This window comes from Mycobacterium mantenii, assembly GCF_001667865.1.
Lineage (GTDB): Bacteria > Actinomycetota > Actinomycetes > Mycobacteriales > Mycobacteriaceae > Mycobacterium > Mycobacterium mantenii_A.
In genome coordinates, this window is record NZ_LZJP01000096.1 from 1 (window position 1) to 57671 (window position 57671).

The 57671-nt window shown below is 66.2% G+C and carries 52 protein-coding genes, 1 tRNA gene and 2 pseudogenes (1 of these 55 running past the window's edge); 26 read left to right on the plus strand and 29 right to left on the minus strand.

The features are described 5' to 3' along the window. A partial coding sequence (locus A5688_RS26955; RefSeq protein ID WP_242663212.1) for a hypothetical protein occupies positions 1-182 on the minus strand: 182 nt, incomplete at its 3' end. Between the two features lie 24 nt (positions 183-206). Between A5688_RS26955 and A5688_RS16665 the strand changes: the two genes are divergently transcribed. Continuing rightward, on the plus strand, positions 207-2009 hold the full coding sequence (locus A5688_RS16665) for an ATP-binding cassette domain-containing protein (protein WP_082995944.1): 1803 nt from the start codon (positions 207-209) through the stop codon (positions 2007-2009). Between the two features lie 102 nt (positions 2010-2111). Further along, the gene (locus tag A5688_RS16670) at positions 2112-4064 is read left to right on the plus strand and encodes an acyl-CoA dehydrogenase (RefSeq protein ID WP_067911671.1); all 1953 of its coding nucleotides are present in this window, start codon (positions 2112-2114) and stop codon (positions 4062-4064) included. Here the strand turns inward: A5688_RS16670 and A5688_RS16675 are convergent. Continuing rightward, positions 4054-5472, minus strand: coding sequence for a nitrate/nitrite transporter (locus A5688_RS16675; protein WP_067911674.1), 1419 nt, complete (start codon positions 5470-5472; stop codon positions 4054-4056). The genes A5688_RS16670 and A5688_RS16675 overlap by 11 nt on opposite strands. A gap of 334 nt (positions 5473-5806) precedes the next feature. Beyond that, entirely contained in the window at positions 5807-6274 is a 468-nt protein-coding gene (locus tag A5688_RS16680) for an LppP/LprE family lipoprotein (RefSeq protein WP_067830503.1), read from the minus strand. Positions 6275-6603: 329 nt separating this feature from the next. Between A5688_RS16680 and A5688_RS16685 the strand changes: the two genes are divergently transcribed. The 5 genes from A5688_RS16685 to cysE all read left to right on the plus strand — a co-directional run bounded on the left by A5688_RS16685 (position 6604) and on the right by cysE (position 14487). Beyond that, entirely contained in the window at positions 6604-10848 is a 4245-nt protein-coding gene (locus tag A5688_RS16685) for a bifunctional nitrate reductase/sulfite reductase flavoprotein subunit alpha (protein ID WP_067911677.1), read from the plus strand. A gap of 147 nt (positions 10849-10995) precedes the next feature. Continuing rightward, the gene (locus A5688_RS16690) at positions 10996-11268 is read left to right on the plus strand and encodes a hypothetical protein (RefSeq protein WP_207546688.1); all 273 of its coding nucleotides are present in this window, start codon (positions 10996-10998) and stop codon (positions 11266-11268) included. A gap of 214 nt (positions 11269-11482) precedes the next feature. Continuing rightward, positions 11483-12286 (plus strand): trehalose 2-sulfotransferase, encoded by an 804-nt coding sequence (gene stf0 / locus A5688_RS16695; protein ID WP_067830350.1) that lies wholly within the window; start codon positions 11483-11485, stop codon positions 12284-12286. A 582-nt stretch (positions 12287-12868) separates the two neighbouring features. After that, entirely contained in the window at positions 12869-13801 is a 933-nt protein-coding gene (cysK, locus tag A5688_RS16700; RefSeq protein WP_067911680.1) for a cysteine synthase A, read from the plus strand. A gap of 2 nt (positions 13802-13803) precedes the next feature. Then, positions 13804-14487 (plus strand): serine O-acetyltransferase, encoded by a 684-nt coding sequence (gene cysE / locus A5688_RS16705; protein WP_067830343.1) that lies wholly within the window; start codon positions 13804-13806, stop codon positions 14485-14487. Between the two features lie 79 nt (positions 14488-14566). Here cysE and A5688_RS16710 read toward each other — a convergent pair. Then, positions 14567-14848, minus strand: a pseudogene (locus tag A5688_RS16710) (muconolactone Delta-isomerase family protein); the annotation flags it as partial. 108 nt (positions 14849-14956) lie between these two features. Here A5688_RS16710 and A5688_RS16715 point away from each other — a divergent pair. Beyond that, positions 14957-15679: an SDR family NAD(P)-dependent oxidoreductase gene (locus tag A5688_RS16715; protein ID WP_278184210.1), complete on the plus strand. Its 723-nt coding sequence runs from the start codon at positions 14957-14959 to the stop codon at positions 15677-15679. A 14-nt stretch (positions 15680-15693) separates the two neighbouring features. Here A5688_RS16715 and A5688_RS16720 read toward each other — a convergent pair. Then, positions 15694-15766, minus strand: a tRNA-Asn gene (locus A5688_RS16720). A 136-nt stretch (positions 15767-15902) separates the two neighbouring features. On the opposite strand from A5688_RS16720, the gene A5688_RS16725 reads away from it, so the two are divergent. After that, positions 15903-16181, plus strand: a complete 279-nt coding sequence (locus A5688_RS16725; RefSeq protein WP_067911684.1) for a hypothetical protein — start codon at positions 15903-15905, stop codon at positions 16179-16181. Here the strand turns inward: A5688_RS16725 and dnaG are convergent. The 3 genes from dnaG to A5688_RS16740 form a co-directional block, all read right to left on the minus strand. Beyond that, a complete protein-coding gene (gene dnaG / locus A5688_RS16730) occupies positions 16165-18120 on the minus strand; it encodes a DNA primase (RefSeq protein WP_067911687.1) in 1956 nt (651 codons plus the stop codon). The genes A5688_RS16725 and dnaG overlap by 17 nt on opposite strands. A 29-nt stretch (positions 18121-18149) precedes the next feature. After that, entirely contained in the window at positions 18150-18767 is a 618-nt protein-coding gene (gene sodC / locus A5688_RS16735; protein WP_067830319.1) for a superoxide dismutase[Cu-Zn], read from the minus strand. 67 nt (positions 18768-18834) lie between these two features. Next, positions 18835-20100 carry a deoxyguanosinetriphosphate triphosphohydrolase gene (locus A5688_RS16740; RefSeq protein ID WP_067830310.1) on the minus strand — a complete coding sequence of 422 codons (1266 nt, stop codon included), beginning with the start codon at positions 20098-20100 and terminating at the stop codon, positions 18835-18837. A 143-nt stretch (positions 20101-20243) separates the two neighbouring features. Between A5688_RS16740 and A5688_RS16745 the strand changes: the two genes are divergently transcribed. After that, positions 20244-22226, plus strand: coding sequence for a TPM domain-containing protein (locus tag A5688_RS16745; RefSeq protein WP_067911690.1), 1983 nt, complete (start codon positions 20244-20246; stop codon positions 22224-22226). 169 nt (positions 22227-22395) lie between these two features. On the opposite strand, the pseudogene A5688_RS28575 reads toward A5688_RS16745, so the two are convergent. The 3 genes and pseudogenes from A5688_RS28575 to A5688_RS16755 form a co-directional block, all read right to left on the minus strand. Then, positions 22396-22561 (minus strand): annotated as a pseudogene (locus A5688_RS28575) (hypothetical protein); the annotation flags it as partial. A 511-nt stretch (positions 22562-23072) separates the two neighbouring features. After that, a complete protein-coding gene (locus A5688_RS16750; RefSeq protein WP_067830300.1) occupies positions 23073-24287 on the minus strand; it encodes a PPE family protein in 1215 nt (404 codons plus the stop codon). Between the two features lie 255 nt (positions 24288-24542). Further along, the gene (locus A5688_RS16755) at positions 24543-25934 is read right to left on the minus strand and encodes a glycine--tRNA ligase (RefSeq protein WP_067830489.1); all 1392 of its coding nucleotides are present in this window, start codon (positions 25932-25934) and stop codon (positions 24543-24545) included. 190 nt (positions 25935-26124) lie between these two features. On the opposite strand from A5688_RS16755, the gene A5688_RS16760 reads away from it, so the two are divergent. Together A5688_RS16760 and A5688_RS16765 are read left to right on the plus strand one after the other, a co-directional pair. Continuing rightward, a complete protein-coding gene (locus tag A5688_RS16760; protein ID WP_067830297.1) occupies positions 26125-26547 on the plus strand; it encodes an ArsR/SmtB family transcription factor in 423 nt (140 codons plus the stop codon). Positions 26548-26596: 49 nt separating this feature from the next. Further along, complete coding sequence (locus A5688_RS16765; RefSeq protein WP_067830294.1) at positions 26597-26992, plus strand: Fur family transcriptional regulator; 396 nt, start codon at positions 26597-26599, stop codon at positions 26990-26992. A 4-nt stretch (positions 26993-26996) separates the two neighbouring features. Here A5688_RS16765 and A5688_RS16770 read toward each other — a convergent pair whose 3' ends face one another. From A5688_RS16770 to recO, 3 genes are read right to left on the minus strand one after another with little or no spacing between them, the layout of a single operon-like run. Further along, a complete protein-coding gene (locus A5688_RS16770; RefSeq protein WP_067911693.1) occupies positions 26997-27425 on the minus strand; it encodes a hypothetical protein in 429 nt (142 codons plus the stop codon). Next, positions 27425-28342: a decaprenyl diphosphate synthase gene (locus A5688_RS16775; RefSeq protein WP_067911696.1), complete on the minus strand. Its 918-nt coding sequence runs from the start codon at positions 28340-28342 to the stop codon at positions 27425-27427. Before A5688_RS16775 ends, A5688_RS16770 begins: the two co-directional genes overlap by 1 nt. Then, positions 28335-29132 (minus strand): DNA repair protein RecO, encoded by a 798-nt coding sequence (gene recO, locus A5688_RS16780; protein WP_067830285.1) that lies wholly within the window; start codon positions 29130-29132, stop codon positions 28335-28337. Before recO ends, A5688_RS16775 begins: the two co-directional genes overlap by 8 nt. Positions 29133-29193: 61 nt before the next feature. Here recO and A5688_RS16785 point away from each other — a divergent pair, with 61 nt between their 5' ends. Then, positions 29194-30678, plus strand: coding sequence for an amidase (locus A5688_RS16785; RefSeq protein ID WP_067830282.1), 1485 nt, complete (start codon positions 29194-29196; stop codon positions 30676-30678). Positions 30679-30767: 89 nt separating this feature from the next. After that, the gene (locus A5688_RS16790; protein WP_067830279.1) at positions 30768-32225 is read left to right on the plus strand and encodes an aminotransferase class I/II-fold pyridoxal phosphate-dependent enzyme; all 1458 of its coding nucleotides are present in this window, start codon (positions 30768-30770) and stop codon (positions 32223-32225) included. A 215-nt stretch (positions 32226-32440) separates the two neighbouring features. Here A5688_RS16790 and era read toward each other — a convergent pair whose 3' ends face one another. The 3 genes from era to A5688_RS16805 are packed head-to-tail and all read right to left on the minus strand — an operon-like array spanning position 32441 to position 35902. Continuing rightward, positions 32441-33340 (minus strand): GTPase Era, encoded by a 900-nt coding sequence (gene era / locus A5688_RS16795; protein ID WP_067911699.1) that lies wholly within the window; start codon positions 33338-33340, stop codon positions 32441-32443. After that, positions 33333-34643 carry a hemolysin family protein gene (locus A5688_RS16800; RefSeq protein ID WP_067830272.1) on the minus strand — a complete coding sequence of 437 codons (1311 nt, stop codon included), beginning with the start codon at positions 34641-34643 and terminating at the stop codon, positions 33333-33335. The genes era and A5688_RS16800 overlap by 8 nt, the downstream gene beginning before the upstream one ends. Then, positions 34640-35902 (minus strand): hypothetical protein, encoded by a 1263-nt coding sequence (locus A5688_RS16805; RefSeq protein ID WP_067911702.1) that lies wholly within the window; start codon positions 35900-35902, stop codon positions 34640-34642. The genes A5688_RS16800 and A5688_RS16805 overlap by 4 nt, the downstream gene beginning before the upstream one ends. Before the next feature lie 136 nt (positions 35903-36038). On the opposite strand from A5688_RS16805, the gene A5688_RS16810 reads away from it, so the two are divergent. The 6 genes from A5688_RS16810 (at position 36039) to A5688_RS16835 (ending at position 39736) form a co-directional block, all read left to right on the plus strand. Continuing rightward, the gene (locus A5688_RS16810) at positions 36039-36908 is read left to right on the plus strand and encodes a tyrosine-type recombinase/integrase (protein WP_347503046.1); all 870 of its coding nucleotides are present in this window, start codon (positions 36039-36041) and stop codon (positions 36906-36908) included. Positions 36909-37350: 442 nt separating this feature from the next. Continuing rightward, on the plus strand, positions 37351-37590 hold the full coding sequence (locus tag A5688_RS16815; protein ID WP_067911923.1) for a hypothetical protein: 240 nt from the start codon (positions 37351-37353) through the stop codon (positions 37588-37590). Then, complete coding sequence (locus tag A5688_RS16820) at positions 37587-38531, plus strand: AAA family ATPase (RefSeq protein WP_067911705.1); 945 nt, start codon at positions 37587-37589, stop codon at positions 38529-38531. Before A5688_RS16815 ends, A5688_RS16820 begins: the two co-directional genes overlap by 4 nt. A 137-nt stretch (positions 38532-38668) precedes the next feature. Continuing rightward, entirely contained in the window at positions 38669-39199 is a 531-nt protein-coding gene (locus A5688_RS16825) for a hypothetical protein (protein WP_067911708.1), read from the plus strand. Between the two features lie 93 nt (positions 39200-39292). Further along, a complete protein-coding gene (locus tag A5688_RS16830; RefSeq protein ID WP_067911711.1) occupies positions 39293-39496 on the plus strand; it encodes a hypothetical protein in 204 nt (67 codons plus the stop codon). Between the two features lie 12 nt (positions 39497-39508). Then, positions 39509-39736, plus strand: a complete 228-nt coding sequence (locus A5688_RS16835; protein ID WP_067911714.1) for a hypothetical protein — start codon at positions 39509-39511, stop codon at positions 39734-39736. 659 nt (positions 39737-40395) lie between these two features. On the opposite strand, the gene A5688_RS16840 is transcribed toward A5688_RS16835, so the two are convergent. After that, positions 40396-40824 (minus strand): Ltp family lipoprotein, encoded by a 429-nt coding sequence (locus tag A5688_RS16840; protein ID WP_067911716.1) that lies wholly within the window; start codon positions 40822-40824, stop codon positions 40396-40398. 2061 nt (positions 40825-42885) lie between these two features. Between A5688_RS16840 and A5688_RS16850 the strand changes: the two genes are divergently transcribed. From A5688_RS16850 to A5688_RS27580, 3 genes are all read left to right on the plus strand, one after another. Continuing rightward, the gene (locus tag A5688_RS16850; RefSeq protein ID WP_278184211.1) at positions 42886-43764 is read left to right on the plus strand and encodes a phage major capsid protein; all 879 of its coding nucleotides are present in this window, start codon (positions 42886-42888) and stop codon (positions 43762-43764) included. Beyond that, entirely contained in the window at positions 43761-44000 is a 240-nt protein-coding gene (locus tag A5688_RS16855) for a hypothetical protein (protein WP_067911723.1), read from the plus strand. Before A5688_RS16850 ends, A5688_RS16855 begins: the two co-directional genes overlap by 4 nt. Before the next feature lie 1140 nt (positions 44001-45140). Then, a complete protein-coding gene (locus A5688_RS27580) occupies positions 45141-45866 on the plus strand; it encodes a hypothetical protein (RefSeq protein ID WP_131811929.1) in 726 nt (241 codons plus the stop codon). Positions 45867-46032: 166 nt separating this feature from the next. Here A5688_RS27580 and A5688_RS16870 read toward each other — a convergent pair whose 3' ends face one another. The 6 genes from A5688_RS16870 to hrcA all read right to left on the minus strand — a co-directional run bounded on the left by A5688_RS16870 (position 46033) and on the right by hrcA (position 51378). Continuing rightward, on the minus strand, positions 46033-46380 hold the full coding sequence (locus tag A5688_RS16870; RefSeq protein WP_067911731.1) for an excalibur calcium-binding domain-containing protein: 348 nt from the start codon (positions 46378-46380) through the stop codon (positions 46033-46035). A gap of 230 nt (positions 46381-46610) precedes the next feature. Beyond that, complete coding sequence (ybeY, locus tag A5688_RS16875; RefSeq protein ID WP_067830265.1) at positions 46611-47144, minus strand: rRNA maturation RNase YbeY; 534 nt, start codon at positions 47142-47144, stop codon at positions 46611-46613. 18 nt (positions 47145-47162) lie between these two features. Further along, on the minus strand, positions 47163-48221 hold the full coding sequence (locus A5688_RS16880) for a PhoH family protein (protein ID WP_067830261.1): 1059 nt from the start codon (positions 48219-48221) through the stop codon (positions 47163-47165). 57 nt (positions 48222-48278) lie between these two features. Then, the gene (locus A5688_RS16885) at positions 48279-49127 is read right to left on the minus strand and encodes a 16S rRNA (uracil(1498)-N(3))-methyltransferase (protein ID WP_067830259.1); all 849 of its coding nucleotides are present in this window, start codon (positions 49125-49127) and stop codon (positions 48279-48281) included. A gap of 18 nt (positions 49128-49145) precedes the next feature. Then, entirely contained in the window at positions 49146-50291 is a 1146-nt protein-coding gene (dnaJ, locus tag A5688_RS16890; protein ID WP_067830253.1) for a molecular chaperone DnaJ, read from the minus strand. A 55-nt stretch (positions 50292-50346) separates the two neighbouring features. Beyond that, on the minus strand, positions 50347-51378 hold the full coding sequence (gene hrcA, locus A5688_RS16895) for a heat-inducible transcriptional repressor HrcA (RefSeq protein ID WP_067830247.1): 1032 nt from the start codon (positions 51376-51378) through the stop codon (positions 50347-50349). A 203-nt stretch (positions 51379-51581) separates the two neighbouring features. Here hrcA and A5688_RS16900 point away from each other — a divergent pair, with 203 nt between their 5' ends. From A5688_RS16900 to A5688_RS16910, 3 genes are all read left to right on the plus strand, one after another. After that, a complete protein-coding gene (locus A5688_RS16900; RefSeq protein WP_067830242.1) occupies positions 51582-51896 on the plus strand; it encodes a type II toxin-antitoxin system VapB family antitoxin in 315 nt (104 codons plus the stop codon). A gap of 78 nt (positions 51897-51974) precedes the next feature. Next, positions 51975-52571 (plus strand): carboxymuconolactone decarboxylase family protein, encoded by a 597-nt coding sequence (locus tag A5688_RS16905; RefSeq protein WP_067911735.1) that lies wholly within the window; start codon positions 51975-51977, stop codon positions 52569-52571. Continuing rightward, positions 52568-53452, plus strand: a complete 885-nt coding sequence (locus A5688_RS16910; RefSeq protein ID WP_067911926.1) for a sigma-70 family RNA polymerase sigma factor — start codon at positions 52568-52570, stop codon at positions 53450-53452. Before A5688_RS16905 ends, A5688_RS16910 begins: the two co-directional genes overlap by 4 nt. Here the strand turns inward: A5688_RS16910 and A5688_RS16915 are convergent. From A5688_RS16915 to A5688_RS16935, 5 genes are all read right to left on the minus strand, one after another. Then, positions 53446-53967, minus strand: a complete 522-nt coding sequence (locus A5688_RS16915) for a hypothetical protein (RefSeq protein WP_067830234.1) — start codon at positions 53965-53967, stop codon at positions 53446-53448. The genes A5688_RS16910 and A5688_RS16915 overlap by 7 nt on opposite strands. Before the next feature lie 343 nt (positions 53968-54310). Next, positions 54311-54847 carry a hypothetical protein gene (locus A5688_RS16920; RefSeq protein ID WP_067911738.1) on the minus strand — a complete coding sequence of 179 codons (537 nt, stop codon included), beginning with the start codon at positions 54845-54847 and terminating at the stop codon, positions 54311-54313. A gap of 238 nt (positions 54848-55085) precedes the next feature. Continuing rightward, positions 55086-55301: an MbtH family protein gene (locus A5688_RS16925; RefSeq protein WP_067830225.1), complete on the minus strand. Its 216-nt coding sequence runs from the start codon at positions 55299-55301 to the stop codon at positions 55086-55088. After that, positions 55282-56568 carry an NADPH-dependent L-lysine N(6)-monooxygenase MbtG gene (gene mbtG / locus A5688_RS16930; RefSeq protein WP_067830222.1) on the minus strand — a complete coding sequence of 429 codons (1287 nt, stop codon included), beginning with the start codon at positions 56566-56568 and terminating at the stop codon, positions 55282-55284. The genes A5688_RS16925 and mbtG overlap by 20 nt, the downstream gene beginning before the upstream one ends. Continuing rightward, positions 56565-57671, minus strand: partial view of a non-ribosomal peptide synthetase gene (locus tag A5688_RS16935; RefSeq protein ID WP_067911740.1) — the 3' end only. It continues 3324 nt past the right edge of the window; 1107 of the gene's 4431 nt are visible here — the last part of the coding sequence; its start codon lies off the right edge, out of view; the stop codon is at positions 56565-56567. The genes mbtG and A5688_RS16935 overlap by 4 nt, the downstream gene beginning before the upstream one ends.

Consider the following 57671-nt stretch of genomic DNA (forward strand, 5'->3'; position numbering starts at 1 on the left):
GCCACCCACTGAGTTCCCGTGAACCGCAGGATCACGTCCACCCGCGGCGCCGGGGGCGGTTGTGGGGGATTGCCCAGGCGCTCCAGCGGGATGTCACATCCCGGGCCGTAGCCCACCACCACGTCGCGGCCCGGGGTGAAGACATACCTCGTCGGTCCGGCCCATACGGTCAGCGAGGGCACAAGGGCCCGAGCCTGATCGAGCGCATGGTGACCAGCAAGCTCCGCGCGCAGCGCCCCTCCTTCCGCACCCAGGAGCCCAACGCGACCTATCGCCTGCCGCTGGGATCCGCGTCGCGCACCACCGGGGCGACCGCCTACCAGCTGGGGATGACGGTCGACGGGCACGAGACGCTGTCGGGCATCTCGTTCACCGTGCGTCCCGGCGCCATGACCGCGGTTATCGGGCCGTCGGCCGCACGTAATTCCGCGCTGCTCGGGTTGCTGGCCGGCACGAGAAAACTCAGCTCTGGGCGCATCACCGTGGACGGACACGACGTGCACGCCGAGCCGGAGTCCATGCGCACCCGCATCGGGGTGGTCGCGCGAGACGACCGCCTGCACCGGCAGCTCACCGTCGCGCAAGTGGTGCGGTATGCCGCCGACACGCGGCTGCCACCGGACACCGTGCCCGAGCAACGCGACCATGTGGTCAGCCAAGTCCTCGACGAACTCGGGCTGGTGCCGCACCGGGACACCCGAATCCGCCGACTCTCACCCGAGGTGCGCCGGTGCACCGCCCTGGCGGTCGAGCTGATCACCCGGCCGAGTCTGCTGGTGGTCGACGAACCCACCGCCGGACTGGATGCGGCCCAACAACGTCACGTCATGGCGGTCCTGCGGCACCAGGCCAATATCGGCTGCGCCGTCGTGGTCGCGATCTCGGCACGCACCTCGCTCACCGACGTCAACGCGTGCGACCAGGTGTTGGTGCTCACCGCCGCGGGCAAACCGGCGTATCTCGGAACGCCCCTGCAGATCGAGCCCGCGCTGGGCACCAGCGACTGGTCGAGGGTCCTCACCCAGGTCGGCGCCGATCCCGAGGGAGCCCACCGCGCCTATCGTGCGCGGCCGCAGACGGCGGCACCGACCACGCCGCCGGACGTCGCGGCGCCGTGGCCACCGCCGCCCGGGCTGCCGCCTGGCCGGCAGATCCGGTTGCTGGCCCGGCGCGAGGTCCACCTCCTTCTCGGCAATCGCATCTACTTCGCCTTCCTGGCGATCCTGCCGTTCGTGTTGGCGGGGTTGGCCCTGCTGATCCCGGGGAGTTCCGGCCTGACGCGCCCCGACCCGGGCAGTACCAACGCGCACGAGGCCATCGAGATCCTGGCCGCCTTCAATATCGCCGCGGTGATCATCGGCACGGCACTGACCGTCCGCGCCCTGGTTTGCGAGCATCGCATTTTCCGGCGCGAGCAGGAGGTCGGTCTGTCCGCGCCGGCCTACCTCACCGCCAAGATCACCGTGTACGGCCTGGCCGCGGCCGTGTGGACGACCGTCGTGTTCGCGATCGTCGTCGCGGTCAAGGGCGAGCCGGGACGCAGCGCCGTCCTGCTGCACAACGCCACGGTCGAGCTGTACGTGAGTGTGGCCGTCACCGCGATCGTGTCCGCGATCATCGGCCTCGCGCTGTCGTCGCTGGGGAAGTCGCCGCGGGAAGTCCTGCCGCTGGTGGTTCCGGTGGTCCTCGCGTCTGCGCTGTTCAACGGGAGCCTGGTGCAGCTGGTCAGCGTATGGGGCCTGCAGCAGATCAGCTGGTTCGTGCCGGCCCAGTGGGGCTTCGCGGCCGCGGCGTCCACCACGAATCTGCGCAGAGTCGACTCGCTGGCCGCCGACGCGCTGACGTGGACCCATTACAGCGGCTGGTGGCTGTTCGACATGGGGATGCTCGTGCTGTTCGGCGTCATCGCGGCCGGGTTCACGCTGTACCGGCTGCGCTCGCCGCTCGGCGGAAACCGCAACCCGCCCTCGAATCGCGAAGCCCCGCAAGCCCGTCACCCCGAGCGCTGAGTTCAGCCGCCAGAGGTTGCTGCCGTCGCGAAGCTTCCTTCGCCGACATGAACCGCCGTCGATGTTCGCCCGCGACCCGAACCGCCCATTACTGTCGGGCTTATGGCGCCTGAAACGACTACCACTGCCGAGTATCTGCGCAACGCCTTGGACGGGCGCTGGCGCGATGTCAGAAACCGGATGCGCGACACGCTCACCGAGGACCTGTTCCGCCCGCACTACACACCGAACACCGTGATCGCCCGCACCAAGGTGGCGGAGCAGATGCGAATCATGGCGGCGTTCGGCGCGGCAGCCGACAGCTTCAAGAAAGAACACGGCGGCACCGGCGACGTCGGTGCGGCGATCACGATGATCGAGATGCTGGCGATGTCGGACCTGTCGCTGATGGTGAAGGCCGGCGTCCAGTGGGGGCTGTTCGGCGGGGCCGTGGAGAACCTGGGCACCGAACGCCACCACGAGGCCTACGTGCCCAAGATCATCAGCCTGGAGTTGCGCGGCTGTTTCGCGATGACCGAGACCGGACACGGCAGCGACGTTCAGTCGCTGGAGACCACCGCGACGTACGACCCGCAGACCGAAGAGTTCGTCATCGACTCCCCCACCCCGTCGGCCCGCAAGGACTACATCGGCGGCGCCGCCGAAACCGCAACCATGGCAGCCGTTTTCGCGCAACTGATCACCACCGAGGACGGCGAGCCGGTCCATCACGGTGTGCACTGCGTCCTGGTCCCGATCCGCGACGAGGACGGCAACGACCTGCCCGGCGTCACCACGTCGGACTGCGAATACAAGGGCGGGCTGCCCGGCGTCGACAACGGCCGCATCGTGTTCGACCACGTCCGCGTCCCGCGGGTCAACCTGCTGAACAAGTACGGCGACGTCGCGGCCGACGGCACTTACAGTTCGCCGATCGACAACCCGAACCGCCGGTTCTTCACCATGTTGGGCACCCTGGTCCGCGGCCGAATCACCGTGGGCGGCAGCGCCGGTGCCGCGGGCCGGGTGGCTTTGGATATCGCCACCCGATATGCGTTGCAGCGCAGGCAGTTCAGCGCACCGGATGACGGTTCCGAGGTGCTGATCATGGATTACCTGGTGCACCAGCGGCGTCTGTTTCCGTTGATCGCGAAGTCATACGCGCTGCAGTTCGCGCAGAACGAGCTGGTCGGCAAGTGTCATGACGTGCAGAGCGCGGACGCGCCCGACGCCGACGAGCAGCGCGAACTGGAAGCGCGTGCCGCCGGGCTGAAGGCCGCCAACACCTGGCATGCCAGCCGCGCGATCCAGGAGTCCCGCGAGGCCTGCGGCGGCGCGGGCTACATGGCCGAGAACAGGCTGATCGGGCTGCGGGGCGACACCGACGTCTTCACCACGTTCGAGGGCGACAACCACGTGCTGACCCAGCTGGTGGCCAAGGAGCTGCTGACCGCGTACGCCGACGACATCAAGAGCATGAGCCCGGTGGAATGGGTTCGCTTCGCCGCCAACACCGTTGGCGAACGCGTCGTCAAACGCACTGCGGCAGAAACGATCATCCAAACCATCGTGGATGCCCGCCAGGACAGCGAGGAAGAGGGCAGCCTGTTCAACCGCGGCACCCAGATCAAGATGTTCGAGGACCGCGAGGAATACCTGCTGGCCTCCGTGGCACGGCGGCTGCAGGCCAAATCCAAAGAGATGTCCGCATTCGATGCGTTCAACTCGGTGCAGGACCACGTGTTACACGCGGCCGGCGCGCACATCGACCGCGTCGTGCTCGAGGCCTTCGTCGCCGGGATCGACGCATGCCCCGACGAGCAGGCCCGCGAACTACTCGGCATCTTGTGCGACCTGTACGCGCTCTCGGTGATCGAGGACGACAAGGCCTGGTACATCGAGCACCGCTACCTGTCCACCGAGCGCGCCAAGGCGGTCACCCGGGGAATCAACGATCGCTGCCGGGCGCTGCGCCCGCACGCCGAGACGGTGGTCGACGGTTTCGGGGTCCCGGAGCAGCTGCGCTACGCGGAGATGCTGCATCCGGAGAATCTGTCCGAGGCCCTCACGAGCTGACGGGCTGGTCGGCGATCGCCTCCCAGGCCGGCCGGCCCGGCACCGGGGTGGCCCGGTGCGGCCGCACGTACCTCGCCCAGGTCAACATCGCTGCGCCGACGTAGCAGATCATGAAGGCCCAAAACGCCGGCGTCTCGGTGCCGGTGATGGCGTAGGACTCCCGCAGCGCGAGGTTTATCACCATGCCGCCGAGCGCGCCGAACGATCCGGCGAAGCCGATCAACGCCGCAGACCGGGCGCGTTCCCAATGGCGGCGCTCGGTGTTGGTGAGGTTCAGCGCGCCGCTGCGCTCGGCGAAGATCGAGGGGATGAGCTTGAACACCGATCCCTTGCCGACGCCACAGAAGATGAACAGGGCGATGAATCCGGCGATGTAGCCGGCGGTCGTGTAGAGCGACACCGGTGCGCCGGGGGCACGGGTCAGGTCGTCGTGGGTGCTGACGGCCACCAAGAACCCTCCGGCGACGATCATCGCGACCAGCACGGTGAGCGTGACGCGGCCGCCGTCGAAGCGGTCCCCCAGCTTGCCGCCGATCACCCGCGCCACCGATCCGAGCAGCGGCCCGAGGAAGGCGATCTCGGCGGCATGCAGCGCCGCCTGCCCGTGGGTCTGCCCGCCGGCGATCAAGTTGTGGGCAATGACCTGGCCGAACGCGAACGCGAACCCGATGAACGAGCCCGAGGCGCACATGTAGAGGAACGAGATCCCCCAGGTATCCGGCACCGAAAGCACGGAGCGCACGTGAGCGACGTCGATGACGTGGTCCAGGTTGTCCATGAACAGCGCGGCGCCGATCCCGACGACGGCCAAGAGCACCAGGTAGACGGCGCACACCCAGTACGGCGCCTGGTTTCCCGCTGTGGCCAGCACGACCAGCCCAACGGCCTGGATGCTCGCCGCGCCCAGATTGCCGATTCCGCCGGTCAGACCCAGCGCGAAGCCCTTACGACGCTGGGGAAAGAAGGATTCGACGTTGGCCAGCGATGCCGCATAGTTTCCGCCGCCCAGGCCCGTCAACGCGGCGCAGACCAGGTACGGCCACAACGGCAGGCCGGGGTGCGCCAACAACACGATGGCGCCCATTGTGGGGATCAGGAGCACCAGCGACGACAACACCGCCCAGTTGCGGCCGCCAAGCCGGGCCGTGGCCATGGCGTAGGGAATCCGCACCAGCGCCCCCACCAGTGCGGCGGTGGCGCCCACCAACAGCTTGTCGCCCGTGGAGAACCCGTAGACGGACTGCGGCATGAACAGCACCATCACCGACCACAAGTACCAGATGGAAAACGCAACGTGCATGGTCGCGATGGACCAGACCAGGTTGCGCCGGGCGATGCCCTTGTTACCGGCTTCCCATGCCACGTCGTCTTCTGGATCCCAGTGCGCGATGCGTCGTGGCCGCTCCATCAACCCTGCCTTCCAGCGTCAGTGTCCGCGGGCGTCACGTGTGGATGCCGGGTCGTCCGGCCGCTACGGCGCATCGGGGGTTCCGCCGTGGCCGCCGGGCACTGGTAGTCCAGAATGGCAGGGCTTCCCAAAAAATCCCGCATCCTGCGATGAGAATTTCCTGAGTGAACGCTGTCTGTGTTCGTCGCGCGCGGGCCGAAATGCCTTCGCCCGTGGGCGGTTTTGATTCCCGGTCGCGACGAACCGCGGCCGCGGGCCACGCCGGCGTGTGATCAGCCTGTGACACAACGCCATTGGGTGTGGCGGGTTCGCGCGAAAGTGATTACGTGGAACGTTATTGATTCGGAATCTTGCTGAGGGCCTGCAGCTTGCCGTCCGAGCCGATCCGGAACTTCACCGTTCCGATCCCGGTGGGACAGCACAGCTGATCATTTCCCTTCTGCCACTGGTATTGGACGGTGACGGTGTCATCCGAGGGCGGTAGCACGGTTATATACGGCTTTGGGTTCGAGGTGGGGCTACCGAGCGGCGTGTTGTGGTCAAAGAACAGCAGTTGCTGTGGACTCGATTCACTGGCGATCGTCGGGATGATCTGCACCCAGTACAGCCGGCAGTTTCGGGTATGCCCCCGGCCGATTTCCACCCAGATGGTGCCGGGGATGGCGATGGGAACCGCGGTGATCGCCTGGCGGACGGTGTCGGCGGCGGGCCCGTCGGATTCCTTGCAGGTGTCGGCTCGGGCCTGCGGTGGCGGGGTCGACTTCCAGCCGCAGCCGGAGGCCAGCAAAACCAGAACGATCACAATGAGCTGACGCACGCGGTGAGCTTAGCGAAGACTGTGAATGTGCCGTCGGTTTGGTCAAAAACCCCGTTCTGAGAGGCGTTTCGCGGGGCGCCGTGAGTAACCTCGGGCGGGACGGATGGTCAACGATGACCTGCGGTAACGCGAATCTGAGCCGTCAATATCCCCGGCGAATTCACACGGGCCTACCGGCCGTTGAGAGGAAGAAGTAAACCGGGGGAAATTTCGGGCAGCTGTGCCGAAACATGCCTGCTCCACAATGAACTCACCCGATACGGAGCTAACCCGTACGCACTCGATGGAGGGACGTAAGCGTGGCAAGGGAGTCCATGGCGCCTGAGAACGCCGTGAACACCATGTGCGCTTACTGCGGCGTCGGTTGCGGCATGGTGTTGCAGATCACAACCGATCCTAAAACGGGCCGCGATCACATCGCCAAGTCGGTTGGGAACAAGCAACATCCGGCCAACTTCGGCCGGTTGTGCACCAAGGGCGCGACCACCGCGGACATGCTTGGCGCGCCGGGCCGGATGGATTCCGCGCACGCGCGGTCCGACCGTGGTGAGCCGCTTGAGCCCATCGACATAGATCGGGCGATCACCCAGTGCGCGAAGCGGTTACGGGCGATCATCGATGAACACGGCGCGGACGCCTTCGCGATGTATGTGTCCGGCCAGATGTCGATCGAGGCGCAGTACCTGGCGAACAAGCTGACCAAGGGCTTCATCGGCACCAACCAGATCGAGTCGAACTCGCGGCTGTGCATGGCCAGCGCGGGCTCCGGATACAAGCTCTCGCTGGGTGCGGACGGACCGCCCGGGTCATACCAAGACTTCGAGCGTGCGGACGTCTTTTTCGTCATCGGCGCCAACATGGCCGACTGCCACCCCATCCTGTTCCTGCGGATGATGGACCGGGTCAAGGCCGGCGCAAAGCTGATAGTTGTCGACCCGCGCCGCACCGCGACCGCCGACAAGGCCGATCTGTTCCTGCAGATCGCGCCGGGATCGGATCTGGCACTGCTCAACGGTCTGCTGCAGCTGATCGTCGAGAACGGTCACACCGACCCCGATTTCATCGCCGAATTCACCGACGGCTGGGAGGTGATGCCCAGCTTCCTGGAGCAGTACACCCCCGAGACTGTCAGCGAGATCACCGGCATCGCCGAAGAGGACATCCGCGCGGCGGCCCGCATGATCGGCGAGGCCGAGAACTTCATGAGCTGCTGGACGATGGGCCTCAACCAGAGCACCCACGGCACCTGGAACACGAACGCCATCTGCAACCTGCACCTGGCCACCGGCGCGATCTGCAAGCCGGGCAGCGGTCCCTTTTCCCTCACCGGCCAGCCCAACGCGATGGGCGGCCGCGAGATGGGTTACATGGGGCCGGGTTTGCCGGGCCAGCGTTCGGTGGCATCGGACGACGACCGCGAGTTCGTCGAAGACCTGTGGGGCATCCCGCGCGGGACGCTGCGCACCGAGGTCGGCAGCGGCACCATCGACATGTTCTCCCGCATGGCCGACGGACAAATCAAGGCATGCTGGATAATTTGCACCAATCCCGTTGCTTCCGTTGCTAATCGAAAGACGGTGCTGGCCGGGCTGGAGCGCGCCGAACTGGTGATAGCCCAGGACGCGTTCTTCGAGACCGAGACCAACGGATACGCCGATGTGTTGTTGCCGGCCACCCTGTGGACCGAGTCCGAAGGGGTCATGGTCAATTCCGAGCGCAATATGACGTTGTTCCAGCCGGCGGTCGCGGCGCCCAGCCACGCATTGCCCGACTGGCAGATCATCGCCCGGATCGCCTGCGAGATGGGCTTTTCGGAAGCGTTCAGCTACGCCTCCGCCGAAGAGGTCTTCGAAGAAATCAAGCGGTTCTCGAACCCGAAGACCGGTTATGACCTCCGCGGTGTCAGCTACGAGCGGCTGCGCCGCAGCCCGCTGCAGTGGCCGTGCGCCCCGGACAGCGAGGGCGACCGCAGCCCGATCCGTTATGTCAACGATGGTGTCAGCCAGACGCAGTTTGTCCGCGAGGACGGGAGCGTGCCGCGGCTGGCCTTCCCGACACCGACCGGTCGCGCGGTGTTCTTCGCCCGCCCGCACCTGCTGCCCGAGGAAATGCCCGACGACGACTACCCGTTCCTGCTGAACACCGGTCGCCTGCCCCACCAATGGCACACCATGACCAAGACCGGCAAGGTCGCCAAGCTCAACAGGCTCAACCCCGGGCCGTTCGTCGAGATCCACCCCAACGACGCCGCCCGCCTGCACATCGCCGACGACGATCAGGTTGAAATCGCTTCCCGCCGCGGCCGTGCCGTGCTGCCCGCCGTCATCAGTGACCGGGTGCGGCCCGGCAACTGCTTCGCGCCCTTCCACTGGAACGACGCCTTCGGCGAATACCTGTCGATCAACGCCGTCACCAACGATGCCGTCGATCCGATCTCGAACCAACCGGAATTCAAGGCGTGCGCCGTCACGCTGACGAAGATCGCCGTCTCGCAACCCGATTCGGGTGCCGAGACGCCGGCACCCACCGACACACCCGAGTCCGCGCCCACGGAGGTACGAGAAATCAGCGTGTCACAAGTCGACGCCCTCGGCGAATTGCTCGGTGTGGCAACACAACCCAGACCGGAATTCAACGAGCTCGGCCGCGCATATCTCGCCGGCATGCTGTCCGGCCTTCGCTCGGACGCCGGTCGCAGCGCGGCTGGGGTACCCACCCTGCCGCTGAGCGCGCCGTTCGATTCCAGCACCCGGCTGTGGGTGGACGGCCTTCTGGCCGGCTTGTTCTCGCGCATCGACGGACCCCAGCCGGTGGCGCTGCCCGAGGCGTCGCGGTCGGTTGCCGTGCCGGCCGTCCAGCAGCCGCCCGCCGCGCCCGCCGATGCCAAACCCGCGGCCGAACGCGCGCCCGTCGTGGTGCTATGGGCATCGCAGACCGGCAACGCGGAGGAACTCGCCGCCGAGATCGTCGCGCGACTGGCCGCCGCCGAACTGCCGGTCGCGCTGCACAGCATGGACGACTTCCCGCCGGCCGCGTTGACGACGACGCGGGAACTGTTGCTGATCACCAGCACCACCGGCGACGGTGACGCGCCCGACAACGGCGCGGGCCTCTGGCGGGCGCTGACCTCCGAAGCCGCACCGCGATTCACCGACACCCGCTACGCCGTGCTCGCGCTGGGTGACTCCAACTACGACGACTTCTGCGGTCACGGCCGCAACCTGGACGCGCGCCTCGCCGAGCTGGGAGCGACCCGCATCGCCGACCGGGTGGACTGCGAACCCGACTACGACGACTCCGCGGCGAAGTGGGTCGGCGACGTCATCGAAGCCCTGACCCGCACGCCCACGTCCGTCGGCGGAGACGGAAGTGCCACAGCGGCACCGGCGCGGACTTCGGCGGTTCCGGTGACGCCCCGCCCGGGTGCGCCCGTGCCAGCCACCTACAACAAGAAGCACCCGCTGATCACCGGCATGGTGCGCAACACCGTGCTGAGTCAGCCGGAATCGACAAAAGACGTGCGGCATCTGGTTTTCGACATGCCGGAAGACGTCGTGAGCTACGAAGCCGGTGATGCGCTCGGGGTGTGGCCGCGCAACAGCGACCAGTTGGTCGACGAATGGCTGTCCGTCACCGGACTGAACGGGCAGACCCCGGTCGAGGTCGGCGAGCACGGTCTGATGTCATTACGTTCGGCGCTCACCGAACGCATCGAGATCGCCCACATCAGCCGCGACCTGGTGCGGTTCGTCCAGGAGCGCACCGGTGATTCGACACTCGCGGAGCTGCTAAAGCCGGAAAATAAACGCGCACTGGCGGATTGGACGTGGGGGCGACAGTCCATCGACCTGCTGTCGAAACTGCCGGTCTCCGCGTCGGCCCACGAGTGGCTGCGGGTTCTCAAACGCCTTCAGCCGCGGCTGTATTCGATCTCGTCGAGTCCCAAAGCCTGCCCCGGCGAGGTACACCTGACGGTCTCGCCGGTGCGCTTCAACTTCCAGGGTGTGCCGCGCCGCGGGGTGTGTTCGACCTACCTGGCCGACCGCTCCCCCGGCGATCGGGTCGCCGTCTATCTGCAGCAATCGAGCAATTTCCGGCCGCCGAGTGACTCGGACACGCCCATGATCATGATCGGCCCCGGCACGGGTATCGCGCCCTTCCGCGGCTTCCTGCAGGAACGGCGGGCGCTCGGCCACACCGGACCCAACTGGCTGTTCTTCGGGGAGCAGCACGCCGCCACCGACTTCTACTACCGCGACGAACTCGAGCAGATGCGTGACGACGGGTTCCTCACCGAGCTGGACCTCGCGTTCTCCCGGGACCAGCAGCAGAAGGTCTACGTGCAGCACCTGATGCGCAGCCGTGGGGCGCAGCTGTGGAGCTGGCTGCAGGACGGCGCCCAGCTGTACGTCTGCGGCACCGCGGATCCCATGGCCAAGGACGTCGACCGGGCGCTCTGCGAGATCGCGGCCGAATTCGGCAGGCTCGATCCGGAGGCGGCCAAGGGCTATGCCCAATCCCTGAGCGCCGACAAGCGCTACCACCGCGACGTCTACTAGCGCCGATCGGCCGCCGAACCCGTAACACAGCGGAAACGTCGCGCGCCAGCCGCCGAAACTTCCGCGTCGCACGATGCACTCACAAGGTCGCGCACCTGAAGGAGTGACGTCATCGTGGCTCGGGAGTGTGATGGACCCGATCGGGTCATCAAGAACGGCTGCCCGCTGCAGTGCCGGTTGCGGTACGGCGGCACGGCCGAGGACATGGTCGGCGACCAGGTCGATTGGGCGGGACTGCCCATCAACCTGGACTTCGCGTTCTCGCGGGATCAACGCGACAAGGTCTACGCGCAGCATCTGCTGCGCAGGCGCGGTACACAGTTCGGGCCGTGGCGGCATGGCGCCCACGTCTGCGTCTGCGAGGCCGCCGACGAACAAGACGGCGCGCAGACGCTGCACATCACGTCAGATTCACGTTGATCGAAACGTCACCGCATTCGCCCGGCCCGGGTCGACGCGCAACAACCTCGAATAGCGCTGAACCACTTGACCCCCCACGGTGACGTGGCGCGACATTGGCGTCGCGCGTCGCCGCAATGCGTGGGTAAAACCTGTCAACCGCAAGACTTTCATTCATGCTGACCCTAATCGTGGTTCCCAGATTGGGATTTCAAATTCTGGTTAGACTTTGCGGGTGACCGATAGCCCGTCGTCATACCTGGTGCTGGCGTCGCAGCGCAGCGGTAGCACGCTGCTGGTCGAATCCTTGCGCGCAACCGGCGTGGCCGGCGAGCCCCAGGAGTTCTTCCAGTACCTGCCGTCCACCAGCCAGTCCCCGCAGCCGCGGGAGTGGTTCGCCGGCGTCGAGGACCAGTCGATCCTGAGCCTGCTCGACCCGCTGGACGCCGGGACGCCCGACCTCGCGCCGCCCGAGATTTGGCGTGCCTACATCCGTACCGTCGGACGCACACCGAACGGGGTGTGGGGCGGCAAACTGATGTGGAACCAAACGCCGCTGCTGCTGGACCGTGCCAAGAACCTGCCGGACCGAAGTGGAGACGGCCTGCTGGCCGCGATCACCGACGTGGTGGGCGAGCAGCCATTGTTGATTCACGTGTACCGGCCCGACGTGGTGTCCCAGGCAGTGTCGTTCTGGCGGGCGGTGCAGACGCGGGTTTGGCGAGGCAGGCCCGACCCGATCCGGGACGCGCGAGCCACCTACCACGCCGGAGCGATTGCCCACGTCGTCACCATGCTGCGCGCTCAGGAGGAAGGCTGGCGAACTTGGTTCGCCGAAGAAAATGTCAGACCGATGGAGGTTTCGTATCCGGTGCTGTGGCGCAACCTGACTCAGGTGGTGGCTTCCATCCTCGAGGCTCTCGGGTTGGATCCAGAGTTGGCGCCCCAGCCGGTGCTGGAACGCCAGGCGGACCAGCGTTCTGACGAGTGGGTGGACCGCTACCGCGCCGATGCCGAAAAGCACGGCCTGCCAACCTGATCGGGTCGGTGAATTGAGTCCTCGAGCCTGTTGCGGGATGGCACCCGGCATGCGAACGGACGTCTAGGCGACGCCGGTCCGCCGAGTCGTGTCGCGCGGTCTTGGGCGGCGCCGACCGCATGTCTGTGGCCACAATCCACCCGCGTCCTGCCGTTCCGCCGATGGTGTGCCGGAATTACCACCCGCTTCACCGGGTTGACAGCAAAAAGAGGGTATTGCTGCGGAACGAGGGCACCGTGCAGATCAGCGAGATGGCCAACCAGGACGAATGTCTTATAGTGGGGCTATGCAACAGGCCACACAGCCGCGCTTTGTCCTTACGCGCCGCCCCACCATGGGCTGTTGTTGTTGTTGATTTCCTGACGCCTTCCAACGCTCAAGAACGTGTAGCACTGGACGCCGGCAGTATCACCGGTCCGCCGGGCGGAACCAGATCGGGCGCTAGTCACAAGCCATTCAGGAAGATCAACCAGCAATGATCGATTTGTCCACACCGAGCCGGGCCGCATCCGGGTCCGCAACCCACATTGGCATCCGCCGGCAGGGCGAAACGCCATGTCCTGACATCGCTGAGGAAATCAGATGAGCATTGCCGAAGACGTCACGCAGGTAATCGGAAACACTCCGCTGGTCCGGCTGCGCCGGGTCAGTGAAGGCGCTGTCGCCGATGTCGTTGCCAAGCTGGAATTCTTCAACCCCGGAAACAGCGTGAAGGACCGTATCGGGGTTGCGATGATCGACGCAGCCGAAAAAGCAGGCTTGATCAAGCCTGACACGGTCATCCTGGAGCCGACGAGCGGGAACACGGGTATCGCGCTGGCAATGGTGTGCGCGGCCCGCGGCTACCGCTGCGTCCTGACCATGCCAGAGACGATGAGCGTTGAGCGTCGGATGCTGCTGCGCGCCTACGGCGCCGAAATCGTCCTGACACCGGGCGCCGACGGTATGCCGGGCGCGATCGCCAAGGCCGAGGAATTGGCCAAATCCGACCAGCGGTATTTCGTCCCGCAGCAATTCGAGAACCCGGCGAACCCGGCGATCCACCGTGCGACCACCGCCGAAGAAGTGTGGCGCGACACCGATGGGCAGGTCGACATTTTCGTGGCAGGGGTGGGGACCGGCGGAACCATCACCGGTGTCGCCCAGGTCATCAAGGAACGCAAACCGTCGACACAATTCATCGCGGTCGAGCCGGCCGCCTCACCCGTCCTGTCCGGCGGTAAGAAGGGGCCGCATCCGATCCAGGGCCTTGGTGCCGGGTTCGTCCCGCCGGTGCTCGACGAGGATCTGGTCGACGAAATAATCACCGTCACCAACGAGGAATCGCTCACCCTGGCCCGGCGGCTCGCCACGGAAGAAGGGCTGCTGGCCGGGATCTCCTCGGGCGCGGCCGTGGCGGCTGCCCTCCAGGTGGCCCGGCGCCCCGAAAACGCCGGCAAGCTCATCGTTGTGGTGTTACCCGACTTCGGCGAGCGGTATCTGAGCACAGCGCTCTACTCCGACCTGGCGGACTAGCCATGTTCGCAGCCATACGGCGTGACATCCAGGCTGCTAAGCAGCGGGATCCGGCGGCCCCCACCACGGTGGAGGTCATACTCGCCTATCCCGGCGTGCACGCCATCTGGGGCCACCGAATCAGCCACTGGCTCTGGAACCGTGGTGCACGAGTGCTGGCGCGGACGCTAGCCGAGTTCACTCGCATCGTCACGGGCGTTGACATCCACCCCGGCGCCGTACTGGGCGATGGCCTCTTTATCGACCACGCCACCGGTGTCGTGATCGGGGAAACGGCAGAGATCGGTGAAGACGTCACGCTGTACCACGGAGTCACTCTCGGCGGCAGCGGCTCGGACACCGGAAAACGTCACCCCACCGTCGGCGACCGCGTCATCATCGGTGCCGGCGCAAAGGTCCTCGGCGCGATCAAAATCGGCGACGACAGCCGCATCGGTGCCAATGCGGTGGTGGTCAAGCCCGTTCCGTCCAGCGCCGTGGTCATCGGAGTCCCCGGACAAGTGATCAGCCGCCATGGGCGGAGCAGTCCAGACGATTCGATGATGCCTGACCTGGTGGGCGTCAGCCTGCAATCCCTGTTGACAAGGGTCGACAAATTGGAGGCGTTGAGCGACGGTCAGACGGCTGGTCAGGTTATCCGACCTCCCGAGGCCGGAGTCTGGCACGGCGAGGACTTCTCCATCTGACGGCAGCTCCGAATGACGGCGAAATTTATTGCGCGACAGTCTATGCCGTTTGATCTCGGGAAGCCGCCGGAGCAGTGCCCGGGTCGTTGGGGTGGGCGCTCAGGGGCGTCACCTCGTCGGTGCGCCAGACCCGCAGCGGCATCGAGGCGAGCACCTGCTCGAGTCGGTTCTCGTCGGCGGCGGCGAACAGGCCAAGGGTGCGCCACTGCCCTGGCTGCAACGGCGGGCGCCACAAGCGCAGCAAGTATCCCTGCCGCGCCAGCTCGCGGGAATGCGCAGCTTCGCGGGCACGGACGTCGTCGACAACGTGGGCCGGTGTGCCGTCGGGGACGTGAGTGGTCATCGTGACGAGAAACTCCATGGTGCTCCTAATGGTTTGCGCTCACAGTAGATTCACGAGGTACGGCGCGCCATCGGGGTGGCGCATGCACCGACGCACCGGCTGACAAACCGCGCAAGGAGACCTCCATTGACCGTCGAGCACGCCCCGCAGAAAGTCGCGATCATCACCGGCGCATCGCAGGGCATGGGCGCCGCCCTGGTCGATGCCTACCGCGAACTCGACTTCGCGGTGGTGGCCAATTCGCGATCGATCGCCCCCAGCGACGACCCCGGTGTGGCGGCCGTCGCCGGCGACGTCGCCGAGCCCGCGACCGCCGACCGCATCGTCGCGACGGCGGTGGAACGGTTCGGCCGGGTGGACACGCTGATCAACAACGCAGGTGTCTTCGTCCCCAAGCCGTTCACGGAGTACACGCTGGCCGACTACGAGTTCGTGACGGGGGTGAATCTGAGCGGCTTTTTCCACATCACCCAGCGCGCCATCGCCCGGATGCTGACGCAGGGCGAGGGCGGCCACGTCGTCAACATGACCACCTCGCTGCTCGAGCAGGCCAACTCCGCGGTACCGGCGGGATTGACGGCCCTCACCAAGGGAGGCTTGGCGGCGGTGACCAAGTCGCTGGCCATCGAGTACGCCCGCGACGGGATCCGCGTCAACGCCATCTCCCCGGGAAACATTGCCACGCCGATGCACGCCGACGACGACACGACCGCGCTGGCCGCCATGCATCCGCTGGGCCGAATGGGCTCGATCGCCGACATCATCGAGGGGATTCGCTACTTGGAGGCCGCGTCGTTCGTGACCGGCGAGACGCTGCACGTCGACGGCGGCCAGAGCGCCGGCCGCTGACGCTGAGTAAAGTGCTCCCCCGCCTGGACTCGAACCAGGAACCCTTCGGTTAACAGCCGAATGCTCTGCCAATTGAGCTACAGGGGACTAACCCGATCGCGGGACGACTCTAGCGTACTGGCACGACCGCACCCAACTGACGCGGACCACCGCCTGCGCCCGCCGCACGTGCACCCCCGCCGGTGAGGCAGGATGGAGCCATCGATTTCTCGGGAGGAACGTTTTGATCCGGTATGTCGTGGTGCTTGGACTGGGTTACCTGCTGGGTTCGAAGGCCGGCCGGCGCCGATACGAGCAGCTCGTCGGCACTTATCGCGCGCTGACCAGCAGTCCGGTGGCGAAGTCGATGATCGAAGGGGGGCGGCGCAAGGTTGCGAACCGAATCTCCCCCGACACCGGCTTCGTCACGCTGACGGAGATCGACGACCAGACGGCCATCATGGAACGCGACGTCGAGGGCTCGGCTGACGACGTGCTGGCGCCGTCTAATCGTCGCCGCTAGCCTGCTCCAACAGGCTGCGCCGGTAGGACTCCATCGCCACCAGGTCGCCGAATAGGGCGTGATACTCGTCGCCCTGGTCGATGGGCGACATGCGCTGCAGCTTCGACTTCACCTCGGCGATCTGCCTGCCCATCCACACCTCTTGCAGCCGGGCCAGCACACCGCCGATGTAGCGCGGCAACTTCTCCTCGTCGACCTGTATGGCCTCCACACCCAGCTCGCTGGCCAGGCCGGCGGTCAGGGGTGAGGCGGCCCGGTCGCGCACCGCCTCGATCCACTGCGCGCCGGTCATCCCGCTCGAGGTGCCCCCCGCGGTCTCGATGGCCACGCGGATGGCCGCGTACCCGGGATGGGTGAAGCTTTCGACGGTCAGCGTGTCGAACACCGGCCCCGCGAACGCGGGGTATTGCAGGGCCGCCTTGAGCGCCTCACGTTGTGGCCACAGGGTGGGGTCACGAGGATCCGGACGGCTGGCCGCGGGCTGGGCCGCAGTGGGAGCCGGGTCCGGGCCGCGGCGCGGAGCCTTGGCGCCGGCGCCGCCGCGGACCTGGACGTTGGAGGTCTTGGACTGGCTGCGCACCCGGTCAATGACCTGCGCGACGTCATCCCAGCCGACCCACCCGGCGAGCTGGCGGGCGTACTCGTCGCGCAGCGTGGGGTCCTTGATCTGACTCACCATGGGCACGCAACGCCGCAGCGCGGCAACCCGGCCCTCGGCGCTGTCCAGGTCCATCTCGGCGAGCGCCGAACGGATCGCGAATTCGAACAGCGGCGTTCGCCGCGCCACCAGATCGCGCAGCGCGCCGTCGCCGGACTTCAGCCGCAGATCACACGGATCCATGCCGTCCGGGGCGACGGCCACAAAGGACTGCCCCGCCAGGTTCTGCTCGCCGCCGAAGGCCTTGAGCGCGGCGGCCCGCCCGGCCGCGTCGCCGTCGAAAACGTAGATCAGTTCGCCGCGAAAAAAGCTGTCGTCCATCATCAGTCGGCGCAGCATCGACAGGTGCTCGTCGCCGAACGCGGTGCCACACGACGCCACCGCGGTGGTGACCCCGGCCAGGTGCATCGCCATCACGTCGGTGTAGCCCTCGACGACGACGGCCTGGTGTCCCCTGGCGATGTCGCGTTTGGCCAAATCGATGCCGAACATGACGTTCGACTTCTTGTACAGCAGCGTCTCGGGCGTGTTGATGTACTTGGCTTCCATCGGATCGTCGTCGAACAGCCGCCGGGCACCGAAACCGATCACCTCGCCCGCCGAACTCCGGATGGGCCACAACAACCGGCGGTGGAAGCGGTCCATGGGTCCGCGCCGACCCTGCCGCGACAGGCCTGCCGCTTCCAGCTCTTTGAACTCAAAGCCCTTGCGCACCAGATGCTTTGTCAGCGAATCCCAGCCCGACGGCGCGAAACCGCAGCCGAAGTGACGGGCCGCCTCGGCGTCGAAGTTCCGCTCGGTCAGATACTGCCGCGCGGGTGCGGCCTCGGCGGATTCCAGGGCCGCCGCATAGAACTCCGCCGCGGCCGCGTTCGCCGCGACGAGCCGGCTGCGACTGCCGCGGTCGCGCTGCACGCTGGTCGCCGGGCCGGAGTAAGCGATGGTGTGGCCGATCCGGTCGGCGAGCAGTTCGACCGCCTCGACGAAGCTGACGTGTTCGATCTTCTGGATGAACGCGTACACGTCGCCGCCCTCGCCGCAGCCGAAGCAGTGAAAGTGGCCGTGGTTGGGGCGGACGTGAAACGACGGCGACTTCTCGTCGTGGAACGGACACAGACCCTTGAGCGAATCGGCGCCGGCACGCCGCAATTGGACGTAATCGCCGACGACTTCGTCGATGCGCACCCGGTCGCGGATGGCCGAGATGTCGCGGTCGGGAATCCGGCCGCGACCCCGGGCACGGCCGTCGCCGTCCGCGCGTGATCCTGCCGGGCTTGACATCGGCTCAGTCTAAGGCGCGACTGCGAGAGCTAGCCGGTACCGATGACACCGCAGGCAATGCGGTCCATCGCGTTCTCGGTGTCCTGGGCGCCGTGCAACATCAGTGCGGTCTTGTTACCCGCCAACAGGTCGTCCCGGTTGAACGAATCGGTGGTGGTGACCAGGTACGCCGAGCCGTCCTGTCGAACCTGCAGCGACGCCAGATCGCCGCTTTCCGGCTTACCGGTATGGCCGGGAGCCTGGTAATGACCGCCGGCGGACAGGAAGTTCCCGGGCGCACCGCCGGTGGGAGCCACCGAGTTCGGCTCGCACTTGCCGATCTCGTGCACGTGCAGGCCGTGGATCCCGGGCGTCAGGATGCCGGGCGCCGCCGTCTTGACGGTGACGGTCACATAGCCGCCGGTGAAGTCGAAGGTCGCGGTGGCCGCCGAGCGACCATCGGGCGTCTTCAGCTCCGCGCTGAGCGAGCCGCCGCCGGGCGCCGGGGGCGTCGTCTCACCGGACGACGTCGGAGCGCCACTCTTCACCGGCGGGGTGGTGCCCGGCTGGGTGCTCGCATGCTGCGGTGAACTGCAGGCAGTCATGGCGACGACGGGAAGCCCCATCAAAAAGGAGGCCACAAAGGGCGAGCCGCTGAATTTCGTCATGCCGGGCAGCCTAACTCGCGCCGGCCCCGCCGATTGCCGGACCGGACGACTTCTCGCCGACCGGCGGCTACGGCCCGGCCTGGCGGGCGTCGATCCGTTCGAGCCGGCCCTCGGTATAGGAGGCGATCTGGTCGACGATGACGCGCCACCGCGCGCCGTCGCCGGACGCGGTGTTGAAGGCCGCAGCAAAGGCGGGGTCGAGGGTTCGGGGCGCTCCCGCATACAGCCAGTGCGCCACCCGGTGGATGCGTTCACGCTGCCCGGCCTGGGTTTCCAGATGTCGTGGGTCGGACATGATGAACTGCAGCGCCAGGATTTTCAGCAAGGCGACCTCGGCACGCACCAGGTCGGGAACCTGCAACTCGGCGCGGTAGCGCACCAGCGGCCCGGGACCGGCCGCCGCGCGGGTGGTGGCGATGGCGGCCGAGGCGAACCGGCCGACCAATTCACTGGTCAACTGCTTGAGCGCGACCGACGCCGCCAGCGTGGCGTCGTACTTGCCGACGGCGGCGACCACGGGCAGGGCGGAGAGCCGCCGCGCGGCGGCCATGAAGTCGTCGGCGCGCACCCGGGAAAACTCGGTCTCGCCCAGTTTGGCCAGCGCGGCCGCCTCGTCATCGTCGGCAAGCACCCGTAGGTCGATGCGTTGCGACACCACACCGTCCTCGACGTCGTGCACCGAATAGGCGACGTCGTCGGCCCAGTCCATGACCTGCGCCTCCAGGCACATCCGGCCCTCGGGTGCACCCGCCCGAACCCACGCGGCCGGCTCGCGGTCGTCGTCGTAAAAGCCGAACTTGCGCCGCCCTTCGCCCCGGTGCCACGGATACTTGGTCACCGCGTCCAGCGAGGCGCGAGTCAAGTTCAACCCCGCGCTGTTGCCTTGTGCATCAAGGACTTTGGGCTCGAGGCTGGTCAAGATTCGGAAGTTTTGGGCGTTGCCCTCGAAGCCGCCATAGTCCGTCGCGACTTCATCGAGCGCACGTTCGCCGTTGTGGCCGTAAGGCGGGTGGCCGATGTCGTGGGCCAGCCCCGCCAGCTCGACCAGGTCGAGGTCGCAGCCCAGCCCGATCGCCATTCCCCGGCCGATCTGGGCGACCTCGAGCGAGTGCGTCAACCGGGTGCGCGGTGTGTCACCCTCTCGGGGCCCGACCACCTGGGTCTTGTCGGCCAGTCGGCGCAGCGCGGCGCTGTGCAGAACCCGCGCGCGGTCCCGGGCGAAGTCGGTGCGGTGCTGACCTTCGGTACCCGGCAGACCCGCAGTCTTCGGCGCTTCGGCCACCCGTCGCTGACGGTCGAAGTCGTCGTATGGGTCGTGCTGATTCCCGCTCACCGACGCACAGTCTGCCAGGGAATGCCCGGCGAAGTCTGGCTCGACTCAGGCCCACAGCCCTGTGTCGCCGCGGGGCTCTGCCCAACTGCCTCACTCCTCATCAGGCCTACTGGCTCGCATCGTCGCGGGGCTAGATTGGCCCTATGCGCACCGCTCGCCTGATCGTCGTCATCGCGACGATCCTCACCCTCGGCTGCGGCGGCGGATTCCTCCTCGCGCCGTCCGCCGACGCGCAACCCCCATTCCGGTTGGCCGACTACATCACTGACAACGCGGGAGCCCTGTCGGATTCCGGTCGCGGCGCGGTGAACTCCGCGGTGAACAAGCTGTATACCGATCGTCACATCCGGCTGTGGGTGGTCTACGTCGACAACTTCTCCGGGCAGGCCGCCAGCGGCTGGGCACAACGCACCATGAGCGACAGCGACCTGGGCGCCTACGACGCGCTGCTGGCGGTCGGCACCGGCGGCCGTGAATACGCCTTCCTGGTGCCGTCCACGATCAAGGGCGTCACCGCGAATCAGGTCGACAAGTTGCGGCGCAACAAGATCGAGCCCGCCCTGCACAACGGCGATTGGAGCGGGGCCGCCGTCGCGGCGGCCAACGGACTAGACACCTCGCCGGGGTCATCGGGCCGGGTAGCGCTGCTGGCCGTGCTAGTGGGCGTTCTCCTCGCGTTGGGAGTCCTGTTGCTGGTCATGCGTTATCGCGGCCGGCGCCGCCGCGCCGCGGCGTTGGCCGCGGCACGCCGACTCGACCCCACCGACGCCACGGCGCTGGCCGCGGTGTCGCCGCAGGCGCTCGACGACCTGTCCCGCGAACTGGTGGTGGACGTCGACAATGCGTTACGCACCAGCGCCAACGAATTGGATTTGGCGGTCAACGAATTCGGCGAAGACCGGACCCAGCCCTTCACCCAGGCCGTGATCAAGGCCAAAGCGGCTCTGTCCCAAGCCTTCACGATCCGCCAGCAACTCGACGACCAAACGCCCGAGACCGCGGCGCAGCGCCGCGAACTGCTCACCCAGGTGATCGTCTCGGCGGCGCGCGCCGACCGCGAGCTGGAATCGCAAACCGAGGCCTTCGAGAAGTTGCGCGATCTGGTGATCAACGCCCCGACCCGGCTGGACTCACTGACCCAGCGGTACGTGGAACTCACCACCCGGATCGCGCCGGCCGAGCAACGACTTGCCGCACTGCACAACGACTTCAGCGCCGCCGCGCTGACTTCGGTGTCCGGCAATGTCACGACGGCCAAGGAGCGGCTGGCGTTCGCCGACCGCAACATCGGCAGCGCCCGTGAGCTCGCCGCCCGGGCTGTCAGTGGACAACAAGCCGGTTTGGTCGATGCCGTGCGCGCCGCCGAATCGGCGCTGGGCCAGGCGCGCGCGCTGCTCGACGCGGTGGACAACGCGGCCACCGACATTCAGCACGCGATTGACCGGCTGCCGTCGGCCATGACTGACATCCAGAACGACATCAACCGCGCCGACGACCTGCTGCGGAAGGAACCCAACTCCAAAACCACGCACACCAGTGAACTGGTTGCCGCGCGCGACGCCGCCATCGCGGCCGTCGAGCGCGCCCGGGCCGGTGCCTCCGACGATCCGCTGGGCGCTTTCGGACAACTGACCAAAGCCGACGCCGGGCTCAACGGGCTACTGGCCACGCTGGCCCAGGAGCAGGCCGCCGCCGAGCAACTGAACCGGGCTTTGGAGCAGGCGTTGTTCACCGCGGAGTCGCGGGTACGTGCGGTGTCGGACTACATCGACACGCGGCGGGGCAGCATCGGACCCGAAGCGCGCACCCGGCTGGCCGAGGCCAAACGTCATCTGCAGGCCGCCGAGGACAAGCGCTCGACGCTGCCCACCGAGGCCATCGCCCACGCCAACGCGGCATCGACGCTGGCCGCCACCGCGCAATCCCTGGCCAACGACGACGTGCAAACGGCGCAGCGCGCTTACGCGGGCCGCGGCGGCGGTGACATGGGTGCGATGCTCGGCGGCATCATCATCGGCAATGTCCTCAGCGGAGGCATGCGGGGCGGATTCGGCGGCTGGAGCCCGACGTCATTCGGCGGCAGTTCGTCCGGTGGCGGTTTCCTGGGCGGCGGCGGCCGATTTTGAGCAACGCCCAACGCCGGCGATCGTCCGCGCCCTGGGTTCTCTGAGTCTCAACCAGCGGCCGGCGAATGCGGTATCACGCCCGGAGACCGTGGCACGGTGTCGCCTTCCCACCCGCTCCACACACCGTCCGCGACCGCAGTCGGGCGGGGAACGTCAACCGTCTCGTCGGGAACTTCGGCGCCGGCTTCCGTCTTGGGCGCCCAGTGGTCGTAGTCATCCGGCGGGACGACCACGCCCCATCTGAGTGGGACCGACAGGCCACCGAGCACGCCGGACTCACCTCGAACTGCCGACACCGTGTCATCCGGCAACGGCGAACCGAGAGGCAATAGCACCCCTGCCCCCTTCCACAGCCGATTAGAGCTTTCGGGCGCTGTGGCGAACCTACTTACACCAACCGGATCACATCGTAAGACAAAGTGAAGAAAATTTGCGGGAATTGCCAATTTTTCCTTTGGTTGGGCGCACGCTCAACAGCCGCGCGGTTCGCCGCCGGGTCCGCGATCACGGACGCCGGGCGTCGCCACCCGGATGGTTGACGCGGAGAAATTCATGGCTGACTCAAATCTTCATGCAACGGATCGGTAATCGCACAATCGTTGCCGCACAACACTTTAGGAACCCGACGGCAGTTGAATCCGACGGACGGACGAGGTTTCGAGCTTGCCACGCTAATCGGTTCGTCCGGTGCGTTTGCGGACCGGCCGCACGTTTTTTACTAGACGCATCAGATAATTCCGCGTTGCGGATACAACACGGATTCCGGCGCAAACCTTACATAACCGAAAGTATTGAATTCTCGCCGTTTTGCACACCATTCACGTCTGCAACAACAGCACCGACGCCCTATCCCGGACGGTTGCGCGGAACCACCTTCGGACGAGACCTCACCACTTCGGCCTTGGTGCCGCGGTCCTCGCCCTCGGGGTTCTTCTCCCCGACCGGCATCGCCGCCACCGGCACACCACTGCCCGACGCGGTCGCCGCCGCAGCCGGCGTTCCGGCGCCCACACCCGACATCGCCGGCGTCGCGATGTACGCCGGCATCGACCCTTCCCACGCCGCCGGCACCGACATCGACCCGATGAAGCGCGCGCTACCCAGGCCGGCCGTCGCGATGCCCAGGGCGCCCAATCCCCCACCGGCCAACGGCTGCAAGTCGGACAACGCGCTACCGGTGCTGTGTGACGAGTTGAGGGGCGGGCTGGTCACGCCGACCAACGTCGGTGCCATCAGCGGAGACGACGCGGCGGATGCCGCTTGACCGGGGCTGTGGGCGAGCGTCACCATCGGCGTCATCAGCGCGGCCGCCGGATACATGCCGGCCTGCGCCACCGTCGTCAAGGTTGCTACCGGTGTTGAGGAAAGCAACGAGACTGCCGGCGAGAACACCGACAACAACGGTTGCAGTTCGGTGACGAACGCGGTCCCCAACGAGGACAAGCCCTGGAAGAACTGCGACGCGAAATTCAGGGGTGCCGTCACCAAATCGGCCAGGCCCGCCAGCCCCGCGGACGCTGCGCCACCGCTCGGTGCCGGGGGCGGCACGCTGAACTCCGGCAACGCCTGCGCCATCGATTGCGCCCCGGCGTGATAGCCCAGCATCGCGGCCACGTCCTGCGCCCACATCTCGAGGTACTCGAGCTCCGTCTGTGCGATCGCGGCCGTGTTGATGCCCAAGAAGTTCGTCGCGATCAAGACGAGCAGCCGGGCCCGGTTCGCCAGCACCGCCGGCAGCGGCACCGTCGCGATCACAGCCCCCTCGAAGGCCAGCGCCGCGATCCGGGCCTGCAGGGCCGCCACCTCGGCTTGTGCCGCCGCGATGACCAGCCATTGCAGATAAGGCGCCGCGGCCACGGTCATCGAGATCGACGACGGCCCCATCCAGGCGCCACCGACCAGATCCGAAATCACGGTTTGAAAAGACGATGCCGAGGACGACAGTTCAACCGCCAGCCCGTCCCACGCCGAGGCCGCTTCGAACAGAGGTCCGGCGCCCGGGCCGCCAAATATCAAGGCCGAGTTGATCTCAGGAGGGAAGAACACAAACGAGGGAATCATTCGCCAACCCCAACTGACCGTGTCAACGGCTCCGCCCCCGGACGGCTCGACTTCCGCCCGTGGTGCGACTAGCTATCCACTTATGGCCCAGAGGTGATCCTAAGGCACCCTCACCGCCATACGCGGGACTTTTAAGCAAAGTTTATTTCGCGAATCCGGTGTTCAGCGAGGGCGCATCAGCACCAGCGGGGTCGACGAGACGGGCGCCGGCGCAACGGAACAAACAACCTACAAGTCGCCCCCGCGATTGGGCGATCAGCAGCCCTTGAGGCGTGTCGCCAGATAATCGGACACGGCATTCATCGGGACCCGCTCCTGGGACATGTCGTCGCGCCGGCGCACCGTCACGGCGTTGTCCTCGAGTGAGTCGAAATCCACCGTCACACAGAACGGCGTGCCGATCTCGTCCTGGCGCCGATACCGTCGCCCGATCGCGCCGGCGTCATCGAAATCGATATTCCAAAACTTGCGTAACTCGGCGGCCAAGTCCCGCGCCTTGGGACTCAAGTCGGCGTGGCGGGACAGCGGAAGCACCGCAGCCTTGACCGGAGCCAGCCGCGGGTCCAGGCGCAAAACGGTGCGCTTTTCCATCTTGCCCTTGGCGTTTGGGGCTTCGTCCTCCACGTAAGCGTCGATCAAAAACGCCATGAACGACCGGGTCAGACCGGCGGCCGGCTCGATGACGTACGGGGTGTAGCGGGTGTCGGTGACCTGGTCGTAGAACGACAGGTCGACGCCGGAATGCTTTGCATGCGTTGACAAGTCGAAATCGGTGCGGTTGGCGACGCCCTCCAGCTCGCCCCACGGATTGCCCTGGAAACCGAATTTGTACTCGATGTCGACGGTGCGATCGGAGTAGTGCGACAGCTTGTCGGCCGGATGCTCGAACAACCGCAGGTTCTCCGGATCGATGCCCAGCTCGACATACCATTGCAGTCTCGTGTCGATCCAGTACTGATGCCATTCCTTCGCGGTCGACGGCTCGACGAAGAACTCCATCTCCATTTGTTCGAACTCACGGGTCCGAAAAATGAAGTTTCCCGGGGTGATCTCGTTGCGAAAACTCTTGCCGATCTGACCGATACCGAAAGGCGGCTTCTTGCGGGAAGTCGTCACCACGTTGGCGAAGTTGACGAAGATGCCCTGCGCTGTCTCCGGACGCAGATAGTGCAGGCCCTCCTCGGTCTCGATCGGACCCAAGTAGGTCTTGAGCATCATGTTGAATTCGCGCGGCTCGGTCCATTGGCCGGGCTCGCCGGTCTCCGGGTCGCGGATATCGGCCAGCCCGTTGGGCGGCGGGTGGCCGTGTTTGGCTTCGTAGGCCTCGATGAGATGGTCGGCGCGATAGCGCTTGTGGGTGATCAACGACTCGACCAGCGGGTCGTGGAAGACCTCGACGTGGCCGGAGGCCACCCACACCTGCCGCGGCAAAATGATCGACGAATCCAGCCCGACGACGTCGTCGCGACCGCTGACCACCGAGCGCCACCACTGCCGCTTGATGTTCTCCTTGAACTCCACGCCCAGCGGGCCGTAATCCCACGCCGACCGGGTGCCGCCGTAGATCTCCCCGGAGGGAAAGACGAAGCCGCGGCGCTTGGCCAGGTTCACTACGGTGTCGATGACGGACGCCACGGGGTGGTGCACTCCCTTTCCGGGTTTGGTGGGCACGCGCGGCGGTCAGCCGCGGTGCGCAGAGCATCAGTCATGGTAGCGATCGCCGCCGCGCTCTTTGACATGCGTCATCATGCATGTGACAGTGGGAGGCAGCCGATAACGATATTCAATGGCGGATACTTTCCCACTACCTGGCACTTCTCGAGGTGATGCCGCTCCCATGACGTCCCCGTCACCTTCTCCTCCGGCGCCGGCCGCCGCGGACGACCCGGGCGTGGGTCCGGTCGCCCACGGCCACGACGCGCTCGCCGCCGGTGGGCATGCCAGAGCCGCGGCATATCCCGTTCCGCCACCGCGGGACATCCTCGATGCCGCCGGGGAGCTGTTGCGCGCGCTGGCCGCGCCCGTGCGCATCGCCATCGTGCTGCAATTGCGCGAGTCTCACCGCTGCGTGCACGAGTTGGTGGATGCGCTGGCCGTGCCCCAGCCGCTGGTCAGCCAGCATCTGAAGATTCTCAAGGCGGCCGGGGTGGTCACCGGGGAGCGATCCGGTCGCGAAGTGCTCTACCGGCTTGCCGATCATCACCTCGCGCACATCGTGGTGGACGCCGTCGCGCACGCCAGTGAGGAGCCGCGCCAATGACCCGCGTCGGCGACGATGCAGCGCGCAGCGCTGAGAAGGAGCCGCGCCAATGACAGGGGCCAGCGTCCGCTCCACCCGGCAGCGTGCGGCGATCTCCACGTTGCTGGAGACGCTCGACGAGTTCCGCTCGGCGCAGGAGCTGCATGACGAGTTGCGCCGCCGCGGCGAGAACATCGGGTTGACGACGGTCTACCGGACGCTGCAGTCGATGGCGGCGGCGGGGATGATCGACACGCTGCGCACCGACACCGGTGAATCGGTCTACCGCAGGTGTTCGGAGCACCATCACCACCACCTGGTGTGTCGCAGTTGTGGCGCCACCATCGAGGTGGGCGATCACGAGGTCGAGGAGTGGGCGACGGCAGTGGCTGCCAAACATGGCTTCTCCGACGTCAGCCACACGATCGAAATCTTCGGCACCTGTTCGGACTGCGGCGGCCGCTAGCCGGTTAGGCCGTCAGCGCCCGACGAACCTCGGCGCCGGTGTCCAGCACCAACAGGATGAAGGTCCGCAGGGCCTCGTCGGTCAGGCCGCCGCCAGGAAAGTTGTAACGCAGCATCACGTCGGCGGTCTTCGATGCGCCTTTGCCCGAATTGCGTTGCACGGCCTTCTCATTGACCTTCTCGATCAGGGTCACACTGCCGAAGTTGCTGTCGCGGGCCTGTTTCGCGACTTGCTCGCTGATCTTCTTGGTCAGCGGCAGATCCCAGGCCAATACCTGGGTGAGCGACACCAAATCGAGGCCCTCGGCGATGTTCACCACCCGCAACGAGGCGATGGTGCCGCCGTGGCGCACCGTCACCGCGCCGTCGGCCTCCTCCTCGAGTGGAAGGACGTCGCCGAGTATCGACGCCAGACGCTCCTGCAACGACGGCACTATGCGCTCCCGAATCTGCGATTGCGCGAGGCGTATTCCTCACACGCCGCCCACAAGTCGCGGCGGTCGTAGTCGGGCCACAGCTTGTCCTGGAAAACGTACTCGGCGTACGCCGCCTGCCACAACATGAAATTGCTTGACCGGTGCTCCCCCGACGTCCGCAAAAACAGGTCCACGTCGGGGATGTCGGGCCGCTGCAGATGATGCCCCACGGTCGACTCGGTGATGCGCTCCGGGTTCAACCGTCCGGCGGCGGCCAGGCGTGCGATTTCCTTTGTGGCTTCGGCGATTTCTGCGCGACCGCCGTAGTTGACGCAGTAGTTGACGGTGATCACGTCGTTGCCCTTGGTCATGTCCTCCGCGATCGCCAACTCATTGATCACACTGCGCCACAGGCGAGGCCGCGAACCCACCCACCGAATCTTGACCCCGATCGCGTTCAGGTTCACCCGGCGCATGCGCACCACGTCGCGGTTGAACCCCATCAGGAAACGCACCTCCTCGGGGGAACGCTTCCAGTTCTCGGTGGAGAAGGCGTAGAGGCTGAGCCATTTGATGCCGAGTTCGATTGCACCGCAGACGATATCGATGACCACCGCCTCGCCCGCCTTGTGACCGTCGGTACGGGTCAATCCCCGTTGGGTGGCCCAGCGGCCGTTGCCGTCCATCACGATGGCCACATGATTGGGCAACCGATCGGCCTCGATTCTGGGCGGGGCCGCCTTGGAGACGTGTTGTGGGGGGCGGCGCGGGCCGCCGTCGGCCGACGGCGGCAGCTCCGGAAAGACGACCGGCCAGGTCGACTTGTCGGGAAACACCGGATAGTCGTCGGGCGCGGGCGGCAGCTGCGGGAAACCGGCTGCCGCCGTGGCGCGCTCAGCCTTTCGGTCAGAGCCGGCGGCCCAGAGTTTAGCCACAATCCATATCCTGCCCGATCAGCGCCGCGCGCTGTTCGGCGATGGTGCGGTCGGCGTGATACGTCCGTTCCACGAGCGGCAACGTCTTGAGCTGGCGCTCCAAATGCCACTGCAGGTGCGCGGCCACCAGACCGCTGACGTAGTTGCGGTGCGATTGCGGCGTCGTTTCGGCGAAGTCCCAATCGCCGTCGTGCAGTGCGGACATCAGATCCAGCACCCCCGGCGGCGGTGTCGTCGAACCGGCCGGGCGGCAGTGTGAGCAGACGCTGCCGCCGGCGCCGACATGGAACGCCCGATGCGGACCGGGCGTGGCGCAACGGGCGCACTCGGTCAGCGCCGGCGCCCATCCGGCGATGCCCATGGCACGCAGCAGGTAGGCGTCCAGCAGCAGATCCCGGGACCGGCGCCCGTCGGCCACCGCCCGCAACGCGCTCACCGTGAGCCCGTGCAGGGCCGGGGCGGGCGCCCGCTCCTCGCCGGCGAGGCGTTCGGCGGTTTCCAGCATGGCGCAGCCGCAGGTGTAGCGGCCGTAGTCGTTGACGATGTCGGTGGCGAACGCGTCAATCGAGACGACCTGGGTGACGATGTCGAGGTTGCGGCCGGGATGTAGTTGCGCGTCGATGTGCGCGAACGGCTCCAGTCGCGCGCCGAATTTGCTGCGGGTGCGGCGCACGCCCTTGGCCACCGCGCGGACCAGCCCGTGATCACGAGTCAGCAGGGTGACGATCCGGTCGGCTTCGCCGAGCTTGTGCTGGCGCAACACAACAGCTCGGTCTCGGTATAGCCGCATCACAATAGTTTTGCACCCCGCCGCGACATTACGGGTATCCGCGCCGTTAGTCTCGTACCCCGTGATTGGCGCTTCTGGGTCGGGTCCTGGGTCCATTTCCGGATCCCGCCACCGGCGCCTGCCCACACTGACTGACCTGCTCTATCAGCTGGCCAGCCGGTCAGTGACGTCCACCACACTGGTCGGTCGCTCCCTGCACGCCATCCACGCCAGCCAGCCCACGCTGAACGCCTTCCGGGTGGTGCTCACCGAGTCGGCGCTGGCCGACGCGGCGGAGGCCGACCGGCGCCGGGCGGCCGGCGACACCGCCCCGCTGCTGGGGATTCCGATCGCCGTGAAAGACGACGTCGACGTCGCCGGGGTGCCGACCGCCTTCGGGACCGAGGGGTCGGTCGCGCCCGCGGCGCAGGACGCCGAGGTGGTGCGGCGACTCAAGGCGGCCGGCGCGGTGATCGTCGGCAAGACCAACACCTGCGAACTCGGCCAATGGCCGTTCACCAGCGGGCCCGGTTTCGGGCATACCCGCAACCCCTGGTCGCGCCGGCACACGCCGGGCGGATCGTCGGGCGGCAGCGCCGCGGCGGTGGCGGCCGGCCTGGTCACCGCCGCCATCGGCTCGGACGGTGCCGGCAGCATCCGCGTCCCGGCGGCGTGGACGCACCTGGTGGGTATCAAGCCGCAGCGTGGACGCATCTCGACCTGGCCGTTGCCGGAGGCGTTCAACGGCATCACGGTCAACGGCGTGTTGGCCCGGACCGTGGCCGATGCGGCGCTGGTGCTCGACGCCGCGTCCGGCAACGTGGAGGGCGACCGGCACCAGCCGCCCCGGATCACCGCCTCCGACTATGTGGGAAAGGCGCCGGGCCCGCTGAACATCGCGCTGTCCACCCGGTTCCCGTACACCGGTTTCCGCCCGAAGCTGCACCCGGAGATCCTGGCCGCGACGCGCGCCGTCGGTAAGCAACTCGAGTTGCTCGGCCACACCGTGGTGCCCGGCAACCCGGACTACGGCATGCGGCTGTCGTGGGACTTTCTCGCCCGGTCGACCTCGGGCCTCCGGGATTGGGAGGAGCGGCTGGGCGACGGCGTCGTGCTGGATCCCCGCACCCTGGCCAACCTGCGCGTGGGCGCCGTGCTGGGGCAGGCGATCCTGCGCACCGCGCGCCGCCACGAAGCGGCCGATCAGCGCCGGGTGGGCTCGATCTTCGACATCGTCGACGTGGTGTTGGCGCCGACCACCGCGCAGCCACCGCCGCTGGCGCGCGCCTTCGACCGGTTGGGTGGCTTCGGCACCGACCGCGCCATGGTCGCCGCGTGCCCGCTGACGTTCCCGTGGAACGTCCTGGGCTGGCCGTCGATCAACGTGCCGGCGGGCTTCACGTCCGACGGCTTGCCGATCGGTGTGCAGCTGATGGGCCCGGCGAACAGCGAGGGCATGCTGATTTCGCTGGCCGCAGAGCTGGAGGCCGTGTGCGGATGGGCGAGCCAGCAGCCGCAGCCGTGGTGGGATGAGACCGCGGAGCCGGCTGGCGGGATCAACGGCTGACTCTTCGACCGCAGCAGCGCGCGTCCTTGCAGGTCTTCGCGGCAGTAGTCGCGGCGAATCAGCGCCGACTATGCGGGTACCCGTTCGCCATGGACCAATCGGAGGCCCCGCTGCTCGATGCGCTGGCCGATTATCGGGACAAGAACCGGTACGGGTTCACGCCGCCGGGCCACCGGCAGGGACGCGGCACCGACGATCGGGTCCTGGCCGTCCTGGGCCGCGAACCGTTTCTGGACGACGTGCTGGCCAGCGGCGGGCTGGATGACCGCAGAACCAGCAACGGATACCTCAAGCGCGCCGAAGACCTGATGGCCGAAGCCGTGGGCGCCGAGATCGCCTGGTTTTCCACCTGCGGCAGTTCGTTGTCGGTCAGGGCGGCGATGATGGCCGTCGCTGGCGGTGACGGCAGCCTCCTGGTCGGCCGCGACAGTCACAAGTCGATCGTGGCCGGGCTGATCTTCTCCGGTGTGCAGCCGCGCTGGATCACTCCCCGCTGGGACGCCGAGCACCACTTCTCCCATCCGCCCTCGCCGCGGCAGGTCGAAGAAGCCTGGACAAAGCACCCCGATGCCGCCGGCGCGCTGGTCGTCAGCCCGAGCCCGTACGGCACCTGCGCCGACATCGCCGGCATCGCGCAGGTGTGCCATCGGCGCGGGAAGCCGTTGATCATCGACGAGGCGTGGGGGGCCCACCTGCCGTTTCACGAGGACCTGCCGACGTGGGCGATGGATGCGGGCGCGGACGTCTGCGTTGTCAGCGTGCACAAGATGGGCGCCGGTTTCGAGCAGGGCTCGGTGTTCCATGTGCAGGGCGATTTGATCGATCAGGCCCGGCTTTCCGGCTGCGCGGATCTGCTGATGACGACCAGCCCCAACGTCCTGCTGTATGCCGCCATGGACGGTTGGCGCCGGCAGATGGTGGAGCGCGGTCACGAATTGCTCGGCTCTGCAATCGATTTGACACGTCAGGTGCGCGAGGAGATCGAACTGATTCCCGACGTGGAGGTGCTCGACGACGAACTTCTCGGCGTGCAGGCCTCCCACGACCTGGACCGAATGCAGGTGCTCATCGATGTATCGGCCACGGGCACATCGGGTTACCAGGCCGCCGACTGGTTGCGCGCGCACGCGCACATCGACACGGGCATGAGCGATCACCGCCGCATCCTGGCCACCCTGTCCATGGCCGACGATAAGGAAACGGTGGGCCGTCTCACCGATGCGCTCCGGGCATGGCGAACGGCGGCCGATGACTTCGAGCCGGCACCGCGAATCGCGCTGCCTTCGCCGGCGGACCTGCAAATGGAGACCGTCGAGCTGCCGCGCGACGCGTTTTTCGGGCGGGTCGAGGCGATCCCGCCCCAGCGCGCCGGCGGCCGGGTGGCCGCCGAGCAGATCACGCCCTACCCCCCCGGCATTCCCGCCGTCGTTCCCGGTGAGCGCCTCAATGATGCTGTGCTGGAATATCTTTGCTCGGGCGTCGAGGCCGGCATGAACCTACCCGACGCCGCGGATCCGTCGTTGCAGACGATCCGGGTGCTCGCCTGACGTGCCGATCATGCGCATCATCGTTCACATGAGCCACATGCGTAGCCTGTGCCGGGTATAGGGGTTTTCCCGATTGCGCTAGCACCGGCGCTAGCACGAATGAAACTCACCTATTGGTCGGAGGCCGTGCGGGCCGTGCGGCGGGGCGCGCCGTCGCCGAGCGGGCATAGGCGGCCGGATCGGCCGACAGGGCTCGCCCCCACCGAATACGAGCGCTAAAAACCAAGTCTGCCAAGCTGTTTGGGGTCGCTCTGCCAATTTTTGGCGACCTTGACGCGCAGGTCGAGGTAAACCTTGGTGCCCAGCAGCTTTTCGATCTGGGCGCGCGCAGCCGTGCCGACCTCCCGCAGCCGGGCACCGCCCTTGCCGATGATGATCCCCTTCTGACTGTCGCGTTCGACGTAGAGCAGGGCATGCACGTCGATCAGGTCGTCGCGATCCTCCCGCGGGTTGACCTCGTCGATGACCACCGCCAACGAATGCGGCAGCTCGTCGCGAACGCCCTCGAGGGCGGCCTCGCGGATGAGCTCGGCCATCAGGACCTCTTCGGGCTCGTCGGTCAGCTCACCGTCGGGGTAGTAGGCCGGGCCGGGCGGCAGCGCCGCGGCCAGCACGTCGATCAAGATGTCGACCTGTGCCCCGGTCACCGCCGACACCGGGACGATTTCGGCCGAGTCGCCGACCAGCTCGCTGACCGCCACCAACTGCGCGGCCACTCGGTCCTTGGGCGTCTTGTCGATCTTGGTGACGATGGCCACCAGCGCCGTCTTCGGTGCGGTCGCGCGAATCTGCTCGACGATCCACCGGTCGCCCGGACCGATCGCCTCGTCGGCCGGGATGCACAGCCCGATCACGTCGACTTCGGAATAGGTGTCGCGCACCAGATCGTTGAGGCGCTTGCCCAGCAGGGTGCGTGGCCGGTGTAACCCCGGGGTGTCGACCAGGATGATCTGGAAGTCTTCCCGGTGCACGATGCCGCGGATGGTGTGCCGGGTGGTCTGTGGCCGCTTCGAGGTGATCGCGACCTTGGTCCCGACGAGCGCGTTCGTCAGCGTCGATTTCCCGGTGTTGGGGCGACCCACCAAACACACGAAACCGGAACGGAATTCAGTCATCCTGGGCGGACACCTCGCCGTCGGATGAACCGTCGGATTCGGCCGGGCTGAGCAGGACCGTGTTGATCCGCACCCGGCCCCGGTGATCGGCGCCGCCCTCGGCCTGCAACCGCACACCGTGGGAGACCACCTCGGCGCCCGGCAGCGGGACCCGGCCCAATTCCAGGGCAAGCAAACCGCCCACGGTATCGACGTCGAGATCGTCGTCGAACTCCACGTCATACAGCTCGCCCAGGTCTTCGATCGGCAACCGCGCCGACACCCGGAAGTGCTTGTCGCCCAGATCTTCTACCGGCGCCGTTTCCGCCTGGTCGTACTCGTCGGCGATCTCGCCGACGATTTCCTCGAGCACGTCCTCGATGCTGACCAGACCGGCGATCGCACCGTACTCGTCGACGAGGAGAGCCATGTGGTTGCGGTCTCGCTGCATTTCCCGCAGCAGCGAGTCCAACGGCTTGGAGTCCGGCACGAATACCGCCGGCCGCATCACCTTCGACACCAGCGGCGTCCTGCCGCCATCGCCCAACAAAACAGTCTGCTGCACAAGATCTTTCAGATACACGACGCCGAGGATGTCGTCGACGTTCTCGCCGATCACCGGGATCCGGGAATGCCCGCTGCGCACCGCCAGGTTGATCGCCTGGCTGGCGTACTTGTCGCTTTCGATCCAGATCATCTCGGTGCGTGGCACCATCACCTCGCGGGCCGGGGTGTCACCGAGCTCGAAGACCGACTGGATCATCCGGCGCTCTTCGGCGGCGACCACACCGCGCTGCTGGGCCAGGTCGACGACTTCGCGCAGCTCGATTTCGGAGGCGAACGGCCCGTTCCGCAGGCCGCGGCCGGGAGTCACCGCGTTACCCAGCACCACCAGCAACCGGCTGATCGGCATCAACAGCCACGAGATCGCTTGCAGCGGAAGAACTGTCGTCAAGGCGATGGAGTAGGCGTTCTGACGGCCGAGGGTACGCGGCCCCACCCCCATGACGACGAAGCTGGTCACCACCATGATGGCCGCGGCGCCGAACAATCCCCAGCGCAGCCCGAAGTTGTCATAGAGGAACACCACCAGCAGCACGGTCGCCGTGATCTCGCAGGTGATCCGCAGCAGCACGACCAGGTTGATGTAGCGGGGCCGCTCCGACATCACCTTGGACAGCGCCACCGCGCCGGGCCGCTCGTCGCGCACCAACTCCTGAACCCGCGCCAGCGACACCGTGCTGATGGCCGCATCGATCGCCGCGAACAATCCCCCCAACGCGATCAGCGCTACCGCGCCGAGCAGCTCAGACCAGCCGGTCATGTGTCAGCGTTCTGCTCCTCGGTGCGACTCCGGCGAGCGAGCAGCCAGGCAATCAGGCCCACCACCACCGCGAATCCCCCGAAACGCAGCGCCAGGGTCCATCCGGACTGGTGGGGTTCGCCCGGCTCCTGGTGGTGGACGGCCAGCAGCACCAGGAAGCTGCCGTCGTCGGTCGGACCGACGCCCGGCGTCGGCTGGGTCTTGAGAACCCTGAGCTGGGCGGGGGCGCTGGTGGAGTTGTCGACCTGCCCCCAGGCCAGGGTGGAGTCGTCGAACAGGAAGATGTCCTGGCCGCCCGCGGGTTGACTGCCGTCGTGACCCACCACGGCCACGTGGCCCACCTCGACGGTCTCGCTCTTGGCGGGCACGGACACCGTGACGTTCTCGTACAGCTTCGGGGGCGCCGGCGGCCGGTAGTCGGGCGGCGGCGGACCGTTGTAGCCGTTCAACGGTATCGACCCTCCGCCGTAGAAGCTGCCCGCCGCCACGTAGCTGTCGCCGACCGCGGTGAACGGGACGACGCCGACGGTCGTGGCGTCGAGCACCATCCGGGCTCCGCGGGCCAGGTAGGCCTCCTGGTAGGCCCCGTTATAGAAGTAGCGGAACGTGATCGGCTGATTGAGCGGGTTGTAGAGGGTCGGGCGGCGATAGCCGTCGTCGTAGTCGATGTAGTCCCAGTGGCGCGGACGGACGAACTTCTGATCGTCGATCTTGAGGATGTCGACGTTCTCCCGGTGGGAACTCACGACGTTCTGCACCTGCTGGTTGAAATCCACCTGGGTCGGCGGCTTCGGCGGGTTGGCGGGGTCGACACGCGTCACCGGTGCGGCCTTGGCCGCCGCGATCGCCACCGCCGGCGCATCCAGCCCTCTCGGCGGCGCCACCACCGGGGCGTTGCGCGGCGCATCGGGGCCCGGCGGGTTGATCTCCAGCGCCGGAACGGACTGACCCGAATTCGGCGGGGGCAGGACCAGTGGGTTCTGCGCCGGCGGCGGCATCGGCGGCGGCTCGTACACCGGGATGGGAACTTCCGGAGCCCGCGTGGGCGCGTTGCTCGCGGGCCCTTGGACCCCGCGGCGGTCCTCGTTGCAGACGTTCGCCGTGTGATAGGCGTTCACGTAAAACATGCAGTGCTGGCAGGCGACGGGGTTGGATCCCGGGCCGGCGCACGGGGCGGCCTGCGCCTCGGTGGTCGTGACCAACACCGACAACGGTGCGAATGCGATGGCGGCTGCCGCCAAGATGCTGAGTGACCTCAATTGTCGAAATACCTTGACTTGAAGGTTTGCTCCATCATCGCTTTGAGCTGCGGTTTTCTTGGTAGGTCAAAGATATCACTTCCCGAACAGAGTTGTATGTCAAAATATTGCCGTGACCAAGAGTTTGCTGACTGACATGCTCCCGTCCTGGCAGTTGTCGCTGAGGGCCGAGCGCAAATCCCCCGGCACCATCAGCACCTACACAGACGGGGTACGGAAGTTCCTGCGCTGGTGCGAAGAGACCGGGACCCCGGCCGAGCTGACCAAGCTCGCCGTGCAGGAATTTCTTGCTGACCTGCTCGATCAGGGCGCAGAAGCCAACACGGCGAAGTCGCGTGACCTCGCCTTGAAGCGGTATGCGAAATGGCTCGTTAATGAAGGCGAGCTTAGCTCCGATCCGCTGCTGGGGCTCAAACCGCCCAAGGGCGACCAGAAGGTGGTCCAGGCCGTGACCGAGGACCAGCTCCGGCGCATGATCATCGCCTGCCAGGGCAAATCTCTCACCGACCGCCGTGACGAGGCAATTATCCGGCTGATGGCTGAGACGGGCATCCGAACCAATGAAGTCCTCGACCTGCAGGTGCCCGATGTGAACCTCACCGATGGCCTGGTCACCATCCTCCGGGGCAAGGGCGGGAAAGGCCGGGTGTCGCCGTTCAGCGTGCAGACCGCCAGCGCCATCGACCGCTACCTTCGCGCTCGCCGCGCCCACCGCCTCTCCGACACCGGGGCGCTGTGGCTGGGCGGGGGCGGGAAGGGCCTGGGCTATCACGGGCTGCGCAAGGCGCTGAAGCTGCGCGCCAACGCTGCCGGTGTCGAGAACTTCCACCTGCACATGCTGCGCCACACCGCGGCGATCCGGTGGCTATCGAAGAACGGTTCGGAGTCGGGGCTGATGTCGGTCGCCGGGTGGAAGAACCGCACCATGATCGACAGGTACATCGGCGCCGCGGCTGCCAGCCTTGCCGCCGACGAGGCCCGCAGGCTCAACCTGGGCGATATTTGAGCTGGCACTTTCCAAAGTGTTACAGGCACTTTCGTGAATGTGACACTTTTTAGTTGCGTCACGGGCGATCAGCGCTGTACGGTCACGGCCATAACTGCTGCTGACCCGCCAGTCGTCCTGGGAAGCGTCAGATCAGCACTCCATAACGATCAGCAGGCTCGCCTGGGCTCAGGGAAACGTCGCGCTGATCGACATAGCGATCAGCGTTATCGGCCCGCCAGCGGTCCTGGGAAGCGCCGAGCTGATCGACCTGGGGAAATCTCCCCACCACCCCCGGCCTCGGGTGAAGTCTATCTAGAGGCCGGTATTCAAACCCCTTGAGCCGCACCCCATTCGGGTGTGGCTTTTCTTTTACTCATTTGGCCGGGCGTCTTCGGGCATCCGGCCTTTGCCATGCATGGAATAGGAGACACCCATGGCACCTGTCACCACCGAGCACCGCTTGCGCCTGCAGGCAGCCGTACATGAAAGCTGGGCACGCACCGAAAACCGTTCCGCCCGTACCCATAACGCCCGCAGGGCGGCGTGGGACCGTTTCGAGAAGCAGGTGGACCCCGAGGGGAAGCTCCCCCCGGCCCTGCGCGCCAAGATGGCCGAGAACGCCCGCCAGGCCCACTTCCGCCGGATGGCGCTGAAGTCCGTCGAGGCTCGTCGTCGGCGCCGCGAGGGGGCGGTGTCATGACCGAGACCGACGAATGGTTCATGAAGCTCGTCCAGGCCCCGGACGGGGGGCGCATCCTGAGCCGGTCGCAGCTGGCCGGGCTGAAGGCACCGGAGCCACTGATCGGCAATGTCCTTGACCGCGGGACGCTGGCGATCCTCTACGGCCCGTGGGGAATCGGAAAATCGTTCGTCGCTATCGACTGGGCCGCGTGCATCGCCACCGGCCGCCCCTGGCAGGGCCGACCCACCGAACAGTCCAAGGTGCTCTACATCGCTGCGGAAGGCGTGCAGGGCTTCGACAAGCGGCTCTCGGCGTGGGAAAAGGCGTGGCGCTACACCGTGTCCGATGACCAGTTCGACATCCACCCCGGGCCGGTGAACCTGATGGACCACGCCGAGGTGGGCGAACTGGTGGGGCGTATCCGCTGCACCACCTACGGCCTGATCGTCGTGGACACCCTGGCGCGGTGCACGGTCGGTGCCGACGAGAACACCTCGCGGGACATGGGGATCGCGATCAACTCGCTGGATCGGCTCCGTCGGGCCAGTGGCGGCGGGACCGTACTGGCGGTCCATCACCCCGGCAAGAACAGCGGGACGCTGCGCGGGTCATCGGCCATCGAAGGCGCCGCGGATACGGTCTACTCGGTGGTCAAGGACGGCGACGGCTTCATCCTGGACCGCAAGAAGCGCAAGGACGGCCCGGTAGTGGACCGGCATACGCTGATGCTCACCGAGATGAACGGCTCCTGCATCGTGGAGGTGTCGCGTCGGACTACCCAGAAGGATGGCCTTGAGGTCATCCGGTCGGCGCTCGGCGCCGATGGCGCAACCAAGGCGCAGATCAAGGACGTGCTGATGAGTGCGGGCTGGTCACGCCCCGGCGCCTACCGGGAGATCAAGGCCCTGATTAAAGACGGCGCCCTGACGGTGACCGGCGACCTGCACTATCTCAACTAGCGTCTCAGCCCGTCTCGGCCATTTGCGCCCTCCGCAGGTCAGGGCAACTTCGGGAGTCTCATCTCAGGCCCCCCTTTAAGGGGGCCGGTGAGACGACTTGCCGAGACGCGCACCAGGAACCAAGGAAAGCAAGGAAAATGACGACAGCGACGGAGCACCTCTATGTGGCTCCGGGATACCGGATCATCCCGGAATGGGATGGCTACATGATGAACGCGCGAATGGAGGTGTGGAGCGTGGCTCGCCACATTCCGTGCAAGGGCGGAAAGACCCGCCTCAAGGCCGCGAAGCGCATTAAGAATGACGTCCATGGCCGAGTGACCCTCTCCCAGGATTCGCGCCGTGGGCGCTTCCACGTCTACAACCACCTCTACCCGATCACCTTCCCGGATTTCCTCGACCCCGAGCGGCGCCCGCAGGTCACGTGCCGCAAGGGCCACCCCTTGGTGGAATTCGAGCACGAGACCCTTAAGGGATGGATGACGCCCAAACCGCGCGTTGCCGAATGGGGTACGGGTAACCGGATCTGCTTGTGGTGCTCGACTCCCCCGAAGTCCTACACCACCGACAACCTCTACTCCGCCGCCTACGGCGTGGGTCGCATCGCGAACTACACGGATTTGCCCGCCGAGCCCAAGCTCAATGCGGAAACAAATCCGCGGGTGTAGGCAGACCTTGAATGGCAAGAACACGGATTCTCGGTGAAATAAAACCGCAGGTAGATTAAATCTCCGGTCAAGCCCTATTAGTAGAGAATAAATATGATTACCAAGATTCAGACCAACGGCACCGACGTGATAATCGCAGGCCGGCGCAACGGCGGCTACAGCATCGAGCAGGGAACCAGTCACATCCTGCTCACGGCTACAGAAGCCGCAGAATTGGCGGATGCATTGACGAACATCCTGCAGCCGCGCATCTCGACCCCGGCCAAAGCGCGCATCATGTGCTACCCGGCCCAATAGAAAGACCTACAGGTGAAAAACCCCACCATTCGCAGCGAGGATTACGCTGCCGTCATCGCCGATTCCTTCGAGGTGTTGGTGGATGACAGCAAACAACGCGGCCCCGTGATCGGGCTGAAGATCGACCCCGTGGACGCCGAGCCGTTCATCATCCCCATGACGTTCAAGGCCGCAAAGGATGTGGCCATGCAAATCGCCAAGGTGCTGATGTTCACGGCCCCGGAACTGTTTGGCGCGTAGGCGACGCCGCAGGTTTCCGCCTATTTGTGCAACACGGGGTGATCGCCCATCGCGACAACACAGCCAGTGGTCTGGCCCGGGGTGCAGATGGGTGCGAAACATCCCGACGTTGCGGCAGCCGTGAGGGCAAGAATTGATGCGACAAGTATTCGAGTGACACACGCCATTGAAGGTGCTCCGTTGTCTGAGGGGGACGACGTTTACCCGATGCATTGCCCGATGCCGGGATCATATCGACCCCCTGCGACCCGCGAGGGGTTTTTGCCTAGTTCGCCTACCGAAACTATCCGCCATGCGTACAATAACGAGCCATGACCAAGCGAATCGCCCTCGCGCTGATCCTGACATTCGCCGCTCCGATGATGTCGGGATGCGGGCCTCTTTTAACTTGCACCCCAAGCATTGACGGTTGCATCTACACGTAAGGAGCGGGCATCTCATGAGTCGAATCATCGTCGCGTTCATGATCGCTTTCGCCGCCTCCACGTCCTCGGCGTGTGGTGCGAACCTCGTCCCCCTTTGCACCCCGAATCCGCCAACACAACTCTGCACCTGATAGCAATCGCGCTCCGATTAGTCCGGACCGGAATAACCTGCCTGTACGGGTCGAAATGCTTCTAGGGCTCGCCGCATTCATCACGCGCTCGGGAACGCTCGGCCTAGAGCCCGACGGCGGCTACCCCATAGGCCGCCTGCGAAGGGGTGAATTTTTCAGCCTCGACGAGTTGGTTGATAAGTCCGTCATGCGAGAAGGCGGTGTAGCCGAGGTAGTCCTTTGCTTTCCTTGCCGCCTGTTGATTCCAGTCAACGTTGAGGCTGTCGACGGCGTATGTTGCGTCCTCGGTTGAGAACTGCTCTGCTTCCACCAGTTGGTTAATGAGCCCCAGACGGGAGAACGCGGTGTAGTCGAGGTAGTCCTTTGCCTTGCGCACGGCGTTCTGTTGACTCAGCGGACTGAGGGGTAATTGCCCCCCCGGACTGAGAGGTACCCCGGGGTTAAAGGTCTCTGCCTGTGCTGCGCCCGCGGCGACAATGCTGGTCGCAAGGAGCACGGCGGTGGCGAGGGCAGCGAGATCCTTCATTTTCATGGAAAGGGAATGTAGCGCCCCGCCCTAGCAGCCGGAGCGGTTTTTGAAATGTTGCTAAGTGCTGTGGCTCACCAGCTTTGACGGCGACAGCTCGCCGCATGGCCCTGCAACTCGCAGGTGCGATCTAAGCGCCGCGAGCCATCCAGCGCTCCGAGGACATGACGTCACCCACGCAGCCCTTGAGGCAGAGAGCCCGCTGCGCGATTGGCCGGAGGGGAATACCACCGTGCGCGTAGTCCTGCTTCATCAGGACAGCGACGGGACCACCGCAAATCTCGCAGGTCTCGTCTTCTTCCCAGTATTCCGGCATGAGGTACTCCTAGCTCGGGTAATGCATTACAGCCATGCTAGGGCGGGGCACCGACGCGGCCGGGTATTTCACGGGGTCTAAAACGGGTACATGTCCCCGTTTTCCAGGCTATGCACCGGGAGAGCCCGCTAGGCACGGGGGTAGAACCATGACAGGCTGTCATAGTTCGTTGACGGCTGATCGGGGGTGATCGGCTTCGATCAGTGAGGATGGATACGAGCTGGGAGGTTCCTGGCCCAGGTGATCGGTTTCGATCACCTGTTAAAGCGCATAGGCTGCGGCATCACGTCGCACCTGCCCAATCCCCATAGGTACTGCATCATCAATCGTGTACTAGCACATTATGGTCTAGCGATACCCTAAGGCTTATGAGACCAGTTGCACCACTTAGGGATTCGGCCACTGCTAACCGCTCACCATGAAAGCCGTTGTGGCACAAGGGGTAGGGGGTAGGTAACAATCCCTGCGCCGAAACACCGCCCGCGACCCTTCGGACCATGTCGCTGTAATGGCATGTATTGCGGCACAACGGATTTCGTGAGAACCTCAAAACCGCAGGTCAGAGGCCATTTCTGGCCGGATCATAACCTGGGGGGTGGTGGTGTTCATACCTAAGACTATAGCGCGGGATGCACTGTCGCGCAAGCGCTTTCAGAAGATTTCGGCGCAACAGATGCACGCACCAAATGCGTTGATGCTAAAGGAGATTCATTGACCAGGTACCAACCCGCCACCTGTCCGAAGTGCAGTACCGCTCTAACGCGAAACCCCAACGGCGGCAGGCCTTCTCGCTGGTGCTGCGAAGGCTGCAAGCGATCTGGCGAGTCGGAGATGGCCCGCCTGGAATCCCTGCTTAGGACGTTTACCGAGGGCCGCGCCGTCGACCAGTTGAACGGCCGGGACACCGCAGATCGTGACGCTGTAATTGCCGACCTGCAAAAGCGCTTCGATCACCTGGCCGGGGTGCCGCCTACGTGAGGCGGTTTCAACAGCCCAAGCGCGACCGCCAGCCCTGCCCGGTCTGTGGCCCGCTCCGTCGCCATCGACAGGCTGGGACGCTTCAGCTCGCACGGTCCCGGCTCCTGGGGTGGGGCTGAGGCTAGTGGCTGTGACGTGTCGTACCGGATGGCCGTACCAACCTACCCACCCACCGGCTGAAAATGCCGCAGGGGCCAACTGAGCCCCACACAGACTTTGGGGAGAAGTCCCCAACCGGCTCCGTCTTGCCGCTTATCGAGGCCGCTCGACTTCTCGACCACCGAGAAGTTGCCCGCTGAGATGACCCGCACATAGGACGAGCCCACCACCCCCACGCTTGCCGCTCTATTCGTAGACCCGCATTTCGGCGTGGCGCTGGTAGTCCCGGTCCTGTTGGGCCACAACGACTATCAATCGAAAGACAACTGAAAAACAAATGAATATGAGTCAACTCGTCGCCCGCAAGAAGGCGAATGAAGAACTGGGCATCTGGATCAGCAATCAAGTTGCCGATCTGAAGACCAAGGGCTTCACCGAGAAGCAAGCCTTCGCCCGCTACGAAGGCAAGGCCAAGCAGTTCCTGGACGAAAAGGAAACGCTAGAACGCGCAGAAGCGGCCATCGGGGCCAGCGACGCGATGATGAAGACCCTCGGCGGCAACGCCGGCGATCTCCGCGGCGTCACGACGCGAGATTCAGACCAAGACGGTAACCGGCGCCCAGCTCAACCCAGCTCGGTTCTCCGACGCCTCGGCCAAGACCCTCTACAACGCGATCACCAAGCGCCAGAACGCCTCGGTGAAGGCCTTCAGCACCGTGGAGTCGCTGATCCCGGCCCAGCTCGCACCCGGGGTTCTGGAGAAAATCCACGAACACCGCGTGCTGGACTACCTTCCCGTCCAGGCCATCTCGGCACCGTCCTACGAGATCATCGTTCACTCGTCGACCACAGGTGCCCCTACCCCGGTTGCCGAAGGTGCCGCCAAGCCCGAAGTGGTGCTCAACACCACCGCACAGACCCTCACCGCGGTGAAACTCGCTGCACACGTGGGCATCTCATACGAGTCCATCGCTGACTACCCGGCGTTCTACGGCTACGCCCAAGCCGAAGTCATGCGGCAAATCTGCGACGTGGAAAACGCCCAACTCTTAAGCGGCTCAGGCAGCTCGGGCAACATGACCGGGTTCCTGTCGACCTCGGGCATCCTCACCCACGACGCCTCGGCCGACACCGGGACCAACGTCACCGCGCTAGACAGCATCGAAATGTCGATTGCCCAGCTTCGCGTCGGCTCCGCGCTGGCCGAAGCCAACCTGATCGTGATGCACCCCAACACCTTCTCGGCCATCCGCCGACTGAAGAACACGTTGGGCAACTTCTTGATCGGTGACCCCACCGAGCAGGGATCACGCGAACTGTTCGGGGTCAGGGTCGTCCCGACCACCGCCATCACCGCGGGCACCGCCCTAATGCTCGATGTGTCGAAGTTCGGCCGAGTTCTCGTCCGCGAGGGAATCACTGTCCACGTCGGACAGACCAACGATGACTTCACCAAGAACATCGCGCGGCTGGTCTTGGAGGAACGGCTGGTGCTGGCGGTCGAGCGGCCCTCGGCCGTGCTGGCGATCAGCAACCTGCCCACCACCGCGTGACGATCATCCGCACCGGGGACTACATCAGCGACCTGGACGTGCGGCCACAACCGGACAAACAGGAGACGCAGACACCCGAACCCCTCAAACGGGTGCGGGTGCTCGCTCCGTTCCTGGTGGCCCACGACGGGACAGCCCACTGGCCCAACGCGGTCGTGGAAGTCCCCGAAAGCGTCGCCGCCCATTGGCTGCTGAATCAATGGGTGGAGCTGGATAAGTCCCGCCGACGCAAATAAATCTTCCCTCGGTCCATCTCGTCAGTAGAAGCCAAGATGGACCGCGGGGCTTCTCGGTCCCGTGCCGTTGAAACAGGGATCGGAAATACCAGTGGTGTCGGCATAACACGCGACTGGTAATCCGCAATAGGGTTCTGCATTTCCCGAACGCGGTATGGCTGTAACGGCAAGGCATTGCCTTAGTTCAACGTTACGGCCGGGTTGTAAGCGAGGGGTGGTTAGACCCTACGGGCGTTTACAACCCTCGGCGGGGAGTGGGTTCTTAGGTGACTCTTCCCCATTCCCCGCCCCTATTCTTTCAACTTCGCTCATGCTGCGCCCCCTCTTTCCGGCGCGCGAGCGAGCCTGGCGCGAGTACACATCTCCTATTCCGCGCCGGGGCCGGGTGGCGCTTCTCGTGGTGAATGAGCCCCCCCGGCAACATTCTTCCCGCGTTTCTGTCGGAGGTTGGCGCGGGAGACGGGGGTCGCGTTGCGCCCAATAAAACTGTTGCAGTAGGTCTACTGCGCGACCCCCACCCCAATCTTCCGCCGCATTATAAGCCGGTTTGCCGCTCGTTTAGCCACGAGGACAAGCGGCAATCGTCCATACCATTGGTCCATGGACGCTTTCGAAATCCCCGTACATCCCGCGGACATCAGCGCCTGTTGGTGGCTATTCCGGGACGCCGGGGGCTTATCCTCATCAATAGACCAGGCACATGCCGTGTGGAGGGCTTTTCGCCACATTCTTAATGTGATCTACATAGCACAACGAAAAAGCCCTGAGGATTGCGCTCAGGGCCTTTTCATTTTCAATAGTTATTTCTTCTTCTTGGCCTGTGACAGGTCACTTGCGGCGACGCTCTTTTGCGCCTTTGTTGACTTCGGATTCTTCAGGATCTTGCTCGCCTGCGACGCGTCCTTCTTGCTAGTGGTCATCATGCACTCCTTCGTGGTTACGGCGCCCCGTGGACACCCACCCCGACGGTAAGTCTGCGCACCGACAAGGCCAGGCATTTACCCAACCACGTTTTCAAACCGCTGGCGGTGGACGCCGTTCATTCATGACTGCAACCCGACTTACGCAGACGACTTGCTCCCCGACACGCCGGGGAAACGTGGACCCAGTCCGCCTGGCTCGGCACCTAGCGTTTACTGCGTGTGTACTGCTATCGCTGCGGTAATGGTCGCGCTTTGGCGAGCACTGGCTGCGACAGCTTCGTGGTCGGTGCATGCGCTGCCGGGCCTTCTTCAATTCGCGGTGTCGCTCGCGACCTTGCTGGCGCTCATTGTCGCCTACCGTCAACTAGTGACGGCCCGAAATGCGCTCGGCGGAAGACTATTTCATTTCAATGCGTATACCTTCGCCGGTGCCGAATCCGAAGAAGAAGACGGCATCAGATACCAGTACTGCGCCGTAGATGTAGGGCTGACGGGGCCTGCAGTACTTCATCATGTGAACGTCCACCTTGAGGTCGACGCCGAGCCATTCCATCCTTGGAGAGATTCCCACCGCCAGCTCAACGAGAAATCTCGGACTCCGGGAGTCAGGCACACTATGACCTCAGCCGATGATCGGATCTGGTGGGTGTTCTGGCTGCCGCTCGATCTGATTCCGCGGACGAAGTGCGTTCTTTCGTGGACCGAGACCATCGGCGAGGGTATTCGCACCGCCGCGATCCGCAAAGACCTCACAACGGACGACGTGGAGCAATGGCGGTGGTACATGGGTCACCGATACCGGAGTCATTTTCGGCGATGGGCGTCGGCTCGCGGTCCGCATTGGTTCCGGCGCACTGTCGGTAAGCCTCGGCCGCTCGGCGAGTACGTAAAGGTCACCACCGAGGATCTGCGTGACGGTGAAGGTCCGTTTAAGCAGCCGTAGTCAAAGGTTTCGTCACGGTGGCGCCCACCGATTGGCCTCTCAGACGAGAATCGAGCCGCCCCCAGGGAGAGAGTAGGGGCGACCCGATCACTTATTCAGACGCAGGCTCGGCTGGTCTGGTGCCGTCCGGGCCAGGCCTCCACGACCGTAGGCTGGTGACTGGTGGTTATCGGCCTGCCAGTCGAGAGGTCTTGCGGGATTCACATGCGACGCCGTTGTGGTCTTTGTCCAGACCGGGCCTGTACGCGGGGTCGCCTTCCGGAATGTCCCATCGGCCAGCGGCGTGGGCCTCAGCGCAGTTCCGGTAGTACACCGAGGATCGGGGGATGGTGGCGGTGGGGGCCGGGGTGCTCCGGGGACCGGGCCGAGGCCTGATCGCACCGTCTTGGATCAGCGTCCACACGACGACGATCACGCACACGACAATGATCGCGATCAGTACGGCCGCGACTACCTTGGCGAGCTTGTCGCGCGTTGCCTCGCTGAGCCGCCGCGTTGGAGGCGTCTTGAACATGACCGCATCATCTCTTCGCCGAGCCGACCACTGCAGCAACTTCGCAAATTTTCAGGCACCAGCCAGCGGCCCCTCGGACGCCTTGGTGGCGTGGCTCTGAAGAACGTCATCGTCCATCATGGGCGTGTCTCCTTCCGAGATGAAGGAGTTAACTGAGTCAAAGATATTGACGAGTACAGAGTCGGCTTCTGAGCACGTTTTACCTGGTCAGATACAGTGCTTAGCTCTGCTCAATTGTCGAAATACCTTGACTTGTCTAGCAATCGGCGGTCCCGCTCCTGTTGGCGGTCCTGGTGGTACGCCTCGACCTGATCGGCGACCCACTCTTCGAGCAACCGGTCCTGAAGGGCGAACATCTCCTTTTCCTCTGCCGGCTCGCCGTGGTCGTAGCCGATCAGATGAAGCACCCCGTGGATGGTCAGCAGGGCCAGCTCGTGTCCCAGGCTGTGCCCCGCCGCCGCGGCCTGGCCGGATGCGAATTCCGGGCAGAGCACAATGTCGCCCAGCATCGAGGGGCCCGGCTCGGGGGCGTCCGGACGCCCACTCGGCTCGAGTTCGTCCATCGGAAAGCTCATCACGTCGGTGGGACCGGGCAGGTCCATCCACCGCATGTGCAGGTCGGCCATCGCGGCGGTGTCCAGCAGCACCATCGACAGCTCGGCCCCCGGATTGACGTCCATCTTGGCGATGACAAACCGCGCGACGCTGATCAATTCGGCCTCGGAGACGTCTATACCCGATTCGTTGGACACCTCAATGCTCATAACCCGCTCACCGCACCATCATCGGCGACCGCGCGAGCCCGTCGCCCGCCGCGATGCCCGGTTCATCGTCAGACCTGGCTCTTCAAACTTCGCATAGGCGTCGACGATCTCCGAAACCAGCCGGTGCCGAACCACGTCCACGCTGGTCAGCTCCGCGACGTGAATGTCATCGACGGTGTCCAGGATTTCGATCGCCGAGCGTAGGCCCGACTTGGCGCCGCCCGGAAGGTCGACCTGGGTGATATCGCCGGTGACCACGATCTTCGATCCGAAGCCGAGTCGGGTGAGGAACATCTTCATCTGCTCGGCGGTGGTGTTCTGCGCCTCGTCGAGGACGATGAACGCGGAATTGAGGGTGCGACCGCGCATGTAGGCCAGCGGCGCCACCTCGATGACCCCGGCGGTCATCAGCTTCTGGATCAGCTCGGGATCCATCATGTCGTACAGCGCGTCATACAACGGACGCAGATACGGATCGATCTTCTCGCTCAGCGTTCCGGGCAAAAAGCCAAGGCGCTCACCGGCTTCCACGGCCGGACGGGTCAAGATGATGCGGCTTACCTGTTTGCTCTGCAGGGCGTTGACCGCCTTGGCCATCGCCAGATACGTCTTGCCGGTGCCGGCCGGGCCGACCCCGAAGACGACGGTGTTGGCGTCGATGGCATCGACATAACGCTTCTGATTGAGCGTCTTGGGCCGGATCGTCTTTCCCCGCCGCGACAAAATGTCCAGCGTGAGCACTTCAGCCGGCGACTCGTTGTCGGTGCCCGCCACCATCGCGACACTGTGGCGGACCACCTCCGGGGTCAACGGCTGACCCCCGGCAACGATGGCGACCAGCTCGGAGATCACCCGCTCGGCGAGCGCGACGTCGGCGGGCTCGCCCGCGACGGTGACCGCGTTGCCACGCACATGCAGGTCCGCCTTCAGGCTGCGCTCCAAAGCCCGTAGATTCTGGTCCGCCGAACCCAACAGGCCCATCACGACATCGGGCGGAACGTCGATGCTGCTGCGAACCTGAGCAGAGGACGGGACAGCGGCGGCTGCGTCAGCAGCGCTGGTCTCGCGGGGCGTCACGTGGCTCTCGATGCCTGCTTTCTCGGGCTTGTCGGTGGGTTGCGGGGCTGCCTCAGTCTACGCCGAGGGCCCGGTTTGGTCAGTGCTCAGCAACGTACTCGACGGCGGGCCGGTGTCGCGAACCTGCAGCACGCGGCCGTTTGCCGAGACGTCGCCGCGCTGCTGCCAGCGTGGGGTCAGCACGCCGACGGCGCCCAGGGCCACCGCCGCAGCCGTCGACGTCCGCAGCACCTGGGGACCGAGCCGCACAGCGGCCGCTCCCGCGTCGGACAACGCGACCATCTCGTCCTCCGCGATGCCGCCTTCGGGACCGACCACCAGCAGCAGTGATGTCACCTGTGCCAGCTCGACACCGGCGAGTGGATCGGTGGCCGATTCGTGTAAGACCAGCGCAGTCGCGCCGGCCGCCACCTCGTCGCGGATCCGCTGAGCCAGCGCCGCGGTGGACAGCACGCCGTCGACCGGCGGAATGTGCGCCCGACGGGCTTGCCGCGCCGCCGACCGGGCGACCGCCCGCCATCGGCGCAGGCCCTTGTCGACCCGGGTGCCCTGCCAGTTGGCCACGCACCGCGCGGCTTGCCATGCCAGGAACGCGTCGGCGCCGGCCTCGGTGGCCAACTCGATGGCCAACTCCGAACGCTCGGACTTCGGCAGCGCCTGCACCACCGTCACGGGCGGGGAACCGGGCGCGACGTTCCAGCGCTCGAGCACCCGCGCGCGCAGCCCGTCGCGCCCGGCGTGCTCCACCTCGCAGTGGGCCAGGGCTCCGGCGCCGTCGCCGAGCACAAGTTGCTCGCCTGGGCGAATTCGGCGCACGGTGGCGGCGTGGAAACCCTCGTCACCGCCCAGCACCGCGAGCGAACCGGGCTCCGGCAGGTCGTCAAGGTAGAACAGGGTCGCGACCATCAGCGCGCCTTCCCCCGACTAGCGCCCGGTGAAGGTCTCGCGGAGCCGGCTGAACAGTCCCCCGCCGGCGTGGGTCGACTTGACCTCGGGCACGTCGCGGCTGCGGCGGGTCTTGAGCTCGCGCAGCAATTCGGTGTCGCGGTGGTCCAGCCGGGCGGGAACCACCACCTCGACGTGCACGTGCAGGTCGCCCCGGGTGCCCGACCGCAGGTGCGGCATGCCGTGGCCACGCAGCGTGATGACCGAAGCCGGTTGGGTTCCGGGCGGGATGGTGATCTCGCTGATGCCGTCCAGGATCGCGTCGACGGTGACGGTGGCACCCAGCGCCGCGTCGACCATCGGCACCGACACCGTGCAATGCAGGTCGTCGCCTTCGCGGACGAAGACGTCGTGCGCCTGTTCGTGCACCTCGACGTACAGGTCACCGGCCGGCCCTCCGCCGGGCCCGACCTCACCCTGGGCGGCGAGCCGCACCCGCATGCCCTCGCCGACGCCGGCGGGGATCTTGACGCTGATCTCGCGGCGGGCCCGCACCCGGCCGTCGCCCATGCATTGGTGGCACGGGTCGGGGATGACGACACCGACGCCGCGGCAGGTCGGACACGGCCGTGACGTCATGACCTGGCCCAGCAGCGAGCGCTGCACCGTCTGGACCTCGCCGCGACCACCGCAGGTGTCGCACGGGACGGGTGCCGAATCTCCGTTGGTGCCCTTGCCCTGGCATCGGTCACACAGCACCGCGGTGTCGACGGTGACCTGTTTGGTCACCCCGGTGGCGCACTCTTCGAGGTCGAGCCGCATCCGCAGCAGCGAGTCCGAGCCCGGCCGCACCCGGCCGATCGGGCCGCGGCCGGTCCCGCCGCCGCTGAAGCCGCCGCCGAAGAAGGCCTCGAACACGTCGCCCAGGCCGCCGAACCCGCCGAACCCGCCGCCCGCCGCGGCGGCGTTCTCCAGCGGATCCCCGCCCATGTCGACGATCCGCCGCTTCTCGGGGTCGCTCAGCACCTCGTAGGCGGCGCTGATCTCCTGGAATTTCGCCTGCGCGGCCTCGTCAGGGTTGACGTCGGGATGCAGTTCGCGCGCCAATTTGCGGTAGGCGCGCTTGATCTCCGCGTCGCCGGCGTTTCTGCTCACGCCGAGCAGCCCGTAGTAATCGCGTGCCACGCTTGACTCTCCTATACCTGGTCTTTCCCGCGCCTACCCACCCTGGGGTGCGCGTTCATCGGGCACCCAGGACTTCGCCGATATAAAGGGCAACTGCAGCAACGCTGGCGATAGTTCCCGGATAGTCCATCCGGGTGGGCCCCAGCACACCCATTCCCCCGTAAACGGTGTCGGAGGTGCCGTAGGCCGTGGTCACCACGGACGTGCCCAATATCTGCTCGGCGGCCGTCTCGTGGCCGATGCGCACCGTCACCTTACCGGCTTCCTGCTGAGCGGCCAGCAACCGCAGCACCACCACCTGCTCCTCCAGCGCTTCCAGGATGGAGCGCAACGAGCCACCGAAATCGGCCGCGTTGCGGGTCAGGTTGGCGGTGCCGCCCAGCAGCAAGCGTTCTTCGGTGTGTTCGACGAGGGATTCCAGCAACACCGTTGCCGACCGGCCGACGGCATCGCCCAGGCCGTCCGGGCTGCGCAGCTGTCCGGCGAGGTCGGCCACCGCGACCGAGGCGGCCGACAGCTTCTTGCCCACCAGCGCCTGGCCGAGCATCTCCCGCAGCTGGGACAGCTCGTGATCGTCGATGACGTCACCGAGTTCGACCACCCGCTGATCGACCCGGCCGGAGTCGGTGATGACGACCATCAGGAGCCGCGCCGGGGTCAGGGCGATCACCTCGAGGTGGCGCACGGTGGACGACGACAGCGTGGGGTACTGCACCACGGCCACCTGCCGGGTCAGTTGCGCCAGCAGCCGCACCGCCCGGCGCAGGACGTCGTCGAGGTCGACCCCGGACTCGAGGAAGCTCTGGATCGCGCGCCGTTCGGCCGAGGACAGCGGCTTGACGTCTTCGAGCCGGTCGACGAATTCGCGGTAGCCCTTCTCGGTGGGCACCCGTCCGGAACTGGTGTGCGGCTGGGTGATGTAGCCCTCGGCCTCGAGTACCGCCATGTCGTTGCGGACGGTGGCGGACGAGACGCCGAGGTTGTGACGCTCCACCAACGCCTTGGACCCGATCGGTTCTTTGGTGGCGACGAAGTCGGCGACGATGGCGCGCAGCACCTCAAACCGACGGTCATCGGCACTTCCCACCGGCCGCCACCTCCTTCGATACCGCCTTGACCGGATTCATTTTACGGGCTCGGGCGGCGCCGGCCGTTACCAGCGGCCGCGACGCGGGCGGCGGCTGTGACAGGACGTTCTTGGAGCACATCGGTGCTGACGAACCACGGCCCGGCTAGCCTTTCCAGAATGAACCGGTCGGGCCACAGCAATGAGTCGGGAAAGGTCGGCCGATGATCTTCAAGGGCGTGCGCGACGGCAAGCCGTATCCCGAGCACAATCTGTCCTATAAGGATTGGTCGCAGATACCGCCACAGCAGATTCGGCTCGACGAATTGGTCACCACCACAACGGTGCTCGCGTTGGACCGGCTGCTCTCCGAGGACTCCACCTTCTACGGCGATCTCTTCCCCCACGCGGTGCGGTGGAGGGGCATCATCTACCTCGAAGACGGCCTGCATCGTGCGGTGCGGGCCGCGCTGCGGAACCGCACCGTGCTGCACGCCCGGGTGTACGACATGGATATGCCGCCGGCCCCGCACGGGTAAGTGTCACGTTCGGGGCTCGTCGCGTGTCGACCTAGTAAGGACGTTGGTCTCCCACCACAACTTGCCAGGAGGATCGCCATGCCGCGGCTGCAAGGAGTCTCCGACCGCGACGCCGGCCTCGGCGCGAAGATCGCCTTCTTTTTCACCAGGCGCAAGCTCGTGCAGATGACCGGGCTGGAAACTGCCGGGATGCTGGAACCGCTGCGGATGTATGCGCACATCCCGCGACTGCTCAACGCCTACGGCAAGTTGGAGCAGGCCGAGTCGAAACTGGACGTGCTCAGTCCCCGTCAGCGGGCGCTGGCCGAGCTGAAGTCGGCGACGACGGTGGGCTGCGAATACTGCATCGACCTCGGCTCACAGATCGCCCGCCGCTGGGGCATCACCGACGACGAGCTGTTGGCCCTGGCCGATTATCGGGACGCGTCATGCTTTTCCGACGCCGACAAGCTGATCCTGCAGTACGCCACCGCGATCAGCCGCACCCCGGTCGAGGTGAGCGATCAACTTTTCGACGCGCTGCGCGCGCACTTCGACACCGCCCAACTGGTCGCCCTGACCCACGTCATCACGCTCGGTAACCTTCGTGCCCGATTCAACCTCGCACTCGACATCGGCTCGTCGGGGTTTTCCGGTAACCGGGTGTGTGCCTTGCCCGAGACCGGCCGGCCGTGACGGCGGATGCCTCCGTGGCGGCACGCTTCGAGGCGGCCCGGCCACAGCTGGGTGCCGTCGCCTACCGGATGCTGGGCTCGATCGACGACGCGCAGGACGCGGTGCAGGAGGCCTGGCTGCGGCTGAGCCGCAGCGGCTCCGACGGCATCGCCAACCTGGACGCCTGGCTGACCACCGTGGTGGCGCGCATCTGCCTGAACATGTTGCGCGACCGCCGAACCCGTGGCGGCGACGAGCCGGTAACCCACCTGCCCGATCCGATCGTGGAGGCGGAAGGTGAATTCGACCCCGAGCACCGCGCGATGCTGGCCGATGCGGTGGGGCTGGCGCTGTTCGTGGTGCTCGACACGCTGGCGCCGGCGGAGCGGCTGGCGTTCGTGCTGCACGACGTCTTCGCCGTGCCGTTCGATCAGATCGCGGCCATCGTCGACCGGACGCCGGAGTCGGCCCGCAAGCTGGCAAGCCGGGCCCGGCGACGAATCGAGCAGGCCGATCCGGCGCCCGACGGCAGCCTGGCCGCACAGCGCGAGGTGGTCGACGCCTTCTTCGCTGCGGGCCGCAGCGGCGATTTCGGCCGCCTGGTGGCGGTGCTGGATCCCGACGTCGTGTTGCGCGGCGACTTCGGTGCCGATGCGGCGGTCTTCCGTACGGAGGGCGCGGCCTCGGTGGCCGAGCTGGCCCGCGGTTACGCCGGGCCGGAACGCGAGGTGCGTGCCGCGACCGTGAACGGTGCCGCCGGCGCGGTGATTTTCGTCGCCGGCCGTGCGGCATCCGTCATGGGTTTCGTGGTGCGCGACGGCCGGATCCGCGTAATCGACGTGCTCGCGGATCCGGCCCGCATCGCCAAACTGGACCTGCGCGCGTTACGCGCCGATCACTGACCGGCGGCCTGCAGCAACTCCATCGCCGACGACCGTGACAGCACCCAGCCGCCCTGGTTGACGAACGTGACGTTCTGGGTGACCGGCGACGGCAGCTTGGGGCCGGAGACCGCGACGTCGGCGGTCGCCGAACCGGCCGCGGCCGGCTGGATGTTCGTGACGTCGAACGACAGCGGCAGGTCGCCGTTCTTGGCCGCCTTCTGCAGCTTCTTGTCGGCGACGTGCGCTTCGATCCCGCTGATGCCGCCCTGCACCAGGTTGCTCTTGCTGGTGAACGAAACACTCGGGTCGGCAAGGCTGGTCAGGACGCCCGTCAGCTGGTCGGGCGTCGGCACGTTGGCACCCGCGACCGGCTGGGCCGGCGGCGGATCCTGCGGAAGCGGTGCGCCGACAGCGGTGAGCCGCACTCCGGCGGCCGGCGCGCTCGGCGTCGCGACGGAGGCCACGCCGGCGGCAGCGCCCCCGACGATGGCCAGCGCCGCCACGCCGGTGGCAATGGTCTTGACGGTTTTCATTGGTTCCCCCTTCGATGGGCACGAATGTCGACGCACGGTTGGCAGTCCGCACCGTCCATTCGCGACGGTGTGGATGGTGTCGTGCCCGTTGCGCCTGTTATTTCGTGTCTCGGCACCGATACGTTACGGCCCACCGATGTGGAAAAAACATGAGCAAACTGTGCGCCGGCTGTGCGACGACCTCCTCCGCGCGGGGTCGAGCGGCTCGGTGCCCGGGGGCGGGCTGATATGCCAAACCCCATGCGCCGCCTTCCGGGGGCGCATGGGGTCTTCGTGACCGCCGGCATTCGCCGGCGAATCCACCGAATTGGCAACGGCTTACGCGGTATGCACCGCGATCCGCCTAGTTCATCGCGGTTGCGGCCTGGATCAGAGCGATCGCCGCGTCGTGCTGCAAGACCCAGTTGCCGCCCTGGTTGACGAACACCAGGTGCTTGTTGACCGGCCCGGCGAACTTGGGACCCGTGATGCCGACATCAGCCTGGGCCATGTTCGGCCCCGCCGGCGCGATGTTCGTCACGTTGAACTGCTCGGGGAAGTTCCCGTTCCGGTAGGCCTTCCTCAGGTCGTGGTCGGCCACCATACCCTCGTTTTGAGGGATGCCGTTTTCAACCAAGTTGTTCTTGTCCCTGTAGTTGACGCCGGGGTCGGTTACTTGGTTGCAGAGGTTCGCCAACTGATCCGCCGTCGGCAACTGCCCCGGCGCCCCGGGCGGCGGGGGCGGAGGCGGCGGCGGATCCTGCGGCAGTGGCGCGCCGACGGCCGTCAGTTGCACCTGATCCAGGCCGATCGGTGCTGCAATGGAAGCCACACCGGCGGCGGCGCCGCCAATGGCGGTCAGTGCCGCCACGCCCGTGGCAATGGACATCACGGATTTCACAGGTCCCCCTTCGATGCACATGGACCGTGGCGGGATCCTGCGGATGGCCGCGCGTGGTCACACGTCTCCATGGTTGAAGATGGTGTAAGTGTGCCCTGCGACTCGCGGATTTGTGTCTCAGGTCGGTCACGTTACGACGACGCTACGGTCCCGACCGCTGAACGACCGCTAAAGGAACTGTGCCGCAAGCGGGTAACGGCGCATTTCGCCCCGCGGAACCCGCACGGTTCGCGGCGGGTCATTCCCCGGCAAGCGCCTCGATCAGGCTCCTGGGCCGGATGTCCGACCAGTTCTGCTCCACGTACTGCAGGCAGTCCGCGCGGCTGGCTTCGCCGAACGCCACCCGCCAGCCGGCCGGCGTGTCAGCGAAGGCCGGCCAGAGGCTGTGCTGGTCCTCGTCGTTGACCAGCACCACAAAGCTCGCGTTGTCGTCGTCAAAGGGGTTGGCGCTCATCGTGTCTCCTTCTCACGGGATACTTGGACGGGCTGACGGTGGATCCCAACACCCGGTCGGACAGCAGTCCAAGGCAGCTCAGGTTGGGAAACCCGGGCCCCTGGGTGAGTCCCGACAGGTTCGGCAGGAACAACTTGGGTGTCACGTCTGTGACGGCCAGGTCGTAACCTATCGCCTCCTGCAGCCGCTCCGAGGTCAGGGGTCCACCCAGGCCGAGTTCCAGCAGATCAAGTGCGTCCTGGCTGAATAGCGGTGCGAACCAAAGCGAGTCGGCGCCGGAGCCGTCGATGACGAGGTCAAATCCGTGTACCGTCTCCAGGTTCTCGCTGCCGCGGTTGGTGGACAGCGTCAACCGGATCTGGCCCTCCTTGCCGACCGCGTGGGCGACGCGGCCCCGCAGGTGGTGGATGCGATCGTCGGCCAGCAGGGCTTCCTGCACGTTGGACGAAAACACCCCACGGTCGGTGCGGGCCAACGCATCGCGGCGTTCGGCGAGGGTGAGGGCCGGCCAGTTGGTGGGATCGGAGAACAGCGAGTTCTCGAAAAAGCCCTCGCCGCGGGTGAACAACGTGGCCTGCGGGGAAATCACCGTGATGCTCGACACCCGGTGCCGGAACAGCTCATAGAGCATGGCCGCGGCCGTCTCGCCACCGCCGATCACCGCCACCCGCTCCGCATTGATCCGGTCGTGATTGGCGGCGCGGTCCCAGAACTGGGCGATCGACAGCATGCGCGGATTGCCCGGGAGCAAAGACTTTTCGGCCTGACCGGGGCCGGTGATCATCAACGCGTCGGCGTGCACGGTGGTTTCGTGAGTGTGCAGCGCCCAGCGGTCCCCGGTGATCGCCAGGCGTTCGACGTCACCGTGAACCACGTTCATGCCCACGTGGTCGGCGACCCAACTCAGATACTGGCTCCACCGGCGATGCGTCGGCGCCGGCCGGCCGCGGTCGATCCATTCGGCGAACGACGCCGTCGCGATCAGATAGGACTGCCAGCTGTAGCGGGTCATCCGCTCGTCGAGTTCGGCGTTGCGGCGCGGCACCAGCGCCGAGCGGTAGGGAAACCCGACGTCTTTTTCCGGGCTGGTGCCCAGCCGGTGTGCGCCGTCGGTCCAGCCGCCGCTGGCCTGCCAGTTCGCCGCGACACCGATGCGCTCCACGGCGATGACTTCGGGCACCTGGACACCCATGTCGCGCAGCGCGAAAGCCTTGGCGGCCACGGCCACAGCCTTGGCGCCGGCACCGACGATCGCCAGTGTGCTCATTTCACCACCTCCCGCAGTGAGTCAATCCAAAGTCCCTGTAGCGCCGCGATATCCGCGTCATCCAGAATGTCGGGCAGGGCGCGCCACTGCGCCGCCAGAACCCTCTCCCCGCCATAGGTGAGCACCATCGCGGCGATCGTGAGCTCGTGGCGCACCGCCAGGTGCGGCTCTGGTATCGGCGACACCCGGGCGAGTAGCTCGCGCTCGAGCCGCAGCCCGGTGCCGCCGTCGGTGTGGGCGGCGCCGAGATAATTCAGCAGCAGCTGCGGGGAGCGGTAGCCGGCGAGCCGCTCGGCGGTATCGTCCCGCAGGTAGCGCAGCAACCCGTAGTCGAGGCCGTTGCCGGGGATCGCCGCCAGCCGCTCCCTCACTTCGTGCGGATCGGTCGTGTCGAGCCGTACCGGGTAGATGGAGCTGAGCAATCCCACTGTGTCGCCGGTGTCGATGGTGTGTGCACCCGGCCCGTCCACCAAACCGTCCGCGCGGCCGTGTGTTTCGAGTGCCAGCAGCGGGGGCGGTGCGGCCTGGCCGCGCAGCTGCCGCCAGCGGGTCATCGTCGCGGCGGTGGCCGCGACCAGCAGGGTGGGCAACGGCAGGCCCGAATTCAGCAGCCGGCGGGTGACGTCGGCGTCGGTGGCGGCGTTGCGGACGATCAGATCGCGCGCCCGGTCGCGGCTCGGATCGACCCGGCGGGCCCCGAGGTCGGGATCGTCACCGTCGAGTTGGGACGCCCAGAATTGCACCGTGTCCAACCGGTCCGCGCGCGCGGTCAGCGCCTCGGCCCAGCGCCGATAGCTGGTGTGTTCGCGAACGGGTGCCGGTGCATGTCCGGTGGCCGAGGCCGTCAGGGCGGCACCGAGTTCACCGAGGATCACCCGCCACGACGCCGGGTCCAGCGCGACCACGTGGGCGGCCAGCAGCAGGACGCTCTCTCCCGCCGGTGGCCGAAGCCAGGCCGCGGACAGCAGCGTTCCGCGTTCGGGGTCCAGGCGGTCGACGGCCTCGGCGACGTGGGCGGGTACCGCGGCGGCCAGATCGCCAGCCACCGCAACCTCTTTGAGCGCGATGTCGGGGGCCGGCATCGGGACCAGGGTCATCGTGGA

Bases quoted from the DNA above. Each gene is read 5' to 3' on its own strand.
- A5688_RS16665 (WP_082995944.1), top strand. From the start codon at position 207: ATGGTGACCAGCAAGCTCCGCGCGCAGCGCCCCTCCTTCCGCACCCAG.
- A5688_RS16670 (WP_067911671.1), top strand. From the start codon at position 2,112: ATGGCGCCTGAAACGACTACCACTGCCGAGTATCTGCGCAACGCCTTG.
- A5688_RS16675 (WP_067911674.1), bottom strand. From the start codon at position 5,472: ATGGAGCGGCCACGACGCATCGCGCACTGGGATCCAGAAGACGACGTG.
- A5688_RS16685 (WP_067911677.1), top strand. From the start codon at position 6,604: ATGGCGCCTGAGAACGCCGTGAACACCATGTGCGCTTACTGCGGCGTC.
- cysK (WP_067911680.1), top strand. From the start codon at position 12,869: ATGAGCATTGCCGAAGACGTCACGCAGGTAATCGGAAACACTCCGCTG.
- cysE (WP_067830343.1), top strand. From the start codon at position 13,804: ATGTTCGCAGCCATACGGCGTGACATCCAGGCTGCTAAGCAGCGGGAT.
- dnaG (WP_067911687.1), bottom strand. From the start codon at position 18,120: ATGTCAAGCCCGGCAGGATCACGCGCGGACGGCGACGGCCGTGCCCGG.
- sodC (WP_067830319.1), bottom strand. From the start codon at position 18,767: ATGACGAAATTCAGCGGCTCGCCCTTTGTGGCCTCCTTTTTGATGGGG.
- A5688_RS16745 (WP_067911690.1), top strand. From the start codon at position 20,244: ATGCGCACCGCTCGCCTGATCGTCGTCATCGCGACGATCCTCACCCTC.
- A5688_RS16750 (WP_067830300.1), bottom strand. From the start codon at position 24,287: ATGATTCCCTCGTTTGTGTTCTTCCCTCCTGAGATCAACTCGGCCTTG.
- A5688_RS16760 (WP_067830297.1), top strand. From the start codon at position 26,125: ATGACGTCCCCGTCACCTTCTCCTCCGGCGCCGGCCGCCGCGGACGAC.
- A5688_RS16765 (WP_067830294.1), top strand. From the start codon at position 26,597: ATGACAGGGGCCAGCGTCCGCTCCACCCGGCAGCGTGCGGCGATCTCC.
- recO (WP_067830285.1), bottom strand. From the start codon at position 29,132: ATGCGGCTATACCGAGACCGAGCTGTTGTGTTGCGCCAGCACAAGCTC.
- A5688_RS16790 (WP_067830279.1), top strand. From the start codon at position 30,768: ATGGACCAATCGGAGGCCCCGCTGCTCGATGCGCTGGCCGATTATCGG.
- era (WP_067911699.1), bottom strand. From the start codon at position 33,340: ATGACTGAATTCCGTTCCGGTTTCGTGTGTTTGGTGGGTCGCCCCAAC.
- A5688_RS16800 (WP_067830272.1), bottom strand. From the start codon at position 34,643: ATGACCGGCTGGTCTGAGCTGCTCGGCGCGGTAGCGCTGATCGCGTTG.
- A5688_RS16810 (WP_347503046.1), top strand. From the start codon at position 36,039: ATGCTCCCGTCCTGGCAGTTGTCGCTGAGGGCCGAGCGCAAATCCCCC.
- A5688_RS16820 (WP_067911705.1), top strand. From the start codon at position 37,587: ATGACCGAGACCGACGAATGGTTCATGAAGCTCGTCCAGGCCCCGGAC.
- A5688_RS16825 (WP_067911708.1), top strand. From the start codon at position 38,669: ATGACGACAGCGACGGAGCACCTCTATGTGGCTCCGGGATACCGGATC.
- A5688_RS16830 (WP_067911711.1), top strand. From the start codon at position 39,293: ATGATTACCAAGATTCAGACCAACGGCACCGACGTGATAATCGCAGGC.
- A5688_RS16840 (WP_067911716.1), bottom strand. From the start codon at position 40,824: ATGAAAATGAAGGATCTCGCTGCCCTCGCCACCGCCGTGCTCCTTGCG.
- A5688_RS16870 (WP_067911731.1), bottom strand. From the start codon at position 46,380: ATGTTCAAGACGCCTCCAACGCGGCGGCTCAGCGAGGCAACGCGCGAC.
- ybeY (WP_067830265.1), bottom strand. From the start codon at position 47,144: ATGAGCATTGAGGTGTCCAACGAATCGGGTATAGACGTCTCCGAGGCC.
- A5688_RS16885 (WP_067830259.1), bottom strand. From the start codon at position 49,127: ATGGTCGCGACCCTGTTCTACCTTGACGACCTGCCGGAGCCCGGTTCG.
- A5688_RS16900 (WP_067830242.1), top strand. From the start codon at position 51,582: ATGATCTTCAAGGGCGTGCGCGACGGCAAGCCGTATCCCGAGCACAAT.
- A5688_RS16905 (WP_067911735.1), top strand. From the start codon at position 51,975: ATGCCGCGGCTGCAAGGAGTCTCCGACCGCGACGCCGGCCTCGGCGCG.
- A5688_RS16915 (WP_067830234.1), bottom strand. From the start codon at position 53,967: ATGAAAACCGTCAAGACCATTGCCACCGGCGTGGCGGCGCTGGCCATC.
- A5688_RS16925 (WP_067830225.1), bottom strand. From the start codon at position 55,301: ATGAGCGCCAACCCCTTTGACGACGACAACGCGAGCTTTGTGGTGCTG.
- mbtG (WP_067830222.1), bottom strand. From the start codon at position 56,568: ATGAGCACACTGGCGATCGTCGGTGCCGGCGCCAAGGCTGTGGCCGTG.